At 72.7% G+C, this 56,319-nt stretch carries 52 protein-coding genes and 3 tRNA genes (1 of these 55 only partly in view); 26 read left to right on the forward strand and 29 right to left on the reverse strand.

Annotation, left to right across the window (positions count from 1 at the left end):
• Nucleotides 1-675 precede the first annotated feature (675 nt).
• Genes SM418_RS34460 through SM418_RS34470 form a run of 3 tightly spaced genes read left to right on the forward strand, consistent with a single transcriptional unit; the run spans nt 676 to nt 3,390 of the window.
• Nucleotides 676-1,569, forward strand: coding sequence for an SIS domain-containing protein (locus tag SM418_RS34460; protein WP_371945842.1), 894 nt, complete (start codon nt 676-678; stop codon nt 1,567-1,569).
• Nucleotides 1,566-2,510, forward strand: a complete 945-nt coding sequence (locus SM418_RS34465; protein WP_371945841.1) for a 1-phosphofructokinase family hexose kinase — start codon at nt 1,566-1,568, stop codon at nt 2,508-2,510. The genes SM418_RS34460 and SM418_RS34465 overlap by 4 nt, the downstream gene beginning before the upstream one ends.
• Entirely contained in the window at nt 2,503-3,390 is an 888-nt protein-coding gene (locus tag SM418_RS34470) for a class II fructose-bisphosphate aldolase (protein WP_443098416.1), read from the forward strand. The genes SM418_RS34465 and SM418_RS34470 overlap by 8 nt, the downstream gene beginning before the upstream one ends.
• Here the strand turns inward: SM418_RS34470 and SM418_RS34475 are convergent.
• Together SM418_RS34475 and SM418_RS34480 are read right to left on the reverse strand one after the other, a co-directional pair.
• A complete protein-coding gene (locus SM418_RS34475; protein ID WP_371945839.1) occupies nt 3,315-3,776 on the reverse strand; it encodes a hypothetical protein in 462 nt (153 codons plus the stop codon). The genes SM418_RS34470 and SM418_RS34475 overlap by 76 nt on opposite strands.
• A gap of 105 nt (nt 3,777-3,881) precedes the next feature.
• On the reverse strand, nt 3,882-4,475 hold the full coding sequence (locus SM418_RS34480) for a dihydrofolate reductase family protein (RefSeq protein WP_371945838.1): 594 nt from the start codon (nt 4,473-4,475) through the stop codon (nt 3,882-3,884).
• A 311-nt stretch (nt 4,476-4,786) separates the two neighbouring features.
• On the opposite strand from SM418_RS34480, the gene SM418_RS34485 reads away from it, so the two are divergent.
• Both SM418_RS34485 and SM418_RS34490 read left to right on the forward strand, forming a co-directional pair.
• A complete protein-coding gene (locus tag SM418_RS34485) occupies nt 4,787-6,445 on the forward strand; it encodes an alkaline phosphatase family protein (RefSeq protein ID WP_371945837.1) in 1,659 nt (552 codons plus the stop codon).
• A gap of 74 nt (nt 6,446-6,519) precedes the next feature.
• The gene (locus tag SM418_RS34490) at nt 6,520-8,208 is read left to right on the forward strand and encodes an ArnT family glycosyltransferase (protein ID WP_371945836.1); all 1,689 of its coding nucleotides are present in this window, start codon (nt 6,520-6,522) and stop codon (nt 8,206-8,208) included.
• On the opposite strand, the gene SM418_RS34495 is transcribed toward SM418_RS34490, so the two are convergent.
• From SM418_RS34495 to SM418_RS34520, 6 genes are all read right to left on the reverse strand, one after another.
• Nucleotides 8,174-8,434, reverse strand: coding sequence for a hypothetical protein (locus tag SM418_RS34495; RefSeq protein ID WP_371966137.1), 261 nt, complete (start codon nt 8,432-8,434; stop codon nt 8,174-8,176). The two genes, SM418_RS34490 and SM418_RS34495, sit on opposite strands and share 35 nt — an antisense overlap.
• On the reverse strand, nt 8,434-8,685 hold the full coding sequence (locus tag SM418_RS34500) for a sigma factor (RefSeq protein WP_371945835.1): 252 nt from the start codon (nt 8,683-8,685) through the stop codon (nt 8,434-8,436). Before SM418_RS34500 ends, SM418_RS34495 begins: the two co-directional genes overlap by 1 nt.
• A 121-nt stretch (nt 8,686-8,806) precedes the next feature.
• On the reverse strand, nt 8,807-9,355 hold the full coding sequence (locus SM418_RS34505; protein ID WP_371945834.1) for a carboxymuconolactone decarboxylase family protein: 549 nt from the start codon (nt 9,353-9,355) through the stop codon (nt 8,807-8,809).
• 58 nt (nt 9,356-9,413) lie between these two features.
• Nucleotides 9,414-10,247, reverse strand: a complete 834-nt coding sequence (locus SM418_RS34510) for an SAM-dependent methyltransferase (protein WP_371945833.1) — start codon at nt 10,245-10,247, stop codon at nt 9,414-9,416.
• A 71-nt stretch (nt 10,248-10,318) separates the two neighbouring features.
• Nucleotides 10,319-11,866 carry an FAD-dependent monooxygenase gene (locus tag SM418_RS34515; RefSeq protein ID WP_371945832.1) on the reverse strand — a complete coding sequence of 516 codons (1,548 nt, stop codon included), beginning with the start codon at nt 11,864-11,866 and terminating at the stop codon, nt 10,319-10,321.
• A 103-nt stretch (nt 11,867-11,969) separates the two neighbouring features.
• Nucleotides 11,970-12,467, reverse strand: coding sequence for an inorganic diphosphatase (locus SM418_RS34520; RefSeq protein WP_371945831.1), 498 nt, complete (start codon nt 12,465-12,467; stop codon nt 11,970-11,972).
• Between the two features lie 60 nt (nt 12,468-12,527).
• Between SM418_RS34520 and SM418_RS34525 the strand changes: the two genes are divergently transcribed.
• Nucleotides 12,528-13,595, forward strand: a complete 1,068-nt coding sequence (locus tag SM418_RS34525) for a maleylacetate reductase (protein WP_371945830.1) — start codon at nt 12,528-12,530, stop codon at nt 13,593-13,595.
• Here SM418_RS34525 and polA read toward each other — a convergent pair.
• Nucleotides 13,592-16,225 carry a DNA polymerase I gene (polA, locus tag SM418_RS34530; RefSeq protein WP_371945829.1) on the reverse strand — a complete coding sequence of 878 codons (2,634 nt, stop codon included), beginning with the start codon at nt 16,223-16,225 and terminating at the stop codon, nt 13,592-13,594. The genes SM418_RS34525 and polA overlap by 4 nt on opposite strands.
• A gap of 61 nt (nt 16,226-16,286) precedes the next feature.
• Between polA and SM418_RS34535 the strand changes: the two genes are divergently transcribed.
• The gene (locus tag SM418_RS34535) at nt 16,287-17,114 is read left to right on the forward strand and encodes an LLM class F420-dependent oxidoreductase (RefSeq protein ID WP_371945828.1); all 828 of its coding nucleotides are present in this window, start codon (nt 16,287-16,289) and stop codon (nt 17,112-17,114) included.
• A 104-nt stretch (nt 17,115-17,218) separates the two neighbouring features.
• Here the strand turns inward: SM418_RS34535 and SM418_RS34540 are convergent, their stop codons facing one another.
• The gene (locus tag SM418_RS34540) at nt 17,219-18,745 is read right to left on the reverse strand and encodes a M20/M25/M40 family metallo-hydrolase (RefSeq protein ID WP_371945827.1); all 1,527 of its coding nucleotides are present in this window, start codon (nt 18,743-18,745) and stop codon (nt 17,219-17,221) included.
• A gap of 432 nt (nt 18,746-19,177) precedes the next feature.
• On the opposite strand from SM418_RS34540, the gene SM418_RS34545 reads away from it, so the two are divergent.
• Genes SM418_RS34545 through SM418_RS34565 form a run of 5 tightly spaced genes read left to right on the forward strand, consistent with a single transcriptional unit; the run spans nt 19,178 to nt 24,328 of the window.
• On the forward strand, nt 19,178-21,721 hold the full coding sequence (locus SM418_RS34545) for a sensor histidine kinase (protein ID WP_371945826.1): 2,544 nt from the start codon (nt 19,178-19,180) through the stop codon (nt 21,719-21,721).
• On the forward strand, nt 21,718-22,158 hold the full coding sequence (locus tag SM418_RS34550) for a roadblock/LC7 domain-containing protein (RefSeq protein ID WP_371945825.1): 441 nt from the start codon (nt 21,718-21,720) through the stop codon (nt 22,156-22,158). Before SM418_RS34545 ends, SM418_RS34550 begins: the two co-directional genes overlap by 4 nt.
• A 6-nt stretch (nt 22,159-22,164) precedes the next feature.
• Nucleotides 22,165-22,542 carry a DUF742 domain-containing protein gene (locus SM418_RS34555; protein WP_371945824.1) on the forward strand — a complete coding sequence of 126 codons (378 nt, stop codon included), beginning with the start codon at nt 22,165-22,167 and terminating at the stop codon, nt 22,540-22,542.
• A complete protein-coding gene (locus SM418_RS34560) occupies nt 22,523-23,125 on the forward strand; it encodes a GTP-binding protein (RefSeq protein WP_371945823.1) in 603 nt (200 codons plus the stop codon). Before SM418_RS34555 ends, SM418_RS34560 begins: the two co-directional genes overlap by 20 nt.
• Before the next feature lie 60 nt (nt 23,126-23,185).
• Entirely contained in the window at nt 23,186-24,328 is a 1,143-nt protein-coding gene (locus tag SM418_RS34565; protein ID WP_371945822.1) for an acyl-CoA dehydrogenase family protein, read from the forward strand.
• A gap of 18 nt (nt 24,329-24,346) precedes the next feature.
• Here the strand turns inward: SM418_RS34565 and boxB are convergent, their stop codons facing one another.
• The 3 genes from boxB to SM418_RS34580 all read right to left on the reverse strand — a co-directional run bounded on the left by boxB (nt 24,347) and on the right by SM418_RS34580 (nt 29,093).
• Nucleotides 24,347-25,762 (reverse strand): benzoyl-CoA 2,3-epoxidase subunit BoxB, encoded by a 1,416-nt coding sequence (gene boxB / locus SM418_RS34570; RefSeq protein ID WP_371945821.1) that lies wholly within the window; start codon nt 25,760-25,762, stop codon nt 24,347-24,349.
• Nucleotides 25,763-25,765: 3 nt separating this feature from the next.
• Complete coding sequence (gene boxC, locus SM418_RS34575) at nt 25,766-27,406, reverse strand: 2,3-epoxybenzoyl-CoA dihydrolase (RefSeq protein WP_371945820.1); 1,641 nt, start codon at nt 27,404-27,406, stop codon at nt 25,766-25,768.
• An 82-nt stretch (nt 27,407-27,488) separates the two neighbouring features.
• Nucleotides 27,489-29,093, reverse strand: coding sequence for a benzoate-CoA ligase family protein (locus SM418_RS34580; protein WP_371945819.1), 1,605 nt, complete (start codon nt 29,091-29,093; stop codon nt 27,489-27,491).
• 195 nt (nt 29,094-29,288) lie between these two features.
• On the opposite strand from SM418_RS34580, the gene SM418_RS34585 reads away from it, so the two are divergent.
• The 5 genes from SM418_RS34585 (at nt 29,289) to qcrB (ending at nt 34,937) form a co-directional block, all read left to right on the forward strand.
• Nucleotides 29,289-30,149, forward strand: coding sequence for a PaaX family transcriptional regulator (locus SM418_RS34585; protein WP_371945818.1), 861 nt, complete (start codon nt 29,289-29,291; stop codon nt 30,147-30,149).
• A gap of 262 nt (nt 30,150-30,411) precedes the next feature.
• Entirely contained in the window at nt 30,412-31,227 is an 816-nt protein-coding gene (locus SM418_RS34590; protein ID WP_371945845.1) for a 4Fe-4S dicluster domain-containing protein, read from the forward strand.
• Complete coding sequence (nrfD, locus tag SM418_RS34595) at nt 31,224-32,276, forward strand: NrfD/PsrC family molybdoenzyme membrane anchor subunit (protein ID WP_371945817.1); 1,053 nt, start codon at nt 31,224-31,226, stop codon at nt 32,274-32,276. Before SM418_RS34590 ends, nrfD begins: the two co-directional genes overlap by 4 nt.
• A 270-nt stretch (nt 32,277-32,546) precedes the next feature.
• Nucleotides 32,547-33,197: a hypothetical protein gene (locus SM418_RS34600; protein ID WP_371945816.1), complete on the forward strand. Its 651-nt coding sequence runs from the start codon at nt 32,547-32,549 to the stop codon at nt 33,195-33,197.
• 117 nt (nt 33,198-33,314) lie between these two features.
• A complete protein-coding gene (gene qcrB / locus SM418_RS34605) occupies nt 33,315-34,937 on the forward strand; it encodes a cytochrome bc1 complex cytochrome b subunit (RefSeq protein WP_371945815.1) in 1,623 nt (540 codons plus the stop codon).
• Between the two features lie 61 nt (nt 34,938-34,998).
• On the opposite strand, the gene SM418_RS34610 is transcribed toward qcrB, so the two are convergent.
• Nucleotides 34,999-35,667, reverse strand: a complete 669-nt coding sequence (locus SM418_RS34610) for a TetR family transcriptional regulator (RefSeq protein ID WP_371945814.1) — start codon at nt 35,665-35,667, stop codon at nt 34,999-35,001.
• Nucleotides 35,668-35,744: 77 nt separating this feature from the next.
• Between SM418_RS34610 and SM418_RS34615 the strand changes: the two genes are divergently transcribed.
• Nucleotides 35,745-36,242 carry a cupin domain-containing protein gene (locus SM418_RS34615; RefSeq protein WP_371945813.1) on the forward strand — a complete coding sequence of 166 codons (498 nt, stop codon included), beginning with the start codon at nt 35,745-35,747 and terminating at the stop codon, nt 36,240-36,242.
• Between the two features lie 91 nt (nt 36,243-36,333).
• Here the strand turns inward: SM418_RS34615 and SM418_RS34620 are convergent, their stop codons facing one another.
• From SM418_RS34620 to SM418_RS34640, 5 genes are all read right to left on the reverse strand, one after another.
• Complete coding sequence (locus SM418_RS34620) at nt 36,334-36,891, reverse strand: TetR/AcrR family transcriptional regulator (RefSeq protein ID WP_371945812.1); 558 nt, start codon at nt 36,889-36,891, stop codon at nt 36,334-36,336.
• Nucleotides 36,892-36,973: 82 nt separating this feature from the next.
• Nucleotides 36,974-37,678, reverse strand: a complete 705-nt coding sequence (locus tag SM418_RS34625; RefSeq protein ID WP_371945811.1) for a Crp/Fnr family transcriptional regulator — start codon at nt 37,676-37,678, stop codon at nt 36,974-36,976.
• 173 nt (nt 37,679-37,851) lie between these two features.
• The gene (locus tag SM418_RS34630) at nt 37,852-38,640 is read right to left on the reverse strand and encodes a DUF427 domain-containing protein (RefSeq protein WP_371945810.1); all 789 of its coding nucleotides are present in this window, start codon (nt 38,638-38,640) and stop codon (nt 37,852-37,854) included.
• A 10-nt stretch (nt 38,641-38,650) separates the two neighbouring features.
• Entirely contained in the window at nt 38,651-39,958 is a 1,308-nt protein-coding gene (locus SM418_RS34635; protein ID WP_371945809.1) for an erythromycin esterase family protein, read from the reverse strand.
• The gene (locus SM418_RS34640; protein ID WP_371945808.1) at nt 39,955-40,092 is read right to left on the reverse strand and encodes a hypothetical protein; all 138 of its coding nucleotides are present in this window, start codon (nt 40,090-40,092) and stop codon (nt 39,955-39,957) included. The genes SM418_RS34635 and SM418_RS34640 overlap by 4 nt, the downstream gene beginning before the upstream one ends.
• A gap of 239 nt (nt 40,093-40,331) precedes the next feature.
• Here SM418_RS34640 and SM418_RS34645 point away from each other — a divergent pair, with 239 nt between their 5' ends.
• Complete coding sequence (locus SM418_RS34645; protein ID WP_371945807.1) at nt 40,332-41,429, forward strand: DUF2637 domain-containing protein; 1,098 nt, start codon at nt 40,332-40,334, stop codon at nt 41,427-41,429.
• A 144-nt stretch (nt 41,430-41,573) separates the two neighbouring features.
• Entirely contained in the window at nt 41,574-42,560 is a 987-nt protein-coding gene (locus SM418_RS34650; protein WP_371945806.1) for a hypothetical protein, read from the forward strand.
• Between the two features lie 82 nt (nt 42,561-42,642).
• Here SM418_RS34650 and SM418_RS34655 read toward each other — a convergent pair whose 3' ends face one another.
• The 8 genes from SM418_RS34655 to SM418_RS34690 form a co-directional block, all read right to left on the reverse strand.
• Entirely contained in the window at nt 42,643-44,355 is a 1,713-nt protein-coding gene (locus tag SM418_RS34655; protein ID WP_371945805.1) for an MFS transporter, read from the reverse strand.
• 289 nt (nt 44,356-44,644) lie between these two features.
• On the reverse strand, nt 44,645-45,787 hold the full coding sequence (locus tag SM418_RS34660) for a hypothetical protein (protein ID WP_371945804.1): 1,143 nt from the start codon (nt 45,785-45,787) through the stop codon (nt 44,645-44,647).
• 117 nt (nt 45,788-45,904) lie between these two features.
• Nucleotides 45,905-48,124 (reverse strand): carbamoyltransferase HypF, encoded by a 2,220-nt coding sequence (hypF, locus tag SM418_RS34665; RefSeq protein WP_371945803.1) that lies wholly within the window; start codon nt 48,122-48,124, stop codon nt 45,905-45,907.
• 105 nt (nt 48,125-48,229) lie between these two features.
• Complete coding sequence (locus SM418_RS34670; RefSeq protein WP_371945802.1) at nt 48,230-48,865, reverse strand: SRPBCC family protein; 636 nt, start codon at nt 48,863-48,865, stop codon at nt 48,230-48,232.
• Nucleotides 48,862-49,209 (reverse strand): ArsR/SmtB family transcription factor, encoded by a 348-nt coding sequence (locus tag SM418_RS34675; protein ID WP_371945801.1) that lies wholly within the window; start codon nt 49,207-49,209, stop codon nt 48,862-48,864. Before SM418_RS34675 ends, SM418_RS34670 begins: the two co-directional genes overlap by 4 nt.
• Nucleotides 49,210-49,262: 53 nt before the next feature.
• Nucleotides 49,263-49,856, reverse strand: a complete 594-nt coding sequence (locus SM418_RS34680) for an FMN reductase (RefSeq protein WP_371945800.1) — start codon at nt 49,854-49,856, stop codon at nt 49,263-49,265.
• Entirely contained in the window at nt 49,853-50,932 is a 1,080-nt protein-coding gene (locus tag SM418_RS34685) for an LLM class flavin-dependent oxidoreductase (protein WP_371945799.1), read from the reverse strand. The genes SM418_RS34680 and SM418_RS34685 overlap by 4 nt, the downstream gene beginning before the upstream one ends.
• Before the next feature lie 74 nt (nt 50,933-51,006).
• Nucleotides 51,007-51,924, reverse strand: a complete 918-nt coding sequence (locus SM418_RS34690) for a helix-turn-helix domain-containing protein (protein WP_371945798.1) — start codon at nt 51,922-51,924, stop codon at nt 51,007-51,009.
• A 65-nt stretch (nt 51,925-51,989) separates the two neighbouring features.
• On the opposite strand from SM418_RS34690, the gene SM418_RS34695 reads away from it, so the two are divergent.
• Complete coding sequence (locus SM418_RS34695; protein WP_371945797.1) at nt 51,990-52,781, forward strand: maleylpyruvate isomerase family mycothiol-dependent enzyme; 792 nt, start codon at nt 51,990-51,992, stop codon at nt 52,779-52,781.
• A 54-nt stretch (nt 52,782-52,835) separates the two neighbouring features.
• Here SM418_RS34695 and SM418_RS34700 read toward each other — a convergent pair whose 3' ends face one another.
• The gene (locus tag SM418_RS34700) at nt 52,836-53,417 is read right to left on the reverse strand and encodes a YceI family protein (RefSeq protein ID WP_371966139.1); all 582 of its coding nucleotides are present in this window, start codon (nt 53,415-53,417) and stop codon (nt 52,836-52,838) included.
• An 87-nt stretch (nt 53,418-53,504) separates the two neighbouring features.
• Between SM418_RS34700 and SM418_RS34705 the strand changes: the two genes are divergently transcribed.
• From SM418_RS34705 to SM418_RS34725, 5 genes are all read left to right on the forward strand, one after another.
• Nucleotides 53,505-54,308: a universal stress protein gene (locus tag SM418_RS34705; protein WP_371945795.1), complete on the forward strand. Its 804-nt coding sequence runs from the start codon at nt 53,505-53,507 to the stop codon at nt 54,306-54,308.
• A gap of 151 nt (nt 54,309-54,459) precedes the next feature.
• Entirely contained in the window at nt 54,460-55,428 is a 969-nt protein-coding gene (locus SM418_RS34710) for a CHAP domain-containing protein (RefSeq protein ID WP_371945794.1), read from the forward strand.
• A gap of 41 nt (nt 55,429-55,469) precedes the next feature.
• Nucleotides 55,470-55,542 (forward strand) — tRNA-Gly (locus SM418_RS34715).
• A gap of 27 nt (nt 55,543-55,569) precedes the next feature.
• Nucleotides 55,570-55,640, forward strand: a tRNA-Cys gene (locus SM418_RS34720).
• A 14-nt stretch (nt 55,641-55,654) separates the two neighbouring features.
• Nucleotides 55,655-55,726: transfer RNA gene (locus SM418_RS34725), tRNA-Val, on the forward strand.
• A gap of 114 nt (nt 55,727-55,840) precedes the next feature.
• On the opposite strand, the gene SM418_RS34730 is transcribed toward SM418_RS34725, so the two are convergent.
• On the reverse strand, nt 55,841-56,319 hold the 3' portion of the coding sequence (locus SM418_RS34730) for a TetR/AcrR family transcriptional regulator (protein WP_371945793.1). It continues 112 nt past the right edge of the window; 479 of the gene's 591 nt are visible here — the last part of the coding sequence; its start codon lies beyond the right edge, outside the window — the gene reads right to left on this strand; its stop codon occupies nt 55,841-55,843.

The raw sequence follows: 56,319 nt of genomic DNA on the forward strand, positions 1-56,319 counted from the left end.
CACAGCCCGGCCCATCGGCTCGACTGGTCCCAATGGCGACGCCGTCACCAGGCCCGATCCCAGGCCAGCCACTACCACCGACAAGCCACTCAAGCATGAAGATCACGATCTACAACTGGAGTATTAGCCGGAAACGTGATTCCGAGTACGCCGACGGCGGCCGACATCACGACGGCCGCCCACACTTTCAGCAGTCTCATTCCCACGCCCTTTCGCATCGCGCGATGCATCGGCCGCATTGAGCGGCCAAGAGCGGGGAAGGCATCTCCGGAACCGTCCGGAACTATCGGGATCTTAACCCGTCGATCGAGTTCACGCCATGCCGGATCCCGTTCCTGAATTGCTCGGCCCCGGGTCGCGGCCAGCCGAGGGGCCGCCTCCGCGTCTCATCCGCCGCAAGCGCACCACCGGCCCCGACGTCGGCGCGAGGGTTGTGCGGTGGTGCTCGTTTGTGAATTATTAGCGGAGGTTCTGAGCGGAAACGCGCAGGAGGTCTCGGTGGCGAAGACGTGTCGATCTGCTGGTGGCGGCGCGGCGGCCGCGGCGCGGGGCCCGCTGCCGGTCCTCCAGCGGCCTGGAGGGCTGCCCCCGCCGTGACGCCCCCATAACGCCCCCGTGACGACCTCGCGCCGATCGCTCATGCTCGAAACAGGTCGATGGATGTCAGGAGATTTCATGGCCGGCAACCGCATCATGTCCGAGATCGCCGCGCAGCCGGCGTGCTGGCGGCGGGCCGCCGGGCTGGCGGGCCGGGTCCGGGACGCGCTTCCGGGGCCCGGGGAGCGGGTGGCGGTCGTCGGGTGCGGCACCTCGCTGTACATGGCGCAGGCCTACGCCGCCCTGCGCGAGGGCGCCGGGCACGGCGAGACCGACGCGTTCGCCGCCTCGGAGATGCCGCTCGGCCGCCGCTACGACCGGGTGCTCGCGCTGACCCGGTCCGGGACGACGACCGAGGTCCTGGACGTCCTGGACCGGCTCGGCGGCGCCGTCCGGACCACCGCGATCACCGCCGACCCGGACACCCCCGTGGCGGCGAGCGCCGGGCGGGTGATCGCGCTGGAGTTCGCCGACGAGGAGTCGGTCGTCCAGACCCGGTTCGCCACCACCCAGCTGGCGCTGCTGCGCGCCCACCTCGGCGAGGACCTGGCGGCCGCGATCGCCGACGCCGAGGCCGCCGTGACCGGCCCGCTGCCCCGGGAACTGCTGGACGCGGAGCAGGTGACCTTCCTCGGCCGCGGCTGGACGGTCGGGATCGCCCGCGAGGCAGCGCTGAAGATGAGGGAGGCGGCCGGCTTCTGGACGGAGGCCTACCCGGCGATGGAGTACCGGCACGGGCCGATCAGCGTCACCGGCCCCGGCCGGGCCGTGTGGATGTTCGGCGACCTGCCGGACGGCCTCGGCCGCCAGGTGGCTGCGACCGGCGGGGCGTTGCGCGCGGCCGCCGCCGACCCGCTGGCCGACCTGATCCGGGCGCAGCGGCTCGCGGTCGCGCGCGCGGAGGCGGCGGGCCTGGACCCCGAGCGGCCCCGCCACCTGACCCGCTCGGTGATCCTGGACGCCGGGGCGTGATCGTCACCGTCACGCTGAACGCGGCGCTCGACGACACCTACGAGGTGGCGGACGCGCGGTTCGGCGAGGTCAACCGGGTGGCGGCGGTCTACCGGCGTCCGGGCGGCAAGGGCGTCAACGTCGCCCGGGTGCTGCACGGGCTCGGCCACGAGGTGGTGGCCACGGGGCTGGCCGGCGGCGCGGCGGGGCGGCAGATCGTGGAGGGCCTCGCCTCCTTCGGCGTGCCCGCCTCGTTCAGCCCCGTCGCCGCCGAATCGCGCCGGACGGTCACGGTCGTCGGCCGGGACGCCACGACGTCCGGCGGGGACGCCACGATGTTCTGCGAGCCGGGCCCCACCGTGACCGTCCCCGAGTGGAACACGTTCGTCGGCCGGTACGAGGCGCTGACCAGGGACGCCGCCGTGGTCGTCCTGTCGGGGAGCCTCCCGCCGGGCGTCCCGCCGGACGCCTACGCCGCGCTGACCCGGCTCGCCCCCGGCCCGGTCGTCCTGGACGCCGACGGGGAGGCGCTGCGGCTCGGCGCCGCCGGACGTCCCGACGTGGTGAAGCCGAACGCCGGGGAGCTGGCCCGCGCCAGCGGCACCGGCGACACGGCCGCCGGCATCCGGGCGCTCCGCGCGGCGGGCGCCGGTGCGGTGGTCGTCTCGCTGGGCCCGGACGGGGTGCTCGCCGGGACCCCGGACGGTGTCCTGCGCGCCGCCCTCGACCGTCCGGTGCCCGGCAACCCGACGGGCGCGGGCGACGCTCTCGTGGCGGCGCTGGCGGCGGGCCTGGCGGGCGGCCTGCCGTGGCCGGAGCGGCTCCGCCGCGCGGTCGCGCTCGCCGCCTGCGCGGTCCGCTCCCCCGTCGCCGGCGAGATCGACGCCGGCCGCCTCCCCGCACTCCTGTCGCGCGTCACGCTCCGCACCGAGGAGGACCATGCCGCTCGTGCCCATGACTGACGCCGTCCCCGCGCGCGGGCGCGGGCTGGGGGCGTTCAACGTGATCCAGCTGGAGCACGCGGAGGCGATCGTCGCAGGAGCGGAGCGGGCGGGGGCGCCGGTGGTGCTCCAGGTCAGCGAGAACTGCGTCGCCTACCACGGCGCGCTCGCGCCGATCGGGCAGGCGGTGCTGGCGATCGGGCGCGCCGCCGCCGTGCCGGTCGTGGCGCACCTGGACCACGCGACGTCGGCGGACCTGGTCCGGGAGGCCGTCGACCTCGGGTTCGGGTCGGTGATGTTCGACGCGTCCGGGCTCGCTCATGACGCCAACGTGGCGGGCACCGCCGAGGTGACCGCCCGCTGCCACGCCGAGGGCGTGTGGGTCGAGGCGGAACTCGGCGAGATCGGCGGCAAGGACGGCGTGCACGCCCCGCACGCCCGCACCGACCCCGGCGAGGCCGCCGGCTACGCGGCCGCCACCGGCGTGGACGCGCTGGCCGTCGCGGTCGGCACGTCCCACGCCATGCTCACCCGCGACACCGTCCTGGACCTGCCCCTCATCGCGAGGCTGTCCGCGGCGGTCGCCGTCCCGCTGGTGCTGCACGGCTCGTCGGGCGTTCCCGACGGCGCGCTCACCGCGGCCGTCGAGCACGGCATGACGAAGATCAACATCGCGACGCGGCTGAACGAGGCGTACACCGCCGCCGTCCGGGGCCGGCTCGGCGCCGATCCCGCCCTGGTGGACCCCCGCCGCTACAACGCCGCCGGGCGGGACGCGGTCGCCGCCGAGGTCGCCCGCCTCCTCGCGGTCATCCGGGCGGACGGTCAGCCCACCGCCGCGGCGGACCGTTCGAGCAGCCGGGTCACCTCCCCGTCGGGGACAGGCGAGTCGTCCAGATAGTAGTCACCGATCGCGGCGAAGAAGCACGGCGTAAGGGGACGCTCCACCTCGTCGGCGGCGTCGCGGAGCGCGTCGACGGCGTCGGGCGCCCCGACCGGCACCGCCAGCACGACGCGCCGCGCCCCGCGTGCGCGCGCGGCCTCGCACGCGGTGCGCGCCGTCCGGCCCGTCACCACACCCTCGACGACGACGATCGCCGGCCGGCCGCCGAGCGGCCCGGCCGCGGACCGGCCGGCCAGTTCCAGCGGCGCCTCCAGCGCCACCGCGACCTCGTAGGCCACCGGCACGGCGCCGGGCCGTGCCGCGATCACCACCGCGTCCTGCCCGCGGTGCCGCCGCAGCCGCCGCCCGAGCCACCGCCCCGCCTCGCTTCGGTCGGAGTACATGGCGTCCTCCTCGGTGGGTCGCTCCGCCTCCTGCCCTCTCCAGTGTGCGCGCCGGCTCGCCTCCGTCCCCCGGCCGACCGGCCTGACCTGCGGGGACCTAGGTCCTTACCGGCCGATCCGGTAGGTCACGTGCGTGACCAGATCGGTGCCCGACACTTCGACCGGTTCCAGCGCGAGGTCGCCCACGCCCTCGAACAGCCGCTCCCCCGCGCCCAGGACGAGCGGTGCGACATGCAGCCGGAGCTCGTCGATCAGACCGGCCGCCAGGTATTGGTTCACGGTCTGCGCGCCGCCGGCGATGGCGATCTCCCCGCCGCCCGCGGCCTGCCGCGCCTGCGCCATGGCCGACTCGATGCCGTCGGTGACGAAGTTGAAACTCGTCCCGCCCTTCATCGTCACCGGCTCGCGCTCGTAGTGGGTCAGCACGAACACGGGCGCGTGGTAGGGCGGCTCCTCGCCCCACCAGCCCGTCCAGTCGAGGTCCCAGTCGCCGCGCCCGGACGCGAACATGTTGCGGCCCATGATGACGGCGCCGGCGGACGTGATCTTCTCGATGGCCTCAGCGTTGGCCTCGGGCTGCTCGAACATCCACCGGTGCAGCCGCTCTCCGCCGTCGCCGAGCGGCTCGTCCATCCGCTGGTTCGGGCCGGCGACGAAGCCGTCCACGGAGATCCCGATGTCACAGGTGACCTTGCTCATGCCGATACCCCCTCCTCGGGCGCCCCCTTGGCGCCGCTCACAAGAGGATCGGAGCCGCCCCCGCGTTCTCTACGGACCCGGCGAAGATTTCACCGGCAGGACAACGTCCCGTGCCGCTTTCGCGCTTCGCCACATGGCTGTCGGGCGGGGCGGGCGGCGGTCGATCGACCGGCATGGCCGCCTGACGCGCTCCCGATCGGCGAGGGTTTGAACCGGCGGGTGCGAGGCGGACGTGCTGTGGGTGTCGCGTTCGCGGCAGGGGCATCCGAGCCGGGGAGGACGAGCTGACCACCGATAGCCGCGCCGAGCGGGTGACAGACGAGGACGTGGAGGCCGCCGGACCTGACGCGGGCGGCGCAGGGACGGGGCGGCGCAGGCGAATCGCGGCGCGGGCGGCGACCGGCGCGGCGTTCCTGCTCGTGCTGGCCGCCCTGATCACGCCGGACGAGTTCGCGCTGCTGTCCCCGGCGGCCTTCGTGCGCATCCCCGTCGAGGGTGTGCTCGGCGTCGCCCTGATCCTCGTGGTGCCGGCGAAGGCCCGGCGTTACGCGGCGGGGACGGCGGGGGCCGTCCTGGGCCTGGTGCTCGTGCTGAAGGCGATGGACATCGGGTTCGACGCCGTGCTCGTCCGGCCGTTCGACCTGGTGCTCGACTGGCCGCTGCTGCGCCCGGCGGTGGAGTTCGTGGACGAGTCGGCCGGGCGGGCGGGGGCGATCGCCGCCGTGGTCCTCACCGTCCTGCTGACGGCCGGCGTGATCGCGCTGATGTCGCTGTCGGCGCTGCGGCTCTGCCGCGTCGTCGTCCGGCACGACAGGACGGCGGCGCGGACGGCGGCCGTGCTGGGGACGATCTGGGTCGTGTGCGCGGTGCTCGGCGCGCAGCTCGTCCACGGGGTGCCGGTCGCGTCGCGGAGCGCGGCGGTGCTCGCCTACGACCACGCGAGGGCGGTGCGCGCGAGCCTGAACGACCGGGAGGAGTTCGCGAAGGCCGCCGCCGTCGACAGGTTCCGCGACACGCCCGGCGACAGGCTGCTGGCCGGGCTGCGTGGCAAGGACGTCGTCCTCGCGTTCGTGGAGAGCTACGGGCGCTCGGCGGTGGAGAATCCGCAGTTCGCGCCGCAGGTCGGCGCGGTCCTGGACCGGGGGTCGCAGCGGCTCCGCGAGGCGGGGTTCGCGTCGCGCAGCGGCTGGCTCACCTCGTCCACGGCGGGCGGCGGCAGCTGGCTGGCGCACGCGACCCTGCTGTCCGGGCTGTGGATCGACAACCAGCAGCGGTACCGGACGCTCGTGAACAGCGACCGGCTGACGCTGAACACGGCGTTCCGCCGGGCGGACTCGCGGACGGTCGCGCTGATGCCGGCGATCACGCGGGCCTGGCCGGAGGGGACGTTCTACGGGTACGACAAGGTGTACGACGAGCGGAACCTCGGCTATCGCGGGCCACGGTTCAGCTTCGCGACCATGCCCGACCAATACACGCTGTCGACGCTGCAGCACGCCGAACTGGCGAGGAAGGACCGTTCCCCGGTGATGGCGGAGACGGCGCTGGTGTCGAGCCACGCGCCGTGGGCGTCCGTTCCCCGGCTCGTCCCATGGGACGAGGTCGGAGACGGCTCGATCTTCACCGGGATGGGCAAGGGCTACGACGCGCCGTGGCCCGCCGGCGGCCGGATCCGTACCGAGTACCGCAGGTCGATCGAGTACACGCTGAACACGCTCGTGTCGTACATGGAGACGTACGGGAACGACAGGACCGTGCTCGTCTTCCTCGGCGACCACCAGCCCGCGCCGCTCATCACGGGTCCGGGCGCGAGCCGGGACGTGCCGGTCACGATCGTCGCCAAGGACGAGGCCGTGCTCGGCAAGATTTCAGAATGGAACTGGCAGGACGGGCTGCGGCCGGGTAGGAACACCCCGGTGTGGCCGATGAGCGCGTTCCGGGACCGTTTCCTGACCGCTTTCGGCGGATGAGCGGATGGGCGCGGATGGGCGGATCCCGGAACGCGGTCCGGCGGAGCGGGTGATGCAGCACGGATGACATCGAGGTGCGGGAGCCGGCGCCCCGCGGCGAGGCGCCGGCGGGCCGGTTCGGGGTGCTGCGCCGGCACCGGCGAGGGCTGCTCGCGGCCGTCGTGGCGGCGCTGCTCGCGCAGATGGCGTTCGCGATGGTCTCCACGGCCGTGCCGCAGTCTCCGACCGTCGACGAGCCCGTGTACGTCGGCACCGGCGTCATCTACCTGCGCGCGCACGATCTGCGGCACAACCCCGAGCATCCGCCGCTGGGCAAGCTGATCATCGGGGCCGGGCCGGTGCTCGCCGGCGCCCGCCTGGACCCGTCCTATTCCGGCGGCGACCAGGCCGTCGGGCGGCATCTGCTGTACGGGTCGGGCAACAACGCGCAGCGGGTCCTGCTCGCCGCGCGGCTGCCCGTCATCATGCTGACCCTGCTGTTCGGCCTGGTCGTCTTCGTGTTCGCCCGGGACCTCACCGGCCCGGCCGGCGGGGTGGTCGCGCTCGCCCTGTACGCGTTCTCCCCCGATGTGATCGCGCACGGGTCGCTGGCGACGCTCGATGTGCCGGCGGCCGGGTTCCTGCTGACGTCGGTGTGGCTGCTGTGGCGGGCGCGGCGGCGGCCCCGGCTCTGCGTCCCGCTCGCGGGGGCGGCGCTCGGTGCGGCGCTGGCGACCAAGATGAGCGCGCTGCCCGCCGTGCCGGTGGTGCTGGTACTGGTGGCGGTGTCGGTGTCGGTCGGGTACCGGTCCCGCGGCGCCGGACGGCCGGTCGCGGCCGGCGTGCTGGCGGCGGCCGGCGTGCTGGCGGCGGCCGGCACCGCCGTCCTCGCCGTGGCGGTCGTGTGGGCGAGCTACCTGGCCGTCGATCCGCGCCTGCGCTGGACGGCGCCCGCGGGCGTCCCGGCGGTCGGCGGGCTGCGCGGGCTCGCCATCGGCTCCCTGCCGTTCCCCGGGCCGTTCCGGGACGGCATGCGCGTCCAGTTCGGTTTCGAGGACATGAAGTGGACGGGCTTCCTCTTCGGCCGCACCTACCATGGCTCGCACTGGTACTACCTGCCGGCCGCGCTGCTGGTGAAGACGCCGCTCGGCATGCTCGTCCTCTGGGCGGCGGGCGTCGCGGCGATGGCGGCGTCGCCCCGGCTGCGGCCCGCGGCGCCGTACGTCCTCGCGCCCGCCGCGGTGCTGCTGGCGGTGGCGATGACCGGCTCCCGCGACCTCGGCGTCCGGTACGCGATCTTCGTCCCGATCTTCCTGGCGGTTGCGGCGGCCGCCGTGACCGCCGTCCGGTGGCGGTGGGCGAGGGCCGCGGCCGGTGTGCTGGTGCTGTTCGTCGGAGTCAGCTCGCTGCGGACCTACCCGTACTACCTGCCGTACTCGAACGAGGCGTTCGGCGGGCCGGCCAAGACGCACCTGTACCTGCACGACTCGAACGTCGACTGGGGGCAGGACCTCGGACGGCTCGCCGACCGCCTCCGCGACCGCTATCCGGGAGAGGAGGTCTGGCTCGTCTACAAGGGCGGCGGCGTCCCGTCCCGCTACGGCATCCGCGCGTCCGACCCCCTCACCGTGCCGCCGGACCGGGTGCGCGGCCTCCTGGTGGTGTCCGACAGCTGGATCGCCAAGGACGATCGGCGGCTCGCCCCGCTGATCGACTCCAGCGAGCCGATCGGCGAGGTCGGCCACTCCATCACGCTCTTCCGCCGGCCCGGTCAGCGGTCGTAGATCTCCAGGGTCCCGCAGTGCAACCGACGGCGCTCAGCGCCCCCTTTTGCACCGCGTAGACCGTGAACGGCACCGAGCAGCGGTAGGTGATCATGCTGTTCGGCCCGGTGGGCGTGAACTGGACGCGGGCCTTCCTGCCGGCCATCGAGAAGCGCACCTCGCACAGCGGGGCCATGCCCTCCGCCGGGGGCGACGTCGTGAACCCGTCGTCGACCGTGCCCGCCATCACCGGCGGCGTCCGGTCGCCGGGCTCCCGCCCGAACTGCTGGACGGCGGCGCATGCGTGTTGACCAGGATCCGGTAGACGTACGGGTCGGGGTCGTTCCCGATCCGCCGCCATGCCCGCCATGCCTTGACCAGCGCGGTCTGCAGCAGATCCTCGGCCTGGCCCCCGTCCCTGCACAGCAGGTACGCCGTCCTGAGGAGTCGCGGCGAACGCTCCGTCACGTACGCCGCGTAGTCCGGTCTCTCCCGCATCCGACCTCCCGGTAGGTGTTCTGCGGACTACTACCGCCGGGGCCCCGGGAAAGGTTGCCCTGGCTGCTCCGGCGGCGAGTCCGGGCAGCCGTCAGCGGCGGCGGGCGTGGGCCAACGGGTTTCAGCGCGGGGCGGCCGCGGCCCCGTAGCCGTCGACGACGAGCCGCTCGGCCATCTGCGCGTAGGCGGCCGGGTTCTCCGGGGCGCTGGTGGCCAGGCCGTCCACGTACCGGTTGTACATGCAGAACGCGGCGGCGATGAGCACGGTGTCGTGGATCTCGACGTCCGTGGCGCCGGCGTCGCGCGCGGCGGCGATGTGCTCGTCGCCCACCTCCCGCCCGCCGCGCTGCACGGCGGCGGCGATGCCGAGGAGGGCCTTGAGCTTGCCGGACACCGGCGCGGCGCCGGGATCGGCGTGGACCTGCTGGACGAGCGTCATGCCGCCGGGCAGCTGGGCGGCGGCGCAGGCGCCATGGGACGAGGCGCAGAACCGGCAGCCGTTCAGCTCCGACACGTACGCGGCGATCAGCTCCCGCTCACCGCGCGGGAGGGGGCCCGGGCCGCGCAGCAGGGCCTCCGCCAGTGCGCTCAGCGGGCCCGCCGTCTCCGGCCGGAACCGGAGCAGGGACGGCAGCCCGGGAACATTATCGTCCAATTCGATGTGCGCCAAGGACTGCCTCCGGAGGAACGGTGTCGGACAATTCACCCCGATCCTCTAACGAACGCCCTCACGCGGGTAGTTTTCTCGCCACTCCACAAAAGGTCATGGTCTCCTGCGGCTCGCCCCACGGATTGGGTTCCGGACGCCAGCGGGAACACGACACGATTCCGGGCTCGACCAATTCCAGGCCGTCGAACAGCGACTCGATCTCCGCGGCGGTCCGGGCCTTGAGCGGGTGCGGGGTGCCGCTCTCGTTCCACGCCTTGACGGCCGTGTGCGTGACCTCCACGTCCAGGCAGGCATGCGACAGCGCCACGAAACTGCCCGGGGCGAGCGCGCCGAAGAGCTTGTCCAGGACGGCGCGCGCCTCGTCGTCGTCGGTGATGAGGTGCAGCAGGGCGAGCATCATCAGGCCGACGGGCTTTCCGAAGTCGAGCGTCGCGGCGGCCTCGTCGAGAATGCGCTCGGGATCGCGGACATCGGCGTCGATGTAGCTGGTCGCGCCCTCCGGGGAACTCGTGAGGAGCGCCCGCGCGTGGACGAGCACCAGCGGATCGTTGTCGACGTAGACGATGCGCGACTCCGGAGCCACCCGCTGCGCGATCTCGTGCGTGTTGTCGGCGGTCGGCAGGCCCGTGCCGATGTCGAGGAACTGCCGCACGCCCTCCTCGCCCGCCAGGTGGCGGACGCAGCGTCCGAGGAACAGCCGGTCGGTGCGGGCGGCGGCGACGATCCCGGGGACCTGCTGCGCGACCCTCTCCCCCGCCTGCCGGTCCACCTCGTAGTGGTCCTTGCCGCCGAGCCAGTAGTCCCAGACCCGCGCCGACACCGGCCGGTCCGCGCGGATGCCGTCACCGGCGCGGAAGCCGTCGTCCGCGCCCCTGCCACTGGCACTGCTCATGCGGTCTCACCTCCGCTCCGGGGGATCATGACGCTACACGGTACGGTCGCGGCCCCGGCGGGTGAGGTCGGTCACGTGCGGCCGCAGGCCCGGTGCAGGGCCGCCGCGACCTGAGCGGGGTCGGGGGCCGGCAGGACCGCCGCGAGATGCCCGTCCGGGCGGACGACGTGGACCGTGTCCGGGCCCGCGCGCAAGACCGTCCGAAGCACCCCCTCGGTGTCGATGTCGGCCAGTGCGCGGATCTCGTGCGGGACGCCTGCGGGCAGCGCCGCGAGCCGCCCGCCGGTCAGGACCACGAACCGCGTGCCGAACAGGCGGCGCAGGCGGGTGCGCGCGCCGTCGACGGTGCACGGCCCGTCCGGGCAGATCACGCCCGGCACCGGCGGGCGGACGGCCCCGGCCTCCCACGGGAGGCCGTCCACCGGGCCGGACGGGGTGGTCAGCGGCGAATCCAGGTACCAGAACGGTTCGGCGAGCCGGCCCGAATCGATGATCGTCCGCGGATCGGGATGCGTGCGGGCCGCCGCCAGGGCCGCCAGCCGGTGCGCCCGCTGGGCCGGCGTCTGCGGGACGAGGAACTCCATCGTCCTCGTGGTCACGCGGAGGTTCTCGGCGGCGGCGGCGCGTCGCTCGACGTCGTAGCTGCGCAGCAGGTCCGGCGCCGCCCAGCCGTGCCGGACGAAGGCGAGTTTCCAGGCGAGGTTCTCCGCGTCCTGGACGCCGGAGTTCAGCCCGCGGGCGCCGAACGGCGCGTACAGGTGGGCGGCGTCCCCCGCCAGGAACGCCCGGCCGGACGCGAACGTCCCGGCGACCCGCTCGTGGAACCGGTACACGGTCGCCCAGACGATCTCGTACGGGGCGTCCCCGGTGATCTGCCGGATGCGGGCGCCGAGCGCGCCGGAGGCCCGCTCGGCTTCGAGGTCGTGGTCGGCGGGGACCTGCCAGTCGATGCGCCACGTCCGGTCCGGGCACTGGTGGACGAGGACCTGCCGGCCGGGGTTCCACTCGGGGTCGAAGAAGAACCGGCGCTCGTTCGGGAACGGCAGGTCGGCGCGGATGTCGCAGATCAGGAACTTGTCGGCGAACGTGCGCCCCGGAAAGCCGATGCCGAGCAGTTCCCGGACGGCGCTCCGGCCGCCGTCGGCGCCGACGGCGTGCGTCCCGCGCACGGTCGTGCCGCCCGCGTCGGCCTCGACGCCGCAGGCGTCCTGGCGCAGGTCGCGGACCGGGTGACCGTACCGGACGTCCACCAGCGGCTCGGCGGCGGCCAGGTCCCGCAGGTGCGCCTCCACCTCCGCCTGGGAGATGTTGATCCAGGGCGGCACCGCGCTGCGCCCCGCGTCGGGGAAGGTGACCGAGAACAGCTCGTCGCCGCGGTGGTAGGTGCGGCCGGTCGTCCAGGTCACGCCGCGGGCGATCATCCGCTCGGCGCAGCCGACCCGGTCCAGGACGTCCAGCACGTCCCGCTGGAAGCAGATGGCCCGCGACCCGGCGGGGTCGCGGCGCGCGGCGGCCTCCAGCACCACGCTCGGCACCCCGTGCCGCGCCAGCAGCAGCGCCGTGACCAGCCCGACCGGCCCGGCGCCCACGACCACGACCGGTTCCGCCGCGGAGCCCACCCTTGGAATGGTGCGCCGCCCGGCCGCCTCCGTAAAGCGTCCGCGCCGGTCAACGGGGTGCCAGGCCGGATGCTTCAGGCCGGGTGCTTCGGGCCAGGGTGATTCAGGCCGTGGTGCTCTGCGTCTTCCGGGCGCGCTCCACGGCCTCGGTGATCGTCTGATCGGCGATCCGGCGGTCCTGCCAGCCGCGCACGTCGGCCGACTTGCCCGGTTCGAGGCTCTTGTAGATGTCGAAGAAGTGCGCGATCTCGTCGAGGACGTACGCGTGCACGTCGGGCAGGTCGTTGATCTCGGCGTAGCGGACGTCCCGCGACGGGACGGTGAGGATCTTGGCGTCCGGCCCCTTCTCGTCGAGCATCCAGAACACGCCGACGCTGCGGACGGTGATCTGGCAGCCGGGGAACGTGGGCTCCTCCAGCAGCACCATCGCGTCCAGCGGGTCGCCGTCCTCCGCGCAGGTGTCCGGGATGTAGCCGTAGTCGTGCGGGTACCGGGTCGCGGTGAACAGCATCCGGTCGAGCCGGATGCGGCCGATCCCGTGGTCCATCTCGTACTTGTTGCGCGATCCTCCGGGGATCTCGACGACCATCTCGATCTCCATGAGCACCTCCCCCCGGTGGACCCTACCCGCAGGGAGGACGCGTGATCGTAGAGTCGTCGCATGGGCACGCCGCGATTCGTCTACCAGCCGCTTCCCGTGCGGGTCGTCTTCGGCGAGGGGGTGCTCGGGGACCTGCCCGCCGAGGTGGACGCGCTCGGCCTCTCGCGGGTGCTCGTCGTGTCGACGCCGGGGCGGCGGGCGGACGCCGAGCGGGCCGCCGCACCGCTGGGCGACCGGGTGGCGGGCGTCCACCCCGGGGCCGTGACGCACGTGCCGGCGGAGGTCGCCGCCGAGGCGTGCGGGGCCGCCGCATCGGCCCGCGCGGACGGGCTGGTCTCCTTCGGCGGCGGGTCGGCGGTCGGCCTGGCCAAGGCGGTCGCCAGGGAGACCGGGCTGCCGATCGTGGCCGTCCCGACGACGTACGCCGGGTCGGAGATGACACCGGTGTGGGGCATGACCGCGGACGGCGTCAAGCGGACCGGGCGTGACCGGCGGGTTCTCGCCCGGACGGTGCTCTACGACCCGTCCCTGACGCTGGGGCTGCCGCCCGCCGTGTCGGCTGCTTCGGCGATGAACGCGATGGCGCACGCGGTGGAGTGCCTCTACGCCCCGGACGCCTCGCCGATCGTCTCCCTGATGGCGGAGGAGGCCGTCCGGGCGCTGGCCGGGGCCCTGCCGGAGGTCGTCCGGAACCCCGGCGGCCTGCCCGCGCGCACGCGGGCCCTGTACGGGGCGTGGCTCTGCGGGACGTGCCTGAGCGCCACCACGATGGGCCTGCACCACAAGCTGTGCCACATCCTCGGCGGGTCGCTGAACCTGCCGCACGCGGAGACCCATTCCGTCCTGCTCCCGCACGTCCTCGCCTACAACCGACCGGCCGCGCCGGACGCCGTGCGGGCGCTCGGGCGGGCGCTCGGGCGGGACGATCCGGCCCGCGCGCTGTGGGATCTTTCCGGCTCGCTCGGGCTGCCGCGTTCCCTCGGGGCGCTGGGCGCCGATGCCGGCCACCTGAACGAGGTCGTCGCGCAGGCCGCCGGCGGCGGGTTCGCGAACCCGCGCCCTGTGGAGGAGGCGGGTCTGCGGGTCCTGCTCGGGAACGCGTGGGAGGGACGCCCGCCGGCGGCCTAGTGAGCGGCGGCGTTCCAGTCGGCGCCGACTCCGATCGCGACCTCCAGGCCGACCGTCAGCGGGTAGGCGGTCGTCATCCGGTCGTGGACGATCCTCTCCACCGCGTCCCGCTCCCCCGGCGCCACCTCCAGGACGATCTCGTCGTGCACCTGGAGCAGCAGCCGGCTGCGCAGGCCGGCCGCGGTGAGCGCCTCGTCCACCCGCAGCATCGCGATCTTGACGATGTCGGCGGCGGAGCCCTGGATCGGGGCGTTCAGCGCCATCCGCTCGGCGGTCTCGCGGCGCTGCCGGTCGTCGCTGGTCAGGTGGGGAAGGTAGCGGCGGCGGCCGAGGATCGTGCGGGTGTGTCCGGTGACGCGGGCCTCGGCGACGACGTGGTCGAGGTAGTCGCGGACGCCGCCGAGCCGCGCGAAGTAGGCGTCCATCAGCGGGCGCGCCTCCGCCATCGGGACGCCGAGCTGCCGGGCCAGGCCGAACGCCGACAGCCCGTACGCGAGCCCGTACGACATCGCCTTGATCTTGCGCCGCATGTCGGGCGTGACGGCGTCCGGGGCGACCTGGAAGACCCGCGCGGCCATCGTCGCGTGCAGGTCCTCGCCGGACTCGAACGCGGCCAGCAGCGTCGGGTCCTGCGACAGGTGCGCCATGACGCGCAGTTCGAGCTGGCCGTAGTCGGCGGTCAGCAGGGACTCGAACCCGGCGCCCGGCAGGAACGCCCGGCGGATGCGCCGCCCCTCCTCGGTCCGGACGGGGATGACCTGCAGGTTCGGCTCGGTCGAGGTGAGCCGCCCGGTCGCGGCGACGGTCTGCTGGAAGGTGGTGTGGATCCGGCCGTCCGCGCCGATCTCCCTGATCAGCCCGGCGACCGTGGTGCGCAGCCGCGCCTGGTCGCGGTGGCGCAGCAGCACCTGCGGGAGGCCGTTGTCGGTCTGCGTGGCGAGCCAGGTCAGGGCGTCCAGGTCGGTGGAGTACCCGGACTTGATCTTCTTGGTCCTGGGCAGGCCCAGCTCGCCGAACAGCACCTCCTGGAGCTGCTTCGTCGAACCCGGGTTGAAGCGGCGGCCGGCGATCTCGGCGGCCTCGTCCGCGGCGCGCTCCATCGCGTCCGCGAAGTGCCGCTCCAGTTCGCCGAGGAGGGCGGCGTCGACGTGGATCCCGGCGCGCTCGGCGCGGGCGAGCAGGTCCGACAGCGGCAGCTCGACGTCGCGGAGGACCCCGTCCATGCCGGTGGACGCGAGGTCGGCGGCGAACCTCCCGGCGAGGTCGAGGACGGCCCGGGCGCTCAGCATCAGTCCCGCCGCCCCGTCCTCGGGCGGGCGGCGGCCGAGGTGGCGGCCCGCGAGGTCGGCGATCCCGTAGGCGGCCAGGCCGGGAAGCAGGAGGTAGGCGGCCATCGCCGTGTCGGTGGCGATCCCGTCGAGGCGCCACCCGCGCTCGCCGAACACGCGGAGCAACGACTTCACGTCGTGCAGTGCCTTGGGGCGGTCCGGGTCGGCCAGCCAGGCGGCGAAGGCGCGCTCGTCGCCCTCGGTGAGATCGGACGGCTCGAACGAGGCGGCGTACCCGTCGCCGGTCGCCAGCGCGATCCGCGCGATGTCGCCCGCGCCGCGCGCCCAGGTGCAGTCGGCGGCCAGCCCGGTCAGGCCGGTGGCGCGGGCCCGGAGCCAGCCGGCCAGCTCGTCCGGTCCTAGTTCGCGGCCCCGCACCGGCTCGGCTCCGGCCGCGTCCGGGGGGCGGCCTCCGCCGGGGTCGGCGGCGAAGAGGCGCTGCCGGAGGCTCGCGTTGCGGAACTCCAGCTCGTCCAGCAGCGTCGTGAACGCGGTCAGGTCGTAGGGGCCGCGCCGCAGGTCGGCGGGCGCCACCGGCAGATCCACGTCGCGGACCAGCTCGGTCAGCCGCCGGTTCAGCCGGACCGAGTCCAGCGCGGCGCGCAGCTTCTCCCCCGCCTTGCCCTTCACCTCGCCGGCCCGCTCCAGCAGCGCGTCGAGCGAGCCGAACTCGCGCACCCACCTCGCTGCCGTCTTCTGCCCGATGCCCGGGATGCTCGGCAGGTTGTCGGACGGGTCGCCGCGCAGCGCCGCGAAGTCGGGGTACTGCGCCGGGGTCAGCCCGTACTTCTCCTGCACCGCCTCCGGCGTATACCGGATCATCTCCGACGCCGTCCGGTAGAAGTACAGGACGGTGACGTCCTCGCTGACGAGCTGGAGCACGTCCCGGTCGCCGGTGACGATCAGGACGCTCATGCCGTCCGCCTCCGCCGCCGTCGCGAGCGTCGCGATGACGTCGTCGGCCTCGTAGCCGGGCGCCCGCACGACCGGCACGCTCATCGCGGCGAGCAGGCGGTCGAGGACGGCGAGCTGGCTGCCGAACTCCTCGGGCGACCGCGCCCGGGTCGCCTTGTACTCCGGGAACGCCTCGGTGCGGAACGTCCGCCGCGCCACGTCGAACGCCACGGCCGCGTGCGTCGGGCGCTCGTCCCGCAGCACGTTGGCCAGCATGTTCGCGAAGCCGTACACGACGTTCGTCGGCTGCCCGGCCGTGGTGGTGAAGTTCTCCACCGGCAGCGCGTAGAACGCCCGGTAGGCCAGCGAATGGCCGTCCAGGAGCAGCAGGCGGGGCCGGTCGGTCATGTCTCACATCCTGGCACCCGGGAAGGGGGCATAGAACGGCAGCGAGAGGTGTTGGGGCGACATGGACAAGATCGAACTGGGGCGGCTGGGGATCTGGCGGCCGTGGAGCATGCTGGACGCGGAGCTGGCGAAGGACGTCGAGGACCTCGGCTACGGCGCGATCTGGATCGGCGGCTCGCCGCGCGGCGACCTGAAGATCGCCGAGCGGCTGCTCGGCGCCACCGACCGGATCGTCGTCGCGACCGGCATCGTGAACATGTGGGCCACCCCGGCCGAGGAGGTCGCCGCGTCCTACCACCGGCTGCACGACGCGCACGGCGGGCGGTTCCTGCTCGGCGTCGGCATCGGTCATCCGGAGGCGACGCGGGAGTACCGCAGCCCGTACGAGACGATCGTCCGCTACCTGGACCGGCTGGACGAGGCCGACGTCCCGGTGGAGGGGCGGGTGCTGGCCGCCCTAGGCCCGAAAGTGCTGCGGCTGGCGGCTGAGCGCGCCGCTGGCGCGCACCCGTACTTCACCACGCCCGAGCACACCCGCGAGGCGCGGGCGGCGCTGGGCGCCGGGCCGCTCCTCGTCCCCGACCAGAAGGTGGTGCTCGACACCGACACCGGACGCGCCCGCGCGGTGGCCCGGGAGGCCGCCGAGCGCTACCTCGGGCTGCGCAACTACGTGAACAGCTTCAAGCGGCTCGGCTTCACCGACGCCGACGTGGCGGACGGCGGCAGCGACGCGCTGGTGGACGCGCTGATCGCGCACGGCGACGCCGCGGCGCTGGCCGCGCGGGTGTCCGGGCACCTGGACGCGGGCGCCGACCAGGTGGCGGTCCAGGTGCTGGGTGAGGACGACCCGCGCCCGGCGCTGCGCGCGATCGCCGAGACGCTCGCGTGAACGGGCGAGGGACGCGCCCGGAGCCGGGCGCGTCCCTCGTATGGACCGCATGGACCGCATGGCCTACGTGAACGGCACGGACTACATGAACGACATGGCCGGGGTCAGCGGGTCGGGTGGCCGCCGATCTCGTCCGGCACGACGCGCCTGCTCGGCTGGGCCTGATTCGCCCTCCGGGCCAGCTCGTTGCCGTTGACCGTCAGCGTGCTGTGCGCGAACAGCTGCGTGACGGCGGCCGCGGCGTCGATCATCTGGTCGTAGGCCGCGAGGTTCACGTTGTCGTAGCGGTCGCACGCCTGGTGGTAGCACGGGTCGTAGGACACCCCGGCGGTACCGCCGTAGATCTTCGCCTGCTCGGGGGTCTTGATGCCCTCGGCACCGGTGAACAGGCCGCCGGCCGGGATCCCCACGGTGATGAAGGCGTTGTAGTCCGAGCGTCCGTTGAACGGCGTCGGGTCGGTGGGCAGCCTCCGCTTCGCGAAATGGTCGTTGAACGCCTTCTCGATCGCGCCGGACCCGGCGGGCGCCTCGACGTTGTTCTGTCCCGCGCTGTCGTCGCCGTCGTAGACGAAGTTCACGTGGTTGGGCGAGGCGATCATGTCGAAGTTCAGGTTCAGCGCGATCTTGTCGCGCTCGGCCTGCGGGAGGCCGTCGACGTAGTGCTGGGAGCCGAGCAGGCCCTCCTCCTCGGCGCCCCAGAACGCGAACCGCACCTTGTTGCGGACCTTGGGGCCGAGCTTGTTGATCTGCTTGGCCATCTCCAGCAGCGCCGCGGTGCCCGAGCCGTCGTCGTTGATGCCGGGGCCGTCGGTGACGCTGTCGTTGTGCGCGCCGACGACCACGACGTTGTCGGCCCGCCCGTGCCTGGTGTCGGCGACGACGTTGGCCGCCTGGCGCTTCTCGGTGAACGTGCTGGTGTTCACGCGCAGCGTCACGCCGCCGTTGTTCGCCTGCTGGACGAGGGCCGTCCCGACCGCGTTGGTCGGGCCGACCACCGGGATGCCGTACGGCGTGGTCAGCGTGCCCGCGACGGGGCCCGGCTGGCCGGGGAGCTGGTAGATGACCACGGCGGACGCGCCGGCGGCGATGGCGTTGTCGGTCTTGACGGAGAAGAAGCAGCCGCCGCGCTGGATCAGCGCGATGTGGCCCGCCGGGAAGCCGGCGAAGTCGTCGGCCTCGCAGCCGCTGCCGAGCCCGGTCGCGCCCGGGTCGACGGGGGTCGCGGCGGCGGTGACGTCGCCCGACCCGGAGTACTGCAGGGTCGCGAAGTCGGTGTCCGGCGCGAACGTCTTCGCTTCGGGCTCGGTCTCGGCGAAGACCGGCTCAGCCGTCTCCTGCCAGAAGTCGAACGTGAAGTTCTGGACCGTGGGGCTGTACCCGGCCCGCTTCAGCTGGTCCGCGATGTACTTGATGGTGACCTCGTTGCCGGGGAGCCCGGCGGCCCGGTTGCCGCCGTTGGCGTCCGCGATCTTCTGCAGGTTCAGCTGGTGCTGGCGGACGTTCTTCAGCGTGACCAGGCGGGCCAGCCGGGCGTCGGCGGGGGCCGGTGCGGCCGCCTGGGCGGGCGCCGCCGCCAGCGTGGCGGCTGCGAGCGACAGCCCGGTCAGGGTTGCGAGCGCGGCTCTGCGCATGACTAGGTCTCCGTTTGTGGGGGGACGAAGCAACCCGAAGCCTTACATGGGTCAATTTCTGCAACAAGACACGACTCGGCATCAAAACGGCCAATATTGGCCTCTTTTCATCACCTAGTTAACAAGATCGACACACGTCCCGTGATTACCGTCCGTTCCGAGCGGCCGCACCGCTCGTGTCGATCAGCAACGCCGCCGGCCGGACGCGTTAGCCGAGGTCAGCCCGGAATGGCGTCCGGGCGAACGCGTTGACCTGCGCAAACGGCGGCGGGGCGGGCGCGGGCCCGGGAGGGCCGCCGGCGGTGCCCGATCGCTTGCGCCGCAACGCGCCGTACACGAGTTCCAGCAGGTGAGACCCCTGGCCCCGGACAAATCGGCGTGAGTATGCTTCGTCACCCTTGAAGATGGCCGCCGACGATCAGGAGTGGGCCGTTGTCGAGTCCCGAACAGGTGCGCGGATCCCGCGGACGCCCGCACACGCGTCCGATCGGACGCAGGATCGTCCTGCTCCTGGCGATCCCGCTGGTGTCGCTCGTGGCCCTGTGGGCGTACTCGGCCGTCCCCGCGCTGAACGACGCGCTCCTCCGCAACCAGTACGCCGGGACCCGCGACCGGGCCGGCCAGCCGGCCAACCTCGCCATGCAGGCGGTGCAGGAGGAACGCGCCGCCGCGGTCGCCGCGCTGGTGTCGCCGGCCCCCGCGAGCACGCGGAAGTTCCAGGAGGCGACCCGCAAGACCGAGCAGGCCGTGGCCGCCTTCCGCAGGACGGCGCTCGCCCCCGAGTCCACGGGGTACCTGACCGACGCCGAGCTCCAGCGCACCCGGAACGTCGGCAACCAGCTCGACCAGCTGGCCAGCATCCGGTCGCAGATCGCCGCGCGGAACGTCTCGGCGCTGGAGGCCGTCAACACCTACAGCACGGCCTTCGACAACACGGTCCGGCTGCTCACCACGCTGGTGACCGTCAACGACCTCGACGTCTTCCAGCGGACCAACGGCATCCTGTACATGTACTGGGCGCGCGACTTCATGCTGCGCCAGGACCTGCTCCTGTCCGCCATGCGCGGCGGCCGGATGACGTCCGGCGCCCGCGCCGCCTTCGCCCAGTGGGCGGGCGCCCGCAGCGAGCTGATCGACCTCGGCCAGTCCGGGCTCACCGGGAGGACCGCGAGGACGATGAGCGGTCTGGTGAACTCCCCCGCCTACACCGCCTACACCGCGCTGGAGACCGCCATCGTCCAGCAGGGCGAGACACCTGATCCGCAGCGGTGGCGGGCCGTCACCATGGCGGCCGGGCAGGTGTGGCTCGGCACCACCTTCAAGGCCGGCGAGCAGATCCAGGCCGACGAGGTCAAGCCCGCCGGCCAGCGGATCATGCTGCGGGTCTACCTCGCGGGCGGCGTCGGGCTGCTCGCCGTCATCGCCTCCATCGTGCTGTCGCTGCTGTTCGCCCGCCGGCACGCCGACGAGCTGCGGCGGCTGCAGCGGTCGGCGCAGGAGCTGGCGAACGAGCGGCTGCCCGGGGTCGTGGCACGGCTGCGGCGCGGCGAGCGGGTGGACCTGGAGGCCGAGACGCCCCGTCCGGCGTCCGGGAGGACGCGCGAGGTCGCGCTGGTCAGCGAGGCGTTCGACACCGTCCAGCGGCAGGCGATCAGCACCGCGATCGGCGAGGCGGAACTGCGCGCGAGCATCAACCGGGTCTTCGTCAACCTGTCGTGGCGCAGCCAGTCGCTGCTGCACCGGCAGCTGCGGCTGCTGGACCAGATGGAGCGGCGCGCCTCCAGCGCCGAGGAGCTGGACGACCTGTTCCGCCTCGACCACCTGACGACCCGCATGCGCCGGCACGCCGAGGGCCTGGTGATCCTGTCCGGCTCGCCGACCGTGCGCGCGTGGGACCACCCGGTCGCCGCCGAGGACGTGGTGCGCGCCGCGATCGCCGAGGTCGAGGACTACACCCGCATCGAGGTGACCGGCGCGTCGTCGGCCGCGGTCAGCGGGGACGTGGTCGCCGACGTCATCCACCTGCTCGCCGAGCTCATCGAGAACGCCACCGCCTACTCCCCGCCGACCACCGAGGTCACCGTCAAGCTGGAGACCGTCGCCAACGGGCTCGCGGTCGAGGTCGTCGACCGCGGCATCGGCCTGCACCCGGATGAGCTGGACGCGCTCAACCGGCGGCTCGCCAGCGCCGTCGAGTTCGACCTCGTCGACACCGAGCGGCTCGGCCTGTTCGTCGTCGCGCGGCTGGCGGCCCGGCACGACATCAAGGTCTCGCTGCAGCCCTCGGCGTACGGGGGCACGACCGCGATCGTCCTCGTCCCGCACGCCCTGGTCGTCCTGGAGGAGCACTGGCAGGGGGTCGGCGAGGGCACGGTGGCCCACGCCGTCGCGTCCGGTACGGGCGCGCCGCGGATCGGCCGGCCGATCCGCCCCGCGCTGCCCGGCCCGGCCGGGCCCGCACGGCACGCGGGCCCGCCGGACGCGCCGCCGGAGGACGCGCCTCCCCCACTGGTCTCCTTCAACGCGCAGGTCGCCTACGACGCGTCGAGCAGCCACAAACCGCCGGGCGGCGAGGCGCCCGGCAGGTTCGAGGCACCGGGCGGGTTCGACACGGCGAGCGGGTTCGACGCAGCGGACGCCTTCGATCCGCCGGTCTCCTTCGAGCCGCCCGGACACGCCGATGGCCGATCCCGGCCGCCGGAGGAGGATCCGGAAGCGGAGCAGCCGCAGGACAGCGAGGTCACCGGCCGGCTTCCGCGCCGGGTGCGGCAGCGCAACCTCGCCCCTCAGCTGCGCAGACGTCAGGTGACCAGGCACTCGGAGCCGGCCGCGCGGCCGGACGAGGACTTCGAGGAGCCGAGTCCGGAGCTGAGCCGCGACCTGATGGCCTCGCTACAGTCGGGATGGCTGCGGGGCAGGGTCGCCGACGACGAACCGGACGATCTCGATCCACGCGATGAATGGGGGGAATCATGACGCGGCAGGGCCACGCCACCGGCGAGCTCGACTGGCTGCTCGAGGATCTGGTGCAACGGGTCGGCGAGGTCCGCCAGGCCATCCTGCTGTCCCGTGACGGGCTGGTCATGGGCGCCTCGGGGAACGTCACCCGCAAGGACGCCGAGTTCCTCGCGGCGCTGTCGTCGGGCTTCCACAGCCTCGCCAACGGCGCCTGCGAGCACTTCCAGGCCAAGCAGGTCCGGCAGACCGTGGTGGAGCTGGACGACAGGCTGTTCTTCGTCATGCCGGCGGGCAACGGGAGCTGCCTCGCGGTGCTCAGCGACGCCGGCGGCAACGCCGGGCTGGTCGCCTACGAGACCACCATGCTGATCAAACGGGTGCGGCGGGCCCTGGCGGCGTCGCCGCGCGCTTCCGCGGCCGAGGACGCGCCGCTGCGGCCGGGTGCCTCGGGCTGACCGGCCATGGAGACTCCGAGAGAGCGCTGGATCGGGCGGGAGGCCGGCCCGCTCGTGCGGCCGTACGCGGTCACCCGCGGGCGCACCCGCCCCCGCGGCCTCGTCGTCGACCTGGTGACGATCCTGGTCTCGACCGGCCGCACCCCGGGCGACCGGGTGTGGCTGTCCCGCGAGCAGCGGCGGCTGCTGGAACTGTGCCGGCAGCCGTCGACCCCCGCCGACCTGGCCTCGGAGACCGACCTTCCGTTCCGGGTCGTGCAGATCCTGCTGGAGGACCTGCACCAGTACGGCCTGGTCGAAGAGGTCCCGCAGGCGGCGGAGCCGTCCAACCGTCCCGACCCCCGCATCCTGATGAGAGTCCTCGATGAACTTCGCCGCCTCTGAGCCGTCGGTGTCGCCGTACGCGCCGCACGACGACGTCCCCGCGCACACGCTGAAGGTGCTGGTGGCCGGCGGTTTCGGCGTGGGCAAGACGACCCTGGTCGGCGCGGTGAGCGAGATCCGCCCGCTGCGCACGGAGGAGACCCTCACCGACGCCTCCGTCGGAGTGGACGACCTCGGCGGCGTGGAGGGCAAGACGACCACGACCGTGGCGATGGACTTCGGCCGGCTGACGTTCTCCGGCGGCGTCCGGCTGTACCTGTTCGGGACGCCCGGCCAGGAGCGGTTCTGGTTCATGTGGGACCAGATCGCCTACGGCGCGGTCGGCGCGATCGTGCTGGTCGACACCCGGCGGCTCACCACGAGCTTCGCGTCCATCGACTTCTTCGAGCAGCGGGAGATCCCGTTCGTCGTCGCCGCGAACCAGTTCGACGGCGCCCGCCGCTACAGCGTCGACGAGATCCGCGACGCCCTCGACCTCGACCCCGACGTGCCCGTCCTGATCTGCGACGTGCGGAGCCGCGAGGTGGCGAGGGGCGTCCTGGTCGCGCTGGTCGAGCACGCCCTCCAGACCGCGCAGCGCTAGCCGCGGGCCGGGACCGGCCGGCCGGCCGGGTACTGTTCGGTTGCCGAAAGGAGCCCGCCCATGCCCGCCACCCGGCAGCTGCCGACCCCCGAGTCCGAGGACCTGATCGCGCTCACCCGCGACATCGCGGCCAAGGAGCTGGCGCCGCGCGCCGCCGACGCCGAGCGCACCGGGACGTTCCCCCGCGAGGTGTTCACGACGCTGGGCCGGGCCGGGCTGCTGACGCTGCCGTACCCGGAGGAGTTCGGCGGCGGCGCCCAGCCGTACGAGATCTACCTGCAGGTCCTGGAGGAGATCGGCGCGGCCTGGGCGAGCGTCGGCGTCGGCGTCAGCGTCCACGCCCTCTCCTGCTTCCCGCTGTTCGCCTACGGCACCGGCGAGCAGCGCGCCCGATGGCTTCCGGAGATGCTCTCCGGCGAACGGCTCGGCGCGTACTGCCTCTCCGAAGCGCACGCCGGCTCCGACCCCGCCGCGATGCGCGCGAGGGCCCGCCGCGACGGCGACTCCTACGTCCTCAACGGCGCCAAGGCGTGGACGACCCACGGCGGCAAGGCCGACTTCTACACCGTCATGGCGCGCACCTCCGACGACGGCGCCCGGGGCGTCTCCTGCTTCCACGTCCCTGCCGACACCCCCGGGCTGGAGTTCGACGAGCCCGAGGACAAGATGGGCCTGATGGGCTCCACCACCGCGACGGTCCGCCTGGTGGACGCCCGCGTCCCCGCCGCCAACCTGATCGGCGCGGAGGGCCAGGGCCTCTCCATCGCCCTCGCCGGCCTCGACGCGGGCCGCCTCGGCATCGCCGCCGTCGCCACCGGCCTCTCCCAGGGCGCCCTCGACACGGCCGTCGCCTACGCAAGGGAACGCGAGGCGTTCGGCAAGGCGATCATCGACCACCAGGGGCTGGCGTTCGTCCTCGCCGACATGGCCGCCGCCATCGAGTCGGCCCGCGCCACCTACCTCTCCGCCGCCCGGCTGAAGGACGCCGGCCGCCCCTACGGCCGCGAGGCGTCCATCGCCAAACTGGTCGCCACCGACAACGCCATGAAGGTCACCACCGACGCCGTCCAGGTCCTGGGCGGCGCCGGGTACACCCGCGACTTCCCGGTGGAGCGCTTCATGCGCGAGGCGAAGGTCATGCAGATCTTCGAGGGGACCAACCAGATCCAGCGCCTCGTGATCTCCCGGCACCTCGCCCGCTGACCGGCCCTCCCGCCCCGGCTAGAGGCGGACGTACTCGTAGTCGAACGGCCTGCCGTTCACGCCGTTGCGAGGCGGGGCGATCCAGGTGGCGATCCTGCCGCGCTCGTGAACGGGCCGCATCAGCGACCGGACGTGGGTCTTGTCGACCTCGGTCGGGAGCCAGGAGCCCTTGCGCCGCTCCCACGCGTCAACGTCCAGGATCTCGCCGTCCGGGGCGGCCTCGATGCCGGCGAACGCGCCGACCTTGCGGTTGAAGGCGACGCTCGGCAGGTAGAGGCGCTGCGGCAGTCCCGCGTCGGACAGGATCCGGTTCCACCGGCTGACGCCGCTCTGGCAGTCGGAGACGTACTCGCGGCGCAGGTCGGTGTTCAGGCCGGTGAGCGCGGCCACCTCGGTCTGGGAGACAGCGCCGTCGACCAGCGCGTCCACCATGACGGCGTCGCCCGTGAGGCGGTGGTCGTCCCTGCGGCGGCCCTCCATCCAGCGGCCCTTGAGCCCGGCGGTGTAGTACTTGGCGACGTTGCTGGACGTCTCCGACCCGAACAGGTCGAGCGAGACGGAGTAGTGGAAGTTCAGGTACTTCTGGACGACGTCGAGCGAGATCGCGCCGTACGGGGTGACGTCGTCGGTGTCGTGCTCCTTCATGAGCTGGACGGTCCGCTCCACGACGCGGTCGATGCCCGTGGTGCCGACCATCATGTGGTGGGCTTCTTCCTTGAGCATGAACTCGCACGTCCGTGACAGCGGGTCGAAGCCGGACTCCTTCAGCGTGCCGAGCTGGTACTTGCCGTCCCGGTCGGTGAAGTAGGTGAACATGAAGAAGGACAGCCAGTCGGGCGTCTCCTCGTTGAAGGCGCCGAGTATGCGGGGCGACTCCTCGCTGCCGGAGTTGCGGTGCAGCAGCTCCTCGGCCTCCTCACGCCCCTCCCTCCCGAAGTGGGCGTGCAGGAGGTAGACCATCGCCCAGAGGTGGCGGCCCTCCTCGACGTTCACCTGGAACAGGTTGCGCAGGTCGTACAGGCTCGGCGCGGTCGCGCCGAGGTTGCGCTGCTGCTCGACGGACGCGGGCTCGGTGTCGCCCTGGATCACGATCAGCCGCCGCAGGTCGGCCCGGTACTCCCCCGGAACCTTCTGCCAGGCGGGCTCGCCCTTGTGCGCGCCGAAGCCGATGCGCCGGTCGCCGTCGCGTTCGGCCAGGAAGATGCCCCACCGGTAGTCCTTCATAGCGACATGCCCGAAATGCGCCCAGCCCTCGCGGCCCACGTTCACGGCCGTCCGCAGGTAGACGTCCCGCGTCGGCAGCGCCGGCCCCATCGACTCCCACCAGTTCAGGAAGTTCGGCTGCCACGACTCCAGGGCGCGCTGCAGGCGCCGGTCCTCGTGCAGGTCGACGTTGTTCGGGATCTTCCCGGTGTAGTCGGCGCTGGTCGCCATGGATCAGACTCGCTTTCGGTCGAAGTCGGCGCGCCGCCCGGTGCCGTAGCGCCGTAGCGCGCCGTCCGGGCCGGACGCGTTCGGCCGGGTGAAGATCCAGTTCTGCCAGGCGGTGAGCCGTCCGAAGATCTTGGTCTCCAGGGTCTCCGGGCCGGGGAAGCGGTGGTTGGCCTCCAGCCCGGTCAGCGCGTCGGGGCTGAAGCTCGCCCGCTCCTCGATCGCGATGCGGACCTCCTCGTCCCAGTCGATGTCGTCGGGCGCGAAGGTGACCAGGCCGAGGCGCTCGGCGTCGGCGGCCTCCAGGGGCTTGCCGGCCGCGTCGCGGACGGCGGCGAGGGTCTCCCCGTCGCCGAGGAACCGGGTCTCCAGGCGGGTGAGGCCGTTGCTCATCGGGAGCGGGCCGAGGTTCATCGCGTCGACGGTGATCGCGGCGGGGTCGGCGTCCGGGTCGACGTCCTCGAAGACGCCGTCGAGCTGGTAGGTGCGGTCGGCGGCCAGCGCGACCTCCAGGAGCGAGCCCGCGAAGCAGCTGCCCGGCTCGATCAGGGCGATGAGGCTGCGGCTGGTGACGTCGAGGCGCTTGAGGGTCCGCTTGAGGTAGTGGACGATCTCGCCCGCGAGCCAGTCGCCGGCGTCGCCGAGCAGCAGCCGGTCATGGGCGAGGACGTGCTCGGCCTTCCCGGTCGTGCGCAGCACCCAGGTGCCGAGGTCGAGTTCGTTGGTGCGCAGGTCGAGGATCAGGTCGTCCAGCTCGCGGGTCATGGCGAGCGTCCAGAAGGACTCGCGGTGGAAGTCTTCGGGGGCCCCGTCCGGGCCGGCGATCGTGATCTCCACGGCGCCCGCGGCGCGGTCCAGCTTCGCCGACACGTGCCGGTAGGCGATGGACGTGCCGGTCCGCTCCTTGCCGAGGGGGGTCAGCGCGACGCACTCGGCGCCGGCCGGACGGGACGAGCGTCCCGCCAGTTCCCGGGCGCGTTCCGCGACCGTGGCGTCCCAGGCCGTGCGGGGCACCGCCTCGTCCACCAGCCCCCACGCGACGGCCTTCCGGCCGCCGAGCCCCTCGGCCCTGGTGGAGAAGTAGTCGGCGCGGTCGCGGCGGACGCGCCGCTTGTCCGTCACGCGGGTGAGGCCGCCGGTGCCCGGCAGGACGCCGAGGAGCGGCAGTTCCGGCAGCGCCACCGCCGACGAGCGGTCGTCCACCAGCATGATGTGCTCGCAGGCGAGCGCCAGCTCGTACCCGCCGCCGGACGCGGTGCCGTTGACCGCCGCCAGGTAGGTCTGGCCGGAGTTAGCGGTCGCGTCCTCGATGCCGTTGCGGGTCTCGTTGGTGAACTTGCAGAAGTTGACCTTCCAGGAGTGGGGGGACGCGGCCAGCATCCGGATGTTGGCGCCCGCGCAGAAGATCTTCTCCCTGCCGCTGGTGATCACCACCGTGCGGACCCCGGGGTGCTCGAACCGGAGCCGCTGGACGGCGTCGTACAGCTCGATGTCCACGCCGAGGTCGTAGGAGTTGAGCTTCAGCTCGTAGCCGGGGACCAGGCCGCCCTGCTCGTCCACCGCCATCGTGAGGGTGGCGACGGGCCCGTCCACCGCGACGCTCCAGTGCCGGTAGCGGGCCGGGTCCGTCCGGAACTCGACGTGCATGGGGTGCTCCTCCGCTGTGTCCGTCCCACCATGCTCGACATCATTCAGTCACTACGTCAAGCGTTTGTAGCACAATGCCCGGTCAGCCGGAGCCGAGCAGCGCGGCGGCCAGCTCGCGGACGGCGAAGCGGCGCAGCTTGCCGGTGGGAGTCGTCGGGAGCCTGTCCACGATCAGCACCTCGCGGGGACGCTTGAACGACGCGAGCCCCGCCCGGCAGAAGTCGATCAGTTCCGGCGGCTCGGCGGACGCGCCCTCCTTGAGGACGACCGCGGCGACCGGCTTGTCCAGGCCGTCGGCGTCGGGCAGCCCGACGACCGCGGCCATCGACACCGCCGGATGCTCCAGCAGCCGTCCCTCCACCTCGGCGGGCGACACCCAGATCCCGCCGGCCTTGAGCATGTCGCCCGTCCGGCCGAGGCAGGTGTAGTAGCCGTCCTCGTCCACCACGTAGGTGTCGCCGGTGCGCAGCCACTCCCCCTGGAACACCTTGCGGGTGGCGTCCGTGCGGCACCAGTAGCCCGTCGCGATCGACTCGCCCTTCACCAGCAGCGAGCCGGGCGTGCCCGGCTCGACGTCGGCGCCGTCGGCGTCCACGACCCGCAACTCGTAGCCGGGGACGGCGGTGCCCGTCGTCCCCGGGCGGACCTCGCCCGGACGGTTCGACAGGAAGATGTGCAGGCACTCGGTCGACCCGAGCCCGTCGATGACCTCCACGCCGTACCTGGCGGTGAACCGGCGGCACAGCTCGGCGGGCAGCGGCTCGCCCGCCGACACCGCCAGCCGGACGGACGCGAACGCCTCCACCGGCACGTCGGCGTTCAGGAGCGCGGCGTAGAAGGTGGGCACGGCGAAGAACAGCGTCGGGCGGTACTCGGCCAGCCGCTCGGAGACCGACGTGGGCGTCGGACGGTCGGGGTCCAGGATCGCGGTCGCTCCGGCGGCGAGCGGGAAGAACAGCGAGTTGCCGATCCCGTAGGCGAAGAAGAGCTTGGCGACCGAGTAGCAGCGGTCCTCGGGCGTGATGCCGAGGACCTGGCGGCCGTAGGTCTCGACGACGTGCCGGATGTTGGCGTGCCGGTGCATGGCGCCCTTCGGCTTGCCCGTCGTCCCGGACGTGTAGAGCCACAGGGCGCTGGAGTCGTCCGACGTCATGTACGGCTCGGCCGGTTCCCCGCCGAGGGCCCGTCCCTCCTGGACGAGGTCCTCGAAGGGGCCCACCCGCACGCCGGGTGGGGCCTGCAAGGCGGCGTCCCCCTCCACCGCCACGTGCCGGACGCCCGGCGCATGCGCCAAGGCTGCCTCCGCCGCCACCGCGAACCGGCCGCTGACCAGCAGCACCCTGGCCCGCGCGTCGTTGAGCAGCGCGGCCAGCTCGGCGCCCGTGAGCATCGTCGACACCGGCACCGGGACGGCGCCGAACCGCATCGCGCCCAGGATCGCGGCGGCCATGAACGGACCGTCGGCCATGAACAGGACCACGCGTTCCTCGCCGCGCAGGCCCCGGCGCTCCAGCCCGGCGGCGATGTGGCCGGACAGCTCGGCGAGTTCGGCCTGACCGAGGTCGCCGCCGGGGCCGGTCAGCGCCGTCCGGTCGCGGGTCTCCGGCTGGACCGCTGCCTGGAGCAGGTACTCGGAAGCGTTGAACGTGCCGGGCGAGGCCGGTGCGGTCGCCGTCTCAGCGGTCATCGGTGCCTCCAGTCGCCGGGAACCGTGGCCCTCATGCTCTACATGGACAAAACGCTAGTCAATAGATCTGTGGAATGATGGCCGGTCACGGAGAGGCTCGTTCGGTACTCGCGCAGTGTTCGCACGGCACTCGCGCGATACTGGACAGCGTTCCATGGACGGCCGCTCCCCCGAAGGGCTCAGGAGGAGAAGCACATGGCCCGATCCGGCGAGGACGCGGCGCCTCCCCGGCCCGAGTTCCGGCGGCGGCGCGAACTGGGCGCGGCGAGCGCCCGGTCGCTGCTGCTGACGGTGCTGGGCGAGTTCGTCCTGCCCGGCGGCGAGCCGGTCTGGACGGCGGCGTTCCGGCGGGCGCTCGGGCTGCTCGGCGTGGAGGAGAAGGCCGTCCGGCAGGCGCTCGCGCGCAGCGCCGCCGAGGGCTGGCTCGCCGGGGAACGGCACGGCCGCCGCACCGCCTGGCGGCTCACCCCGGCCGGCGAGCGGCTGCTCACCGACGGCACGGAACGCATCTACGGCTTCGGCGGCCCGGTCGGGGAGTGGGACGGGCGGTGGCTGCTGGTCCTCGCGACCGTCCCGGAGACCAACCGGCGGCTCCGCCACCTGCTGCGGACGCGGCTCGCCTGGAGCGGGCTCGGCAACCTCTCCCCCGGCGTGTGGGTGAGCCCGCACCCGGAGCGCGAGCCCGAGGTGCGGGGTGTCCTCGCCGAGATCGGCGTCGCGGACAGCTCCACCCTGTTCACCGGACGCCTCGGCGACCTGACCGAGGCGCGCCGCGTGGCCCGGCAGGCATGGGACCTGGACGAGATCGAACTCTCCTACGAGGACTTCCTCGAAGCCGTCGGCGCGCTGCGTCCCGCCGACGACCCGGGCACGTTCGCCGCGCACACGCGGCTCGTCCAGGAATGGCGCCGGTTCCCGTTCCTCGACCCGGCCCTCCCGGCCGAGCTGCTCCCGGACGACTGGAGCGGCTCGCAGGCTTTCACGCTCTTCCACGAGCGCCACAACGCCTGGCGCTCCGCCGCCGACCGGCACTGGAAGGCGCTGTCCGAGGACTAGCTCCGCGGGGAGAGTTCCAGCGGGTTCACGGTGCCTTCGGCGACGTCCCGGCCCCGGTCGTCGCCGGATACCGGTCGACGGATTCTCCCGCGTGTAGAAGGCGCGCCTCCGGGAAGTCGGAGAAGGTTCGGAGCCGCGCATGGGAGGTCCCTGGATGAGCAGTCTGGTCGGACGGAACCTGCTCGCGGGAGCCGAACCGGACATCGCGGGTGGCGCGGGCCATACCGCCGCCGGCGCGGGCTATGCGGACGCCCCTCCGAGGATGGGCTTCTTCACCGACACGTCCGTGTGCATCGGCTGCAAGGCGTGCGAGGTGGCCTGCAAGGAGTGGAACGCCGTCCCCGAGGACGGCCTGGATTTCACCGGCATGTCCTACGACAACACCCAGGGCCTCGGCGCCGACACCTGGCGGCATGTCGCGTTCATCGAGCAGAACAAGCCCATGGGGCAGGCCGATCCCGGGGTGGACCACGGCGACGCGCCGGGTGACGGCGGCACCGACTTCCGCTGGCTGATGGCGTCGGACGTGTGCAAGCACTGCACGCACGCCGCCTGCCTGGACGTCTGCCCGACCGGCTCCCTCTTCCGCACCGAGTTCGGCACGGTCGTCGTCCAGTCGGACATCTGCAACGGCTGCGGCTACTGCATCCCCGCCTGCCCGTACGGGGTCATCGACCAGCGCAAGGGGGACGGGCGGGCCTGGAAGTGCACCCTGTGCTACGACCGGCTCGGGGCGGGCCAGGAGCCGGCCTGCGCCAAGGCGTGCCCGACCGACTCGATCCAGTTCGGCCCGCTGGACGAGCTGCGGGAGCGGGCCGCGCTGCGCGTCGACCAGCTCCACGACCTCGGCGTCGAGGACGCCCGCCTGTACGGCCACGATCCGGACGACGGCGTCGGCGGCGACGGCGCGTTCTTCCTGCTGCTGGACGACCCGGAGGTCTACGGGCTGCCACCTGACCCGGTCGTCACCACGCGCGACCTGCCGTCCCTGTGGAAGCACGCGGGCCTGGCGGCGGCCGCGCTGGCCGGCGGGCTCGCCACCGTCTTCGCCGCCCATGGCCGTGGAGGCCCGCGATGAGCGAGTCAGGAGTGGGCAAGGACGGCGTGCACGGCGCGCGGCCCGGCCGTGAGGCGCAGGTCGGGGCGGGCCTGCCGCGCCCGGACGGCGAGCGGCGCGGGCGGCGGGGCCGGCGCGGGCGGCGCGGCGAGAAGGCGATGGTGCCGGAGGCGGAGTTCACCTCCTACTACGGCAGGCCGGTCCTGAAGCCGCCGGTCTGGAAGGCGAACGACGTCGCCGCGTACCTGTTCCTCGGCGGCCTGGCCGGCGCCGGCTCGGTGCTGGCCGCGGGCGCGCAGCTCACCGGCCGTCCCGCCGCCGCACGGGCGCTGAAGATCTCCTCGCTGGCCGCGATCCTCGGCTCCACGGCGGCGCTGATCCACGATCTCGGACGGCCGGAGCGGTTCGCCAACATGCTGCGCGTCATGAAGCCGACGTCGCCGATGAGCATGGGCTCCTGGCTGCTCGCCGCCTACGGGCCGGCCGTGGGCGGCGCGGCCGTCCTCGACGTGACGGGCCTCTTCCCGCGGCTCGGCGGGGCCGCCACCGCCGGCGCGGCGGCGCTCGGCCCGGCCGTCACCACCTACACCGCCGTCCTGGTCGCCGACACCGCGGTGCCCGCCTGGCACGAGGTGCACCGGGAGCTGCCGTTCGTCTTCGCCGGCTCGGCCACGGCCGCCGCGTCCGGCATGGCGCTGGTCGCCGCGCCGGTCCGCGAGACGGGCCCGATGCGGACCGCCGCCGTGTGCGGCGCCGCCCTGGAGCTCGCGGCGTCGATGGCGATGGAACATCGAGCCGGACTGGTCGCCGAGCCGTACCGGGAGGGCAAGGCCGGCCGGCTCGTGCGCGCGGGCGAGATCCTGTCGGCCGCGGGCGCCGCCGGGGGCGCCCTGCTCGGGGGCCGCAGCCGCGCGGCGGCGGTGCTCAGCGGGACGGCGCTCCTGGCGGGCTCGGCCTGCACGCGTTTCGGCATCTTCCACGCCGGTGTGCGGTCCGCCCAGGACCCCAAGTACACCATCGTTCCCCAGCGGGAGCGCGTCAACGCACGCGGCACGAAGGCCACCACCTAGCCTGCCGACTTTCTGCACGTTGATTGAAATCTTGCGCAATCGGACAATTTCCGCGCACGGCGCGGTCGCGATCCGCGTGAACGCCAAGCCAAGCTCCTGCCCGTCAAACCCCGTTCCGGCGCGGGTTCGCGCCGCATAGATCGCCCAGGGTGGGGCAGGCCACAGAAAGTCAGGCTCTAGATCGCGTCACATTCGGAGGTGTCCGGCGCGTCTACTTCTGTGGCGGCGCCTGCGCGGAGGTCAACAGTGCGCGGAGGTCGAGGAGGCGGCATGGAAAGCGTGGCCAGAAAGTACGACCTGACGATGCTGTACGCCGCGTACGCCGCGTTCCGCCGCGACGCGGCCCGGCTGGAGGCCGCACTCGGGCAGACCGGAATGTCGTCCCGGCAGGCCGGAACGGCGCTCGCCAACACCTGGTCCATGTTCACCTTCCACTGGCGGCTCCAGGACAACGCCGAGAAGCGCGCCCTGTGGACGGTGATGTACGCGAAGGACGCCGACGGGCCCGCCAGGGTCGGCGTCGTCCTGGACTCCCTCGCGACGCAGACGCTGCGGGTCGTCCCGCTCCTCGACGGCGTGGACACGGCCCTGGAGCAACGTGACCGCCGCATGTTCACCCACTACGCGCGGGAGCTCCGTGCCTCGCTGGACGCTCTCCTGGACTTCAAGGAGTGCTACGTCCTGCCGCTGATCCAGGAGACCCTGACGCCCTTCGAATGGGGCACCTTCGACGTGGAGCTCCGCCGCGGGCTGGGCGTCCGGGGGCTCGGGGTGTTCCTGCCCTGGCTGCTGGACGACGCCCCGGAGGCCACCCGCCGCGCCGTCCTGCGGCTGCTCCCGCCGCCGATCCGGCTCTGCTACCGGCTCACCTGGCGGCCGCGCTACCGGCGCCGCGGCCATCTGGCCGTGCCCGCCTGCTGAGGTTCACATCTCCCGGTGATGTGACGCGGCTCACATTGCCGAAATGTCACATTCCTCCGTACCCGCTCAGTCTCATCCAGAGAACGCGACAGGCGGCGCGACGGAGGGATGCAGGCGATGGAGGGACTGACGGACGCCTCGGCCCGGGCACTGGACGAGCGGCTCGGCACCACCGGTTTCGCCCGCAGGGCACTGCGCAAGGCGTTCCCGGACCAGTGGACCTTCCTGCTCGGCGAGATCGCGATGTACTCGTTCGTGATCATCTTGCTGACCGGCGTGTACCTGACGCTCTTCTTCAAGCCGAGCATGCAGGAGGTCGTCTACAACGGCTCCTACACGAAGCTGAAGGGCGTCGAGATGAGCGAGGCGTACGCCTCCACTCTCAAGATCAGCTTCGATGTGCGGGGCGGGCTGCTCGTCCGGCAGATCCACCACTGGTCGACGCTCATCTTCATGGCCTCGATCCTCATCCACATGCTGCGCAACTTCTTCAGCGGCGCGTTCCGCAAGCCGCGCGAGCTGAACTGGCTGATCGGCATCGCCATGTTCATGCTCGTCATGCTGAACGGGCTGTTCGGGTACTCGCTCCCGGACGACCTGCTGTCGGGCACGGGCCTGCGCATCCTGGAGGGCGTCACCGCGAGCGTCCCGCTGGTCGGCTCGTACGCGGTGATGTTCCTGTTCGGCGGGGAGTTTCCGGGGACCGACATCATCCCGCGCCTGTACGTCGTCCACGTGCTGCTGATCCCGGGCATCCTCGCGGCGCTGATCCCTCTGCACGCCATCGTGCTGACCTGGCGGCAGACGCACACCCAGTTCCCCGGCAAGGGCAGCACGAACACGACGGTCCGCGGCTACCCGTTCTTCCCGGTGTTCATCGCCAAGACCACGTCGCTGTTCCTGTGGGTACTGGGCGTGACGACGCTGCTGGCGGCCTTCTTCCAGATCAACCCGATCTGGCTGTTCGGCCCCTACGACCCCGGCGCGATCAGCTCCGGCTCGCAGCCCGACTGGTACATGGGCTGGCTGGAGGGCTCGCTGCGGATCATGCCCGCCTGGGAGATCAACGCGTTGGGCCACACGATCGCGCTGAGCGTGCTGGTCCCGGCGCTGGCCGTCCCCGGGCTGCTGTTCACCGGGCTCGCCGTCTACCCGTTCCTGGAGCGCTGGGTCGCCGGCGACCACCGGGCCCACCACCTGCTGGACCGGCCCCGGGACGTCCCCGCCCGCACCGGCATCGGCGTCGGCGGCGTGATCTTCTACGGGACGCTGTGGCTCGCGGGCGGCAACGACGTCCTCGCCGAGCGGTTCCACGTCCCGCTGTTCTGGACGACCTGGTTCTTCCGATTCCTGATCATCTTCGGGCCGGTGCTCGGCTACGTCATCGCCTACCGGATCTGCGTCGGGCTGCAGCGCCGCGACCTCGGCCTGGCCCGGCACGGGCTGGAGACCGGCGTCATCCGGCGGTCGCCGGACGGCGGGTACAGCGAGGTCGAGCGGCGCCTGCCGGACGTGGCGATCGCCGCGATCACCGATCCGCGCCCGCCGGCGGCCGTCGACCTGGACGTCCCGCCGCCCGTCGACGGCATCGGCAGCCCGCGCGGCCGGACCGCGGCCGGCCGGCTCCGCGCCGCGCTCAACCGCCGGTTCCGGGCGGACCTCGCCGTCGTCCCCGAGCGTCCCCCGCTGGACTCCGCCGACGACCGGCGGGCGATCGACGAGAGGACCTCGCCAGGCTGACGGCGGGCCCCGTCGGCCTGGCGGTGGGGCCCGCCGTCAGACCGGCGGCGGGAGCCCGCCGTCAGCCCGGCGACGGGAGCAGGCCCGCGCGCATGGCGCCGGCCAGCCAGTCGCGGAACTCGGGCTCGGGCCATCCGGCCTCGTGGACGAGCGCCTCGTAGAGTGCCGGGTCGTTGAACGTCCACAGGACGTCGACGGCTCGCTCCGTGCCGAGGCCGGGGCGCAGCGGCCCGAGCGTCACCACGTGGTCGACGACCATCCGCGCCCCGGCCCGCCTGTTGGCGCGGAGCGTCCGCCACAGCTCGGCCGTCTCCGGCGCGGCGTCGGCCGCCCGCCGCACGGTCTCGAAGATCCGGGCCGCGCGTCCGCCGATCAGCGTGCACACGTCCGCGTAGGCGTCCAGCGCCGCGGCGGGGGTCGCGGCGTCCCAGACAGGGCGGAACCACGGACGGTCGGCGACCGGGACCGGTTCGTCGTCGCCGGCCAGGGCCTCGTCCAGGACCTGCTTCAGCAGCGCGGGCTTGGAGCCGAAGGCGGCGGTCACGGTCGGGCGGGCGACGCCGGCCGCCGCCGCGACCTCGGCCAGTGACGCGGCCCGGTATCCGTCCCGGACGAACAGCTCGCCCGCCGCCGCCACGATGGCCTGCCTGGTACGGCGCGCCGCGTCCTCCCGGAGGGAGGAACGGTACCGCCGCCTGCCCGGGGCCTCCCGGCCCTGCCGCTCTTCCATCCTCAACGCCGCTCTTCCATCTTCAACATACTAAGGATATATTCACCATAACGTCGTCTATCGAAATGGGGATGGCCATGGAGACGGCATCGGAGCCGGTCGTCCGGCCCTACCGGCTGGGTCCGGACGAGGGCGAGGCCCTGTGGTTCCTCGGGAGCCTTGCCACCGTCAAAGCGTCCGGCGCGCGGACCCGCGGCGCCCTCACCGTCGCGGAGTTCGTCAACCCGCCCGGGTTCGCGCCGCCACTGCACCGCCACCTGAAGGAGGACGAACTCTTCTACGTCCTGTCGGGGACGGCGCGCTTCCGCTGCGACGGCGAGGAGTTCGAGGCCGGTCCCGGCGACTTCGTGATGCTGCCGGTCGGCCTGCCGCACACCTTCCTCGTCGCACCGGACGAGCCGCTGCGCGCCCTCCAGCTGACCACCCCGGCCGGGTTCGAGGACTTCGCCGCCGAGGCGGGCGAGCCCGCGGCCGGCCGGCACCTGCCGGTTCCCGGGCCCGTCGATCCCGCCGCGCTCGGGCACGTGGCGGCGCGGCACGCCATCGAACTGCTCGGGCCGCCGCCGTCCGCCTGACCCGCGGGGCGCGGGATCGGGGCTCGGCGCGGGATCGGGGCTCGGCGCGGGATCGGGGCTCGGCGCGGGGGCAGGCCTTGGGACGGGGGGCTCAGGGCTTGAAGAGGTGCTCGATCACGGGACGGGCGGCGGCCACGGGGTCGTCGCCCAGTTCCGGGGGCAGCGCGCCGCTCAGCCACAGGTGCGCGAAGCCGTGCACGATCGACCAGGCGGCGAGGCCGCGCGTCCGGTCGCTCTCCGGGCGCCCCCGCGAGGCGTCCCGGACCCCCGCGGCGAGGACGCGCCCGGCGCGGTCACGGGCGGCCGCCAGACCGGGGTCGCCGGCCCGGTAGAGGCCGGGGCTGAACATCACCTCGAAGTGCGCCCGATGATCGACGGCGAAGCGGACGTAGGCGAGCCCGACCGCGTGCAGGTCGTCGCCGGCCGCTTCGAGGTCGTCCGCGAACAGGGCGTACCCCTCGGCGGCGACGGCCGTCAGCAGGCCCGTCTTGTCGCCGAAGTGGTGGGCGGGCGCGGCATGCGACACGCCGGCGCGGCGGGCCAGCTCGCGCAGGCTCCACCCGGCCGGGCCCGACTCGGCGATCGCCGCGACCGCGGCCTCCATGATCGTCCGCCGCAGGTCGCCGTGGTGGTAGCCGTCGCCGCTCATCCCGGGGATCCTATTGCGCGAACCGCCGGACCCACCGCACCCCGAGGTCGTCCCCTCCCCCGGCGCGCCGGGCACCGGGCCGTCAGTCGTTCTCCTTGGCGAACTCGCGGAGCCGGGGCAGGTCCACCACGGTGATCCTGCGCCAGCCGGTGCGGATCAGCCCCTCGCGGCGCAGGCCGTTGAGGGCGCGCGCGACCGTCTCCCGGGAGGCGTCCATCCAGCTGCCGAGCTCCTCCTGCGACAGCGGCGGCCCGATCTCGATCGACCCGTCCGGCGCGGCCGGGGCGTGGTGGGCCGACAGTTCGGCGAGGTCGCTCAGCAGCCCGGCGAGGCGCTGCGGGCCCCGGCTCGTGACGTGCGCGGTGAGCCGGCGGTCGGAGTCGTCCATGCGCTGGACGAAGGTCCCGGTGACGAGCATCCACACGTCCGGGTACTCGTCCAGGAACCCCGTGAAACGGGCGGCGGGCACGACCAGCGCGCGGATCGGCGACAGCGCGGTGACGGTCGCGGCGCGCGGCCGCCCGCCGAGCACCGCGCTCTCGGCGATCAGGTCGCCGGGCCCGCGCACGGCCAGGACCACGTCGTGGCCGTCCGCGGTGGACGAGGTGACCTTCGCCCAGCCGCGCTCGATGATGATCACGTGGTCGGACTCGTCGCCCTGGTAGACGAGGGGCGCCTTCACCGGGAACTGCCGGGGGCGCGCGGTCTGCCGCAGGGCGGACTGCTGTGCCGGATCGAGCGAGGCCCAGAACCCCGGCCGCGGGAAGGACGCCGCGTACGCTGCCAACAGCCCGTCTCCTTTGCCCACCGTTGCCGCGTTTGCTCACGGTCACTGCCCACGGTCATGTGAACTGTAAACCGGAAGGCGGCCCCTTGTGCACCGCGAGAACCCGGACTCCGAGGCGCGCAGCCGGTGACCGCCGCCGCAGGGCGCCGGCCAGGCCGGCGCCGACTCGACCGTCAGGCGCCCGGGGGCGGCTCGGACTCGATCCTCAGGGCCTCGTGGTCGAAACTCAGACAGCCCGCGATCTTGGTCGCGTCCTCCAGGGGCTCCTCGTACGACCAGCCGACGTCGTCGGCGCCCTCCAGCGACCAGTACGTCGCCTCGCCCTTGTAGGGGCAGACGGTGCGCTTCCGGCTCCGGGCCAGCAGTTCGCGGCGGACGTCCTCGACCGGGATGTAGTACCGGTTCGGCAGCCCGGTCTCCGACAGCACGAGCGGATGCTCGGTCTCCGCGACGACCTCGCCGTCCCGCAGCACCCGGACGTGGCGGCGCGCGCGGCGCACGTCGACGCGGTGGAACGGGTCGCGCAGGTGCCCGTGGACCTCCTCGTCCTCGTCGTACCAGGCGTCCATCGGCTTCCAGTAGAACGCCATCAGCCCGCGCAACCACGGCGCCTCGGGCTTCGGCTCCGGATACGCCCACACCGCGTTCTCCGCCTCGCGCCCGCCGGCCCGGATCGTCCAGTACGCGGCGTCGCCCTTGAACGGGCAGTACGTCGTGTGGTCGGTCCGCACCAGAAGGTCGGTCCGCACGTCCTCCTCCGGGACGTACAGGACGGGCAGCAGGCCCGTCTCGTGCAGGAACTGCCCGCGCTCGGTGTCGAGGACGATCTCCCCCGCGAACCAGGCGTGGACGCGGCGCGGGAACTCGTGCATGAACAACCGGTGCTTCGGCCCGTCGATGGTGAAGTTGACCTCGTCGCCGGGCGACCCCGCGAGCGGTCCCGGCCGCATGGTCAAGGACATGGACGACTCCTCACACTCCGGACGGCATCGTCTCCAGTTCACCACGGCGCGCAGCCTCCAGGTGGAGCGGCGCCAGCACGGACGTGATCCGGAACCAGCACAGCGCGTCGTACCGGTCGGCGAGCCTGGTCGGGACGTAATGCCTCCGGTCGCGGTCCGGGTCGTACACGACGCCGATCGCCCGGTGCCCGAGCGTCCGGGTGAGGAAGGACGGCAAGTCCGGCTCCGGCGGCACGATGAACATCCCGCGGTGCAGCTCCGACTCGGCCAGCACCTCCTCCAGCGACCCGCGGACCGGCGGCGGGACGTGCATGACCTCCATCGGGCCGCCCCAGCGCGGCGCCGCGACGACCTCGCCCGGCCCGCCCGCGAAACCGACCAGCACGACACCGTCCCGGCCCTGCCGCTCCCGCGCCAGCTGACCGAGGTTGACCATGCCGGCGTCGGCCATGTCGGTCGCCCGCGCGTCGCCGACGTGGGTGTTGTGCGCCCACACGACGGCCTTGCCCTTCCCCTGCTCGGACTCGTGGAACGCCATCAGCCGGTCGAGCGTGTCGGCCATGTGGACGTCGCGGATGTTCCACGAGTCCGGCCCGCCGCCGATCATGGCGCGGTAGTACCGTTCGGCGCCCGCCGCCACCTCGGCGTTCTGCCGGGCGTCGAACTCCTCCTCCGGGTCGTGGACGGTGTGCGGCACCGGCCGGCGCAGCCTGGTCAGCAGTTCCATGACCTCCTCGGCGCACCCGTCCGGGACCAGCGCGGTGTTCCAGCCGTAGGACTGCGGGTCCTCGCCGTGCGGCTCGAAGCAGCGGTAGGCGTCCAGCGCCGTGTCCAGGTACTCCGGGCGATGCTCCGCCAGGTGGTCGACGACCGCCCGCAGCGACTCCCACAGGCTGTAGACGTCCAGGCCGTAGAAGCCGGCGCGTTCGCGGGACGGCAGGCCCGCGTTGCGGGCGCGCAGCCACTGGCAGAACTTGACGGTCTCCTCGTTGGCCCACATCCACGTCGGCCAGCGCGCGTAGGCGTTCAGGGCGTCCCGCGGATCCCGCGCAGCCCCGGGCGCGAGCGTCACCGAACGGCCGACCCGCCGGCAGTCCGGCCAGTCGCCCTCGACCGCGACGATCGAGAAGCCGCGCTCGGCGATCAGCCGCCGGGTCAGCGCGGACCGCCACGCGTAGTACTCGTGCGTGCCGTGGCTGGCCTCGCCGATCAGCACGCAGCGGGCGTCCCCGATCCGGTCCATGAGCGGGTTCAGGTCTTCCTCGTATTCGAGCGGCAGCGCCGCCCCGAGCACGTCATCGGCGTCGGCGCCGCTCACCGCGATCCCCTCCGCTCCCCCTTCGGGCGCGCACCCACCGCCTCGGCGCGCCGGAGCTCGTTGTCCTCGTCCATTCGCGACTCGGCGCCGGCGCCGCGCTCGCCGCCGCATGCGTGGATTCCCGGTCGTGGCATGACGACGTCCCCCTTTCCGTCGTCCTCCCCGCGTTCCCCCGATCCGGCCATCGATGCAGACAAATCAGGCATTTCCCCGGCACGCCGGTGTCCGGCGGCGCGGGCGCGCCAGGCCTGGTCGGAGTCGGGGTCGTATGCGACCGAGACGTAATGCGAATCGCCCCCGAAACGGCAAGAGAATGGATAGTCTCCCACCGATCACTCTTGGTCGAGTAAAGAAATCTGGGAGCACACGCCGCATGAGCGCTGCCAACCGGGCACAGGTCATCACACGGTGGGGGGCCATCGCCTTCATGGCGGCCGCGGTCCTGACCGCCACCGCCGGCGGCTTCGCCCAATCCTATGCCGGTCTGTATCACTGGGCCCTGGAACACGGCCTGCGGGGCTGGAAGGCCGAATCGTTCCCCCTGCTGGTCGACCTGTTCATCATCGTCGGGGAGCTCGGGCTCTTCCTGCTCGCGATCGACGCCTTCGTCATCAAGCGCCGGGCCCTGCTGAGCTGGCTCGACTTCTGCCTGCCGCTGACCATCGCCCTCGCCGGATGGACGGCCAGCCTGATCTTCAACGTCGGCCACGTCGGGCACAAGACCTTCTCCTACCAGGCGACCGCCGCCGTCCCGCCGATCGTGTCGATGCTCGGCCTGTTCGTCCTGCTGCGGACCCTGCACCGGTACGTGTCGCAGAGGGCGGACGAGGAGGAGGCCAAGGAGCGCGAACCGCAGACGCGCGCCATCGCGGGGCCGGTCACGCTGAACCAGATCACGCTGATGCCGCTGCGCAACACCGGGCCGTTCCCGCAGATCCAGGTCCCCGGCCACTCCGGCAAGGCGATCGAGTCCGGCGCGTCGGCGCAACCGGCGGAGGGCAAGACCGGCGCGTCCCCGAAGGCGGCCCCGAGCGCGCCCGTCCAGGCCGCTCAGGCCCCCGCCGCCCCGGCACCGACCCCGGCTCCGGCGCCCGAGCCGGAACTGGCCGTCGTCAGCGCCGCCGCCGCGGGCGCGAGCCCCAACGGCCGCAGCACCTACGGCACGACGACCGACGCCCCCGCGCCGACCGCGCCGTCCCCCGAGAACCTGCGCAGCCTCGTCATCGACATCCTCGAACGGCGGCACGGCGACGTCGCCGCGACGCTCGCCGAGGTCCGGGCCGGGGGCTACACCTGCGACGTGACCGAGATCCAGCGGATCAGCGACAACCACTGGTTCCCGTACGCGGTGTACCGGCTGCTGGCCAAGCACCACGGCGACGGCGAACTGGTCGCCCAGGAGCTGACCTCGCAGGGGATCGTCTACGACCAGGTCACGCTGGACGCGCTCGTCCAGTCCTGGCGGGTCTGACCCCCGTCTTCCCGGCCCGCGCTCTCGGGCCCGTACTTCCGGACCGGCCGCCCGCGCCATTGCGGGCGGCCGGTCCTCACCGTATCGGCGCGATCACGCTGCGTCCGTGCGACGCTGGGCACACCAGCGACGCCGGGAGAGCCGATGAAGTCGATGCGAACCCATCTCGCCGCCGTGGCCGCCGTGGCCGCCCTCGGCGGAGCCGTCACCGGATACCTGATCGCCCCGTCGCCCGGGGACGCCTCCGCCCGTCCGGCCGCCGCCCTCGCGAGCGGCACGCTCCACCTCTCGCTGAACATGCCGGCCGGCGACCGCGCCAAGGCCGCCGCGCTCGGCTACGACCTGTTCGACGTCGACCCGGACGAGGACGAGATCGCGTCCCTGCCCGAGGGCGGGCGGGCCCTGCTGTGGGTCGGCAACACCACCTGCGGCGGCTTCCAGGAAGAGAGCACGTCGGCGTTCGCCGAGACGGTGAAACGGTTCGCGGGGAACGAACGCGTCTACGGGTGGTACCTGTCCGACGAGCCGAACCCGGACGAATGCCCCGACATCGCCGGCAAGATCCGGCAGCGGGCCGACATCGTCCACCGGTACGCGCCCGGCCAGAAGGCGTTCGCGTCGCTGACCGACTGGCCGATGCGCCCGCTCGAGCCGTCCGAGACCCACCTCGACCTCATCGGCCTCGACCCCTACCCGTGCCGGACGGACGGCAAGGCCTGCGACCTCGAAGCGATCGACACCATGGTCGGTCAGGCCGCCCGCGCCGGATTCCCCCGCCGCATGATCGTCCCGGTGTTCCAGACGTTCGGCCAGTCCTGCAACGACGGCGAGCGGAACTGGCGGCTGCCGAGCGAGCGCCAGCTCCGATCCATTCTCGGCCGGTGGGAGCGGCTCGTCGCCAGGCCCGCGTTCGACATCAGCTACTCGTGGGGCCGGCAGGACGCCTGGGCGTGCCCGGCCCTGTCGGACGCCGACGGCGGGGGCGGTCTCCCGGACCTCCAGGCCGTGATGAAGGCGCACAACACGCGCCGGACCCGCCCGGGTGCGCCCACGCGGAACCCCGCACGACGCGCACCGACACCGGCGGTGTCCGAGAAACCGCCGGCGTCGGCGAAGCCCTGCCCGTCCTAGGATCCGCGCCGCCTGCTCCTGCGACGGGTCGGTCCGCAGGCCCGCCGTCGATGAGCCGCCCGGACCCGGCGCCGTAGGGGGTCTAGGCGTTGTCCCGGCCGGCGCGCTCCAGCTCGCGCTCGTCCTGGACGTCGTCGCCGTGCACGTAGCGGCGTCCGCGCATCAGCGACACGAGCGCCGCGACCAGCGACATCGCGATCGCCATGCTGAACACGATGACCAGCCCGTGGTGGAACGGCTCGGAGATCAGGTGCGGGAAGTACGAGCGTCCGGTGAGGGTCGCCAGGTCGTCCGGCGCGAGCCCGCCGAGCACGTGGAACGGGGCGAGCAGGTTCTGGATCGGGTTGTAGCCGAGGAACGCGGCGAACAGCGTGCCGACCGGCGGCAGCTCACCGACCTGCCCGGCGGGCCCGGCCGGGACGCCGTGCGCGGTCAGCCCCTGCGTCAGCGTCTTCGGCAGGGTGTCGGACAGCCCCGCGATCATCAGCGAGAAGAACACGCCGATCGACAGCACCATGCCGGCGTTCATGAACGTGGAGCGCATGCCGGACGCGACGCCGCGCTGGTCCGCCGGGACGGCGTTCATGATCGCCGTGGTGTTGGGCGCGGCGAACAGCCCGGAGCCGACCCCGTTCAGGAAGATCAGCAGCGCGAACGTGGTGTATCCGAAGTCGGTCGGGATCAGCAGCAGCCCGGCGAACGCCAGCGCCGACAGCACCAGCCCGCCCGACGCGAACGCGCGGGCGCCGTGCCTGTCGGACAGGTGGCCGGAGATCGGCCCGGCCACCAGGAAGCCGGCGGTGAGCGGGAGCAGGTAGATGCCCGCCCACAGCGGCGTGTCCTGGTATTCGTAGCCGTGCAGCGGCAGCCAGATGCCCTGCAGCCAGATGATCAGCATGAACTGCATCCCGCCGCGCGAGATCGCGGCGAGCAGCCCGGCCGCGTTCCCGGCCGTGAACGCCCGGATGCGGAACAGCCCGAGGTGGAACATCGGATGCTCCACCCTGGTCTCGATCCAGCAGAACAGCGCGAGCACGGCGATACCGCCGATGATCCCGGCCAGCACCCAGGGGTTCGTCCAGCCCATGTCGTGCCCGCCGTAGGGCTGGATGCCGTAGGTGATCGCGGCGAGCAGCGCGGTGAGCCCGACCGCGAACGTCGCGTTGCCCAGCCAGTCGATCTTCGCGGTGACCGCCTTCTTCGCGGTCTCGACCAGGCTGCGGTACGCCCAGATCGTCCCGATGATCCCGATGGGCGCGGACGCGAAGAACACCAGCCGCCAGTTGATCTCGCTGAGCAGCCCGCCCGCGACCAGGCCGATGAACGTCCCGGCGATGCCGGCGACCTGGTTGACGCCCATCGCCATGCCGCGCCGGTGCGCCGGGAACGCGTCGGTGAGGATCGCCGCCGAGTTCGCCATCAGCATCGCGCCGCCGATCCCCTGGAGCACCCGCCAGCCGATGAGCCAGATCGCGCCCGCGGCGCCGTGGAACGGATCCAGGGCGAGGACCAGCGTCCCGACCGTGAACACCGCGAACCCGGCGTTGTACATCCGGACGCGTCCGAACATGTCCCCGAGCCGGCCGAGCGTGACCACCAGCACCGCCGACACCAGCATGTAGCCCATCAGGATCCACAGCAGGTAGCTGACGTTGCCCGCCTCCAGGGGATTCAGCCGGATGCCCCGGAAGATCGCCGGCAGCGAGATGATCACGATCGAGGAGTTGACCGTGGCCAGGAGCATGCCGAGCGTCGTGTTGCTCAGCGCGACCCACGGATAGTGCTTGGACGGCACGCCTTCCTCACCCCCGCCAGGTAGTTTCTTACGCTAACTAATCACAGGCCCAGCGTACTTCGCCACCCCGGAAACGGGGTCGCGTCGGTTACCTCCAAGTCCGCACCTTCTCCCCCATGCCGGACGACTCGGCGCGCTGACCGGCCCCTCCGTGTTCACCCGCGAGCACGTCGTCGACGACGCCGTGGATCCAGCGCCGCTTCTGTCGCACCCACGACGCACCAGGACGCCCCTCCCAACGCGGCACCGCGCGCTCGCCGCCCTGGAGACGGTCCAGGCCACCGCCTGTTCAGTAGGCGTAGGCGGATCGGCAGCCGGCCATGTCGCTCTGGCGTGCCATGAACTCGCCTCCGATCACTCTCCCGAAGGAATCGAGACCGTTCAGGCATGCGTAACGCGGCTCGTCCGCGCTGACAAAAGTGATGACCACCGCGGTGTCCGGCTTCTGCGGAATGGCCGAGGTGACGCGCATCAGCTCGCCCTCGGAGAAGGAGAAGACGACGGTGCTCGGCGGCTGGGTCTTCCTTATCGTGCCGTAGCCGGTCCGTCCGTCGGGGCTCATCACCGCGGTGGTGACCGTCCCGGAACCGGCCTTTCGGTGGAACAGAGTGCGGCCCGCGCGCAGGTCGGTGCCTTGTGCGTCGGTGTCGAGTGAATGAACGGTGACGTTCTGGATCGCGCGCCGGGTGAGCAAGTCCGGCTGCCCGGGCCGTATATCGGTTCCGAGAGAGGCGCCTGGGTGGACGTCGCTGATGGTGTAGCCGAGCGTACGGCTGTTGCGGGCCCAGACGATCTCGCCGATGACCGACGCGCCGGCCGTGTGCCAGGTGCGGGTGTGGCCTGAGCCGATGTCGAGGACGCTCACGTTGGCGCGTGGCTCCGCGGGCCGCTGTGTATCGCCGGTACAGGAAGTAGTCGTGTAGGCGAGACGGTCGCCGTCCGGACTCATCGCCAAACCGCCGACGAGTGCGGGGACGGCTTCCCCGCGAAGCGGCTTGAGGCTTTTCACGTGGCCGTCGTCGGTCAGTCCGAACCGGTAGAACCGTGACTCGCACGGCTCTTTCCGGAAGGCGGCGACCACGAACGTCCCCTTGGGGCCCGCGAGGATTTCCCGTGCTTCACCGGCGGACGGAAGCGGCATCACGGTGTCCGCTGACGGTGTCCGTACGTCCGCCTGGAGTGGGCGCACCTGGAACCACGGCACGGGCCCGTCGCCCGGCGCGGAATTCCCCGTCTCCCCCACGGTGAGGATGAAGCGCGGACGCCGGTCTTTCCATTGAGGCGTTGTCGGCGGGACGCCGTCGTCCGCCAGCCATTGCACCGCGGTTATGGAGGCGGCGACCGATGCGGCCATTGCGATCGGCGCCGCCCAGCGCCGTACCCGCCACGAAAGCGGCTCCCGATCCTGCGCCACGTCCCATTCGTCTGCCATCTGGTGATCATGCCGTCGCCAGGTGCAGTTGCGTGGTCATTCTGGGAAAGTCCACGGCGGCGATGAGCCGACGGCACGAAGGCGTCGCTCGGGTCAATGGCGGGAGGCTCGCCGGAATCACCCGTAGCTGTGTCGGGCGGTGGCTACGGCGGCCTGGCCCAGGCTGATGCCGCCGTCATTCGGTGGAACTCGGTGGTGGGTCAGTACCTCGAATCCCGCATCTTCAAGACCGGATACCGCGCGTTCCAGGAGGAGCATGTTCTGGAATACGCCGCCGGAGAGGGCGGCCACGCCAAGTCCCCTTTCCTCCCGGATGCGCGATGCCGCGCCGACGATCAGCGCCGCGACGCCGTTGTGGAATCGCGCCGCGATCGTGGGAACGGGGACGCCCGTCTTGAGATCGGATACCACCGCCTCCAGCAGGTCACGGCCCCGGACGACGAACCGGTCGGTGATCGTCGCCGAGTACGCGGTGTGGACGGCGGGGTCGGCGCGCTGCTCAAGTTCTATGGCGGCCTGGCCCTCGTAGTCGACGCGGTCCCGGACGCCGAGGGCGGCGGCGACCGCGTCGAACAGGCGGCCCATGCTCGACGTGAGCGGAGCGTGGACGCGGCGTTCGGCCATGTCCGCGACGGTGGACCATTCAGGGCGGCGGGCTACCGGGAGGTCTTCGGAGGCGCCGTATGCAGCCGCCATCCGCCATGGTTCGCGGATCGCGGCGGCCCCGCCGGGCATGGGAACCGGTTCCAGGTGTCCCGCTCTTTCGAAGCCTCGCAGGTCGGCGACGAGGAATTCGCCGCCCCAGAGGGTGCCGTCCGTGCCGTATCCGGTGCCGTCGAACGCGACGCCGATGACCGGGCCGTCCACGCCGTTGTCGGCCAGGCAGGACGCGATGTGCGCGTGGTGGTGCTGGACGGCGACGGATGGCAGCTCCTGGCCTAGCGCGTATTTCGTCGACAGGTATTCCGGGTGCGGGTCGTAGGCGATGAGTTCGGGGGTTATGTCGAAGAGTCGCCGGAAGTGCGCGATCCCCTCTTCGAAGGCGCGGAGGGTCTCGTAGTTCCCCAGGTCGCCGATGTGGTGGGAGACGAACGCCCGGCCGTCGCGGCTCAGGCAGAACGTGTTCTTCAGCTCGGCGCCGCAAGCCAGGACGGGGCGTCCGTCCGGGATCGGCACGGGCTCCGGGGTGTAGCCGCGGGCGCGGCGCACCGGCAGCGGACGGCCGCGGAAGATCCGTACCACCGAGTCGTCGGCCCGGGTGTGGATGGGACGGTCGTGGAACAGGAACGCGTCGGCGATGCCGCGGAGCCGCTCCAAGGCTTCGCCGTCCCGGTGGGCGATCGGCTCGTCCGACACGTTTCCACTGGTCAGCACGATGGGCTCGGTGACGAGGAGGTGGTGCAGAGGGGTGTAGGGCAGCAGGAGGCCGAGGTGTCGGTTGCCGGGTGCGACGTCGTCGGCGAGTGCCGCGTCCGGTCGGCGGCGCGCCAGGACGATGGGACGGCGGGGGCCGGTGAGCAGCGCCTCCTCGGCGTCGGAGAGCGTGCACAGCGTCCGGGCCGCCGCGAGGTCGGGGACCATGACGGCGAACGGCTTGTCCTCGCGGTGCTTGCGCGAGCGGAGCACGCCGACCGCGTCCTGCGATGCCGCCCGCGCCGCCAGGTGGTAGCCGCCGAGGCCCTTCACCGCGAGGACGGCGCCGGCGGCGAGCATGCCGCGGGCGGCGGTCAGCGGGTCGCCGGCGTGCGGGTGCAGGGCGAGGGACGGCCCGCACGACGGGCAGCACACCGGCTGGGCGTGGAACCGTCGGTCGGCCGGGTCCGCGTACTCGGCGGCGCACTGCCCGCACATCGCGAAGCCCGCCATGGTCGTGTTGGGCCGGTCATACGGGACGTCCTTCACGATCGTGAAGCGCGGCCCGCAGTTCGTGCAGTTGATGAACGGGTAAGCGTGGCGGCGGTCGGCCGGGTCGCGGAGTTCGCGCAGGCAGTCGTCGCAGGTCGCGGAGTCCCAGGAGACGAGCGCGCGGCGCTCCCCCGACGGGTCGCTGCCCACGATCGCGAAACCGCCGCGGCCCGCCAGACCCCGCGCGTCCAGTTCCCGGGTGGTGACGCGCTCGACGACGGCGAGCCGCGGCGGACGCGTGCGCAGCCCGTCCAGGAACCGTCCGACGACGTCGGCCGCGCCCTCGACCTCGATGAACACGCCGCCCGCGTCGTTGCCGACCAGCCCGGAAAGGCCGAGGCCGGTCGCCAGCCCGTGCACGAACGGCCGGAACCCGACGCCCTGCACGACCCCCTCGACGCGGACGCCGACCCTGACATCCACGCTCGTCATTCTGCCGCGCCGGCCCGTGCCGCCCGGGGAGGGCGGGCACCGGGCGTGTTCCGCGGCGGTCGATCTCGGCCTCAGCCCCGGCCCGGCCGCGTCACGATCCGGAGGTCACCCCGCTTCCCCGGTATAGGCGGCGATGGTGCGGTCCGCGCATGCGCGGGCGGTGGCCTCGTCGGCGCCGGACGCGACGTGCGCCGCGAACCAGGCCTCGCCGCTCTGCCGGGTGAACTCTTTGCCCTCGTCTGACGTGGACCAGTCCGGACCCACCTCGTCGGGGGCGCTCCGGCCGGTCGCGATGTGCATCGCGAGGCCGAGAAGGCCCTGGTCCCAGCCGATGCCGACGGCGCCGGGCCCGAACTGGTTCCACATGCCGTCGTCGACGTGGGCGATGTGCTCCAGTTCGAAGCGCGCCCGCCCGTCCGGCTCCGGACTCAGCCGGACCTCGATCCAGGAGGTCTGCCCGCCGAACTCCCAGGTCGCGGAGAAGCCCTTGGGCGGGTCGCAGAGCTCGATCGTCCCGCTCGCGTTGCCTTCGAGCTGGTAGCGGCCACCGAGCCGGAGGTCGCCGGACACCGGCAGGAACCAGCGCGGGATCCGCTCGGGGTTGGTGACGGCGTCCCACAGGTCGTCGACGTCGGTGTCGTAGACCTGGCTGACGGTCGAGGTGCGGGCGGTGCCGGCTTCCAGCACCCGCTCGCCGACCTTCCGGCGTACCGCGTTGATCTGCCCCGTGACTTCGATCATGGCTCGCTCCCTGAGTCGTGGCGGCGTGCGCGCTTGCCCCGGGCGATCTCGGTCGCCAGGGCGTCCAGATGCGGGGTCCAGAAGCGGCGGAAGCGGTCGAGCCAGGCGTCGACCTCTCGCAGGGGCGCGGAGTCGACGGCGTAGAGCCGGCGCGTCCCCTCCGCCCGGACCACCGCGAACCCGCTGTCGCGCAGCACCTTGAGGTGCTGCGACACCGCGGGCTGCGAGATCCCGAACTCCTCCCGGACGACGGCCGTCAGCTCACCGGAGGACCGCTCGCCCTCGGCGAGCAGCTCCAGAATCCGGCGCCGCACCGGGTCGCCCAGAACATCGAACGCGTGCACGGCCCCCAAGGTACAGTCTCGGCTTATATAAGCCAAGCCTTAAGAAGGCCGTGTCAGCGGCCGGCGAGGAGCTGGTCGAAGGGGACGGGGTTCTCGTACGGGTCCTCCTTGGCCGGGGCCGGGCGGGCCTCCATGAGTGCGGCCAGTTCGGCGCCGGCCCGTGCGATGCGGTCGGGCAGGGCGGTCTCGCCGCTCCCCCAGTCCTCGGACGCCGCGTACACGGCGGTGGGGACGACGCCGGCGCGCAGGTAGGCGAACAGCGGGCGCATCGCGTAGTCGATGGCCAGCGAATGCCGCTCGGTACCGCCGGTCGCGCCCAGCAGCACGGGCCTGCCCTCCAGGGACTCCCGGTCCAGGACGTCGAAGAACGTCTTGAACAGGCCGCTGTAGGACGCGTTGAAGACGGGCGTCACGGCGATGAGGCCGGCGGCGTTCGTCACCGTCTCGACGGCGGCGCGGAACGGCCCGGACGGGAAGCCGGTCAGGGTCGCGTCGACCATGGCGTGCGCGTGGTCCCGCAGCTCGATCGTCTCGACGGCGGTGTCCCGGCCGAGGGCCTCGGTCGTCGCGGCGGCCAGCCGGTCGGCGAGCAGCCGCGTCGAGGACGGCCGGCCGAGGCCGGCGGAGATCACGGCGAGGGTGCTCATCGAGCCTCCTCGGTGAGACGGGACGCGTGGGTCGGCGGGCCCGCGGGGACGTGCGCCGGGCGCACCGACTCGAACTCCTTGCGCAGCACCGGGACGACCTCCTCGCCCAGCATGTCGATCTGCTCCAGGACGGTCTTCAACGGCAGGCCCGCGTGGTCGATCAGGAACAGCTGGCGCTGGTAGTCGCCGAAGTTGTCGCGGAACGTCAGGGTCTTCTCGATCACCTGCTCGGGGCTGCCGACCGTGAGCGGCGTCTCGGCGGTGAACTCCTCCAGGGACGGCCCGTGCCCGTAGACGGGGGCGTTGTCGAAGTACGGGCGGAACTCGCGGACGGCGTCCTGGGAGTTCTTCCGCATGAACACCTGCCCGCCGAGGCCGACGATCGCCTGGTCGGCGGAGCCGTGCCCGTAGTGCTCGAACCGCTGCCGGTACAGCCTGATGAGGCGCTGGAAGTGCTCCTTGGGCCAGAAGATGTGGTTGGCGAAGAACCCGTCGCCGTAGTAGGCGGCCTGCTCGGCGATCTCGGGGCTGCGGATGGAGCCGTGCCAGACGAACGGCGGAACGCCGTCCAGGGGGCGCGGCGTCGAGGTGAACGACTGGAGCGGGGTGCGGAACTTGCCCTCCCAGTCGACGACGTCCTCGCGCCAGAGCCGGTGCAGGAGGTGGTAGTTCTCGATGGCGAGCGGGATGCCGTCGCGGATGTCCTTGCCGAACCACGGATAGACGGGGCCGGTGTTGCCGCGCCCCATCATCAGGTCGACCCGGCCGTCCGCGAGGTGCTGGAGCATCGCGAAGTCCTCGGCGATCTTCACCGGGTCGTTGGTGGTGATCAGCGTGGTGGCGGTGGACAGGATGAGCCGCTCGGTGCGGGCCGCGATGTAGCCGAGCATCGTCGTCGGGGACGACGGGACGAACGGCGGGTTGTGGTGCTCGCCGGTCGCGAAGACGTCCAGCCCGGCCTCCTCGGCCTTGAGCGCGATCGCCACCATGGCCTTGATCCGCTCGGCCTCGGTCGGGACGCCGCCGCTGGTCGGGTCGGGTGTCACGTCGCCGACCGTGAAGATCCCGAACTGCATGCCGGCCTCCGAAATAGTAGAACTTTCAATCATCCTACCGGAACCGCGCGGACCGAGATCATATTCCTGACCCGTCAGCCGATGTCCGCGACGTCGCGTTCGAGCGCGTCGACCAGCCAGGTGTTGATCGTCCCGGCGGTGGCGGGCGCGCCGGTGACCTCGCCGAACAGCGTCCAGTACCGGCGGAGCCGCGGGTCCTGCTCCATGGCGACGGCGGGCAGCAGGGCGCGCCGGAAGCCGGGGGTGTCGCGTTCGTCCCGTCCGGCGGCGTGCGCCGCGACGAAGCGGTCGAGGGCGGGGCCGGGGCCCGGCTCCCCGCCCGCGATCACCACCGGGGCCGCCAGCGCGGCCGCCTCGCCGAGCCCGCTGATCAGCGTCGGCTCGTCCCGCACCCGGTCGGCGTTCACCCGGCCGAGGGCGCGCAGCTCGCGCAGCAGCGGCCGGTCGCTCGCCACCTCGACCATCCCGGCGTACGCGACGACCTGCTCCGGCGTCGGGTCGGCGGGCGGCTCCGGGACGCTCTTGTCCAGGAACGCCCGCACCGCATCCTCCGGCAGCGGGACGAGGATGCGGCGGCGCCAGAACCCCAGCAGGACGTCCCGCGCGGCGGGACCGTCCTGGACCGCGGCGAGCAGGTCGAGGCGCGCCGCCCGCCGCGCCGGGCCCGCGTCCTCGATGGCGCGGAGCGAGGCGCGGCGCCAGGCCAGCGAGGTCAGCTCGGCGTCGACCGAGCGCCGTTCGGCGGCCACGGCTTCGGCCAGCGAGCGGTCCCCGGTGAGGACGGCCGCGATGGCGGGCAGGCCGAGCCCGAGCGCGCGCAGCCGCCGGACGAGCCGGAGCCGGTCGACCGCGGAGCGGTCGAACCGCCGGTGCCCGCCCGCGCTGCGCCGGGCGTCCAGGACGCCCTCGTCGCAGTAGAAGCGGATCGTGCGCACTGGCACGCCGGTCAGCGCCGCCAGGTCGCCGATGCCCAGCGATGTGTCGTCGGTCACACCAGTTGAACCTCCAGCAGGCTGGAGGTCCTACCTTACGAGCGCGGTACAGGACCGTGGATCCGTTGAGAGGAGACGACGTGCTGGACGCCGGACGTATGAAGGAGGGGCTGCGCGAGCACGCCCGCGGGCTCGCCGGCGCGGCCGGGGCCGCCGCCCCGTCGCTCGGCGGCGTCGGCACGCGCGTGCCGACCTGCCCGGAGTGGACGCTGCGGGATCTCGTCGGGCACGTCGGCCAGGCGCACCGATGGGCGTCCCACCTGGTGCGGACCGGCGGCACCGTCGTCCTGAACGATCTCCCCCGCACGCTGCCGGACTCCCCCGCGGACTGGCCCGGCTGGCTGGACGACGGAGTGGAGGACCTGATCGGCGCGGTCGACGCGAATCCGGACCGGTCGGTCGATCATCCCGTTCTCGGGACGTGGCCGACCGTCATGTGGCTGCGCCGGATGACGCACGAGACCGCCGTCCATCACGCCGACGCGGCGCTCGCCGCGGGGACGACGTTCGCGGTGGCGCCCGACCTCGCCGGCGACGCGATCAGCGAGTTCCTCGGGCTGCTGACGTCGGTGACGGCGGCGGCCCGCAAGCCGGAGCTGGCCGAGCTGCGCGGGACGGGCGAGACGCTGTGCCTGCGTCCGGCCGAGCCGTCCCTTCCGGGGTGGCTGATCACCCGCACGCCCGAGGGGGCGGTCTGGGAGGAGGGAACGGGGGACGCGGACATGACCGTCGCGGGGCCCGTCCAGAGCCTGCTGCTCGTGTTCGCCCGGCGGCTCGCCCCGGACGACGCCTCCGAGGTGAAGGTGACGGGTGACGCGTCCCTCCTGGACCACTGGCTCGCCCATACGGCGGTCTAGCCCGAGCGGGCTGCGCGGCCCCGGCGGGCCAGCACGGTCAGGCGGCAGGCACGGTCAGGCGGCGGTGTCCGGCACGGCGAGGACGGCCTGGATCTCCAGCGCGATCGTGATCTCGTCGCCGAGCATGACCCGGTCGCCCTGCAGCGGGACGTCGATCTCGATGCCGAATCTGCGGCGGCTGATGACGGCGGTCGCGGTGAAGCCCGCGCGGATCCCGCCCCGCGAGTCGGAGCCGACGCCGCGGAACTCGGTGAGCAGCCGGACCGGGCGTGTCACGCCCCTGATCGTCAGGTCGCCGGCGAAGTGGTAGCGGGGCGTGCGGGCGCGGCGGCCGGCGGTGGCGCGCTCGACCCCCGTGCCGGTGAAGGTCATGATCGGGTGCCGCCGGACGTCCAGGATCCCGGCGGAGCGGACGTGCCTGTCCCGTTCGGGGTTGCGGGTGTCGATCGAGCCCATCCGGATCTCCGCTCGGGCGGTGGAGTCGAGCGGGTCCTCTCCGATCACGACCTCGCCCTCGAAGTCCGGGAAGGTGCCGCGCACCGTCGCCATCAGCTGCCGGACCGTGAAGATGATCCTGGAGTTGGCCGGGTCGATGATCCAGCGGCCGGCTTCGAGGTCGGACACCTCGACACCCATAAAAATCCCCCAAACTGGTGATAACCAGGAAAACTACCTCAAATCACACCTGGTCTGACGGGCCGCCCCCGGGGAATGCTCGGTTACATGATCGGTGAACACGTCCTCGCCGGATACGTGCACGACGCGGGCGGCAGGGAGGCGCTCGACCTCGCGCGCGGGATCGTCGCGCTCACCGGCGGCCGGCTGAGCGTGGCGACCGTCCACCCGCCGGACCTCCCGGCCGCCGCCGGCGAGGCCCGCGCCGTGCTGGACCAGCTCGCCGACCTGCTGGACGGCCGGCCCGCCGACCTGATCGTCCAGGAGGGGCGCAGCGTCGGGCGCGGGCTCACCGTGCTCGCCAGCCGGATCGGCGCCGATCTGATCGTCGTCGGCTCCCCCGAGGGCGGCGCCCGCGGCCGCATCGGCGTCGGCGCCGCCGCCGACCACCTGCTGCACTCGGCGACCGAGGCCGTGATGCTCACCCCGTCCGGCTACACCCCGCCGGACGAACTGGGCCGGATCACGGTCATGTACGTCCGGCGGCCCCAGTGCGACGAGGCCGTCATCCGCGCGTCGCAGGCCGCCGAGCGGCTGGAGGTGCCGCTCCGGCTGGTCACGCTGGCGATCGGGGACGTGCCCGCCGATCCGCTCCGCGACGATCTGGCGCTCGCCATCCGGCTCGCCGTGGACTCCGCCGACCTGCTCCCCGAGGAGGTGACCGCCGAGCTCGCCGAGGGCGACGACGTGGCCGAAGCCCTGGCGGACGTGGACTGGCCCGAGGGCGAGCTGCTCGTCTGCGCGTCGAGCGAGGACGCCGCCGCGCACCGCGTCTTCGTGGGGGAGGTGGCCCTCAAGATGCTGCGGGCCGCCCCGTGTCCGGTCGCCGTCCTTCCACGTGGCTACTACTGAGTAGTCCGTTTTGACCGTTTCCCTGGAACCGCTTGCCGCCCCCCGTTTACCTGGGCTAAATTCCGTCGAGATCGGAACGTGACCATTGGCACGGGTCGCGTTCCGTCCCGGTCGGGCGCCCTGCCCGAACGAGCGAGGCGCAGGGGGCGCGATGGACCCGGTCGGCAAGAAGCTGCTCGAAATCGCCAAGAAGGAACTCGGTTACACCGAGAAGGGCGACGGCTACACCAAGTTCGGCGAGTGGTACCGCAAGAACGTCGACGGCGACCACGACGAGTACTTCTCGACGGCCCCCTGGTGCGACATGTTCCTCGCCTGGGCCGCCGACAAGGCGGACGTCACCGGCCAGGCCGGGCAGTTCGCCTCCACCGTCGAGCACGCCCAGTGGTTCAAGCAGCACGACGCCTGGGGGCACGACCCCGAACCGGGCGCCATCGTCTTCTACGACTGGAGCGGCTCCGGCGACACCGACCAGATCGACCACGTCGGCATCGTCGAGAAGGTCGACGGGCGCACCCTCCACACCATCGAGGGCAACGCCGACGGCTACAAGCTCATGCGCAAGACCCGCGACATGGACACCGTCGTCGGCTTCGGGTACCCGTCCAAGATCAAGGTCGAGGCCAAGTACACCCCGCGGCACGCCGCGCCCGCGCCCACCGTCGACAAGGTCGGCGCCCCGGCCACGTCCGCGAAGGCCCACGAGACCGAGCACGCCGCCACCGCCGAGCAGCTCCCCGCCCAGGACGTCGTCCTCGGCGGCATCCTCGCCTTCGTCCTCTGCGGCACCGTCGCCCTCGCCGCCGGCCGCGCCGCCGCCGCGAAGGCCCCGACGACGCCGCCGATCCGCGTCCGCAAGCGCGGCAGGCACCACCGCCCCGCCGCCCCCGTCGCGCTCCCCGCCGACGTCACCCCGGCCGACCTCGACGCGGCGGACGCCGGCACCACCCTCATGCCCGCCCTCTCCCTCGCCGCCGCCCACGAGGCCGAGGACCGGGAGTTCTGGGGCCGCATCGCCCACCTCGAAGAGGACAGGGAACTCGACTTCTGGAACACCCTCCACGCCGAGCTCACCGAGTCGGAGGACGGTCATTACGCAAGCACTCCCGGATTCCGCTAGAGTTGTCCGTGCGAGCCCGGGGGGCGACCCCCGGACGGCACGCGGACGTGGCTCAGTTGGTAGAGCATCACCTTGCCAAGGTGAGGGTCGCGGGTTCGAATCCCGTCGTCCGCTCTGAGAGGCCCCATCAGGCCTCGCTCTGGTGGAGTGGCCGAGAGGCGAGGCAACGGCCTGCAAAGCCGTGTACACGGGTTCAAATCCCGTCTCCACCTCGCAGCATGCACAAGGGCGATTAGCTCAGTGGGAGAGCGCTACCTTGACACGGTAGAGGCCACTGGTTCAATCCCAGTATCGCCCACCTCGAAGTTGGGAGCGGTGTGGTCGGAGCTGATGCTCCTTCCCCGTCGCTCCTTCGTCGTTTCACCCCCCCCGGGCCCGGCGGGGGCTATGCTCCCCCAGCTCAGGCTCCCGTTCAGGGCGGGGTCAGCAGTCTGTCGACGAGGATGTGCAGGTGACGGCGGAAAGAGGCGACGGCCTTGGGGTCGTCGGCTCGGCGCACGCCCTGGGCGCGGTCGAGGATGCCTGAGCCGAGGAAGCCGTGCACGCACCAGATGATCGTGCCGAGCACGAAGTAGGGGTCGACGTCCGGCGGGACCACGCCGCGGAACTTGGGGGCGGCCAGGTGGAGCAGCGGACGGGCGTAGCGGTCCTCCACGTCCGGGATGTCGGCGGCGTCGTCGACCCAGCGGTGGGCCCACAGGGCGCGGTTGCGCGGATGCTCCAGGTAGAAGTCCAGGTAGGTGTCCACTATCTGGTGGACGGCGTCCAGGCCGGGTTCGGCCTGGGACACGACGGATTCGAGCATGGCGCGTTCGGCCTCGGCGGCCCGATCCATCACCTTCAGATAGATCGCGCGCTTGTCCCCGGCGACCTCGACGATCGCCGCGGGGG

This window comes from Actinomadura chokoriensis (genome assembly GCF_041463665.1).
GTDB lineage: Bacteria > Actinomycetota > Actinomycetes > Streptosporangiales > Streptosporangiaceae > Spirillospora > Spirillospora chokoriensis_A.

Coding starts and splice junctions, on each gene's coding strand:
- SM418_RS34460 (WP_371945842.1), top strand. CDS start 676: ATGGCCGGCAACCGCATCATGTCCGAGATCGCCGCGCAGCCGGCGTGC.
- SM418_RS34470 (WP_443098416.1), top strand. CDS start 2,503: ATGACTGACGCCGTCCCCGCGCGCGGGCGCGGGCTGGGGGCGTTCAAC.
- SM418_RS34475 (WP_371945839.1), bottom strand. CDS start 3,776: ATGTACTCCGACCGAAGCGAGGCGGGGCGGTGGCTCGGGCGGCGGCTG.
- SM418_RS34480 (WP_371945838.1), bottom strand. CDS start 4,475: ATGAGCAAGGTCACCTGTGACATCGGGATCTCCGTGGACGGCTTCGTC.
- SM418_RS34495 (WP_371966137.1), bottom strand. CDS start 8,434: ATGGCGGGCACGGTCGACGACGGGTTCACGACGTCGCCCCCGGCGGAG.
- SM418_RS34500 (WP_371945835.1), bottom strand. CDS start 8,685: ATGCGGGAGAGACCGGACTACGCGGCGTACGTGACGGAGCGTTCGCCG.
- SM418_RS34510 (WP_371945833.1), bottom strand. CDS start 10,247: ATGAGCAGTGCCAGTGGCAGGGGCGCGGACGACGGCTTCCGCGCCGGT.
- SM418_RS34520 (WP_371945831.1), bottom strand. CDS start 12,467: ATGGAGATCGAGATGGTCGTCGAGATCCCCGGAGGATCGCGCAACAAG.
- SM418_RS34525 (WP_371945830.1), top strand. CDS start 12,528: ATGGGCACGCCGCGATTCGTCTACCAGCCGCTTCCCGTGCGGGTCGTC.
- polA (WP_371945829.1), bottom strand. CDS start 16,225: ATGACCGACCGGCCCCGCCTGCTGCTCCTGGACGGCCATTCGCTGGCC.
- SM418_RS34535 (WP_371945828.1), top strand. CDS start 16,287: ATGGACAAGATCGAACTGGGGCGGCTGGGGATCTGGCGGCCGTGGAGC.
- SM418_RS34540 (WP_371945827.1), bottom strand. CDS start 18,745: ATGCGCAGAGCCGCGCTCGCAACCCTGACCGGGCTGTCGCTCGCAGCC.
- SM418_RS34550 (WP_371945825.1), top strand. CDS start 21,718: ATGACGCGGCAGGGCCACGCCACCGGCGAGCTCGACTGGCTGCTCGAG.
- SM418_RS34555 (WP_371945824.1), top strand. CDS start 22,165: ATGGAGACTCCGAGAGAGCGCTGGATCGGGCGGGAGGCCGGCCCGCTC.
- SM418_RS34560 (WP_371945823.1), top strand. CDS start 22,523: ATGAACTTCGCCGCCTCTGAGCCGTCGGTGTCGCCGTACGCGCCGCAC.
- SM418_RS34565 (WP_371945822.1), top strand. CDS start 23,186: ATGCCCGCCACCCGGCAGCTGCCGACCCCCGAGTCCGAGGACCTGATC.
- boxB (WP_371945821.1), bottom strand. CDS start 25,762: ATGGCGACCAGCGCCGACTACACCGGGAAGATCCCGAACAACGTCGAC.
- boxC (WP_371945820.1), bottom strand. CDS start 27,406: ATGCACGTCGAGTTCCGGACGGACCCGGCCCGCTACCGGCACTGGAGC.
- SM418_RS34580 (WP_371945819.1), bottom strand. CDS start 29,093: ATGACCGCTGAGACGGCGACCGCACCGGCCTCGCCCGGCACGTTCAAC.
- SM418_RS34585 (WP_371945818.1), top strand. CDS start 29,289: ATGGCCCGATCCGGCGAGGACGCGGCGCCTCCCCGGCCCGAGTTCCGG.
- SM418_RS34590 (WP_371945845.1), top strand. CDS start 30,412: ATGGGCTTCTTCACCGACACGTCCGTGTGCATCGGCTGCAAGGCGTGC.
- nrfD (WP_371945817.1), top strand. CDS start 31,224: ATGAGCGAGTCAGGAGTGGGCAAGGACGGCGTGCACGGCGCGCGGCCC.
- SM418_RS34600 (WP_371945816.1), top strand. CDS start 32,547: ATGGAAAGCGTGGCCAGAAAGTACGACCTGACGATGCTGTACGCCGCG.
- qcrB (WP_371945815.1), top strand. CDS start 33,315: ATGGAGGGACTGACGGACGCCTCGGCCCGGGCACTGGACGAGCGGCTC.
- SM418_RS34610 (WP_371945814.1), bottom strand. CDS start 35,667: ATGGAAGAGCGGCAGGGCCGGGAGGCCCCGGGCAGGCGGCGGTACCGT.
- SM418_RS34615 (WP_371945813.1), top strand. CDS start 35,745: ATGGAGACGGCATCGGAGCCGGTCGTCCGGCCCTACCGGCTGGGTCCG.
- SM418_RS34620 (WP_371945812.1), bottom strand. CDS start 36,891: ATGAGCGGCGACGGCTACCACCACGGCGACCTGCGGCGGACGATCATG.
- SM418_RS34630 (WP_371945810.1), bottom strand. CDS start 38,640: ATGTCCTTGACCATGCGGCCGGGACCGCTCGCGGGGTCGCCCGGCGAC.
- SM418_RS34640 (WP_371945808.1), bottom strand. CDS start 40,092: ATGCCACGACCGGGAATCCACGCATGCGGCGGCGAGCGCGGCGCCGGC.
- SM418_RS34645 (WP_371945807.1), top strand. CDS start 40,332: ATGAGCGCTGCCAACCGGGCACAGGTCATCACACGGTGGGGGGCCATC.
- SM418_RS34650 (WP_371945806.1), top strand. CDS start 41,574: ATGAAGTCGATGCGAACCCATCTCGCCGCCGTGGCCGCCGTGGCCGCC.
- SM418_RS34660 (WP_371945804.1), bottom strand. CDS start 45,787: ATGGCAGACGAATGGGACGTGGCGCAGGATCGGGAGCCGCTTTCGTGG.
- hypF (WP_371945803.1), bottom strand. CDS start 48,124: ATGACGAGCGTGGATGTCAGGGTCGGCGTCCGCGTCGAGGGGGTCGTG.
- SM418_RS34670 (WP_371945802.1), bottom strand. CDS start 48,865: ATGATCGAAGTCACGGGGCAGATCAACGCGGTACGCCGGAAGGTCGGC.
- SM418_RS34680 (WP_371945800.1), bottom strand. CDS start 49,856: ATGAGCACCCTCGCCGTGATCTCCGCCGGCCTCGGCCGGCCGTCCTCG.
- SM418_RS34685 (WP_371945799.1), bottom strand. CDS start 50,932: ATGCAGTTCGGGATCTTCACGGTCGGCGACGTGACACCCGACCCGACC.
- SM418_RS34700 (WP_371966139.1), bottom strand. CDS start 53,417: ATGGGTGTCGAGGTGTCCGACCTCGAAGCCGGCCGCTGGATCATCGAC.
- SM418_RS34705 (WP_371945795.1), top strand. CDS start 53,505: ATGATCGGTGAACACGTCCTCGCCGGATACGTGCACGACGCGGGCGGC.
- SM418_RS34710 (WP_371945794.1), top strand. CDS start 54,460: ATGGACCCGGTCGGCAAGAAGCTGCTCGAAATCGCCAAGAAGGAACTC.